Raw genomic sequence first — 55934 nt, forward strand, 5'->3', positions numbered from 1 at the left:
CGGAAGCGGTCGCCACCCTCGGCCAGTTTTCGCATTACGGTTTTGTCGCGGATGCGATGGGCGGGCGGCCCGCCATCTTCCGCTGGGCGGCCATGCTTGCCGGGCGAACGCCGGTCTATCTTGTGCGTCGGCCAGATGATCTTGCGCGCCTGGATGATCTCGCCGATCTCGTGCTTGACCTTGCGGCGCGGCACGGCGCGATGGCGAGCGAGATGCAGGACTTATGATCCGCGCCCCGCGAACAGGCGTTTGCCGCGCCCGAAGCCGTAAAAGGCTCTCAGCGTGAGCGCCATTTGCGGCCTCTGGCATTTCAATGGCCGGCCCGGCGCGGGCGAGGGATGTGCAGGGATGCGCCGCGCCCTCGCCATCTATGGCGCCGCGCGGTCCGGCCAATGGGACGGCGGCGGCCTGGCGCTCGGTGTGCAACTCGCGCGTCTGGTGCCGGAGGATATTCACGACCGCCAACCGCTGACCGGGGGCGGGGGGCGGTTCACGCTGGTGGTGGACTGCCGCATCGACAATCGGCCGGACCTTGCGGCGAGCCTTTCCATCTCTCCCGAGGCGGCGCGCGTGATGGCGGACGCGGATTTCGTCCGCGCCGCCTGGGAAACATGGCAGGAAGGCGCGCTTGATCGCCTCGTCGGCGACTTCGCGCTGGCGGTGTGGGACGCGGAGCGCCGCTGCCTGCATCTCGCCCGCGACTTCCTCGGCAAGCGGCCGCTATTCTATCATCAGGGACCGGGATTCTTCGCATTCGCCACCATGGCGAAGGGCATACATGCGCTATCCGACGTGCCGCTCGAGCCGGACCTCGATACGCTAAGGGATTATCTCGCCTTGGCACCGCAGCGCGGCCCCGGCAGCTTCTTCGCACAGATCAGCCGGGTGGAGCCGGGCACGCTGGTGACGGTTCACGCGGACGGGCGGGTCGAACAGCGGGTTTGGTATGATTGGAACGCGAAGCGCGAGGTCCGCTATGCCTCGGACGGGGAATATATCGAGGCATTCCGCGCCACCTTCGATCGTGTCGTCAGCGATTGCTTGCGGTCGACGGGGCCGGTCGGGTGCCACCTCAGCGGCGGCTTCGACAGCTCTGCGGTGGCCGCGACAGCCGCCGCCGCTTTGGCGAAACGCGGGCACACGCTGACGGCCTATACACATGTGCCGTTGCGGGGCGTGGAGTTGGACGAGCCGCGCGACCGCTTCGGAAACGAGTGGCCGTTGGCGCAGGCGTTGGCGCGCAAGTATCCCAATATCGAGCATCTGGCTGTGGAGGCTGCGAACCGCGAGATCGGTGGCGACCTCGACGCGCAATACTATTATTACGAATATCCCGCGCTCAACCTCTGCAACCTTGTGTGGATGCGCGAGATTTCCCAGACTGCGGGGCGGCAGCGGCAGACGGTGTTGCTTACCGGGGCGATGGGAAACATGACCATCAGCCTCAGCGGGCAGGAGCGGCCCGCAGAATTGTTTCGGGCCGGCCACTTCGCGACGTGGTTTCAGGAAAGCATGGCCCTGACCCGGCATGGGCATTCGCTGGCGAGTGCGTTCTTCGGCCGGACCTTTGCCACCATGCTTCCCGGCCCTGCGGTTCATTTCCTGAAGCGGCTACGTGGGCACCCGGGGCAGGGGCTGACGCAGGTCTCAGCCTTGCGGCCTGATCTCATGGAGAGCCAGGCTTTCCGCGATCGGATGCGGGCGCTCGACTATGACCCTTCATACCGTCCATGGCCCAGCATTCGCTCCATGGCGCAGTTCGTTCTGCGTCGCATCGATCTGCACGGGCAGGAGCACAAAGGGGATCTCGCGGGGTTCGGCGTCGACCAGCGCGATCCGACCTCCGATCGCCGGCTGGTGGAACTGGCGCATGGAATGCCGTCCAACATGTTTCTGCGCAACGGCCAGAGCCGGTGGATGTATCATCAGGCTTTCGGGGAGAGAGTGCCTGAGGAAATCAGGCTGGAAAAACGCAGGGGCTATCAAGCCGCCGACTGGGCGGTGCGCGTCCGCCGCGCCGCGCCCGCGCTGAAACAAGAAATCGCCCGCGCATCACAAGGGCGATTTGCGCCCGATCTTCTGGATATGGCGCACCTGCAAGCCACAGCCGACACGCCCCTGCGCGAAGGGGCGTTGGATCAAGCAACCACCACGGCGCGCAGGTTAAAATTTCTGCGTGCCGTATCGGCTGCGGGTTTCATGCGAAAATTTGAGAAAATAAACTTCGATCTATAAATGATGATACCAATTCGGGCGGACGAATCTCAGCTAGTCTTTCCTCCGACTTAAGAGAAAAGAGCCCCGTCGGTATTGTCGCTGCTTCCGTTGAGAGTCAGATCGGGAACGGGTATCTCGATGCAAATGGGGGAGGACCACAGTTTTTTATCGACCTGCGGTGAGCTTATCGCGTCGTTAGGCTCCGTTCCTGGCATGTCTCACTCTCCTTCAGGTTGCAGGTAAAAATAACAAGCTTTTCGTGCGCCGCGCAACCCAGGGTTAAGGCAGATGTGCGCCTTATAAAAAGTATTATATTACCTTTTATGCAACTTAAAATAGAATGCATAATTTAATGCTTTTATAAGATGCATATCCGCTGCATAGTCCGTCCAGCGTTGGGGAGTTGGAAATGGAACCTTTTCTCGGCGAAATCCGCATGTTTGCCTTGCCGTTCGTGCCAAAGGGTTGGGCCGCCTGCAACGGCCAGATCCTGCAAATCAGCCAGAACCAAGCCCTGTTTGCGATTTTGAACACGAGCTTCGGCGGTGACGGCAAAACCACATTTGCCTTGCCGGATCTTAGCGGCAGGACCCCGGTGTGCATCGGGCAAAACGCCCACGCAACAAGCTATGCGGTCGGGGATAAATTCGGCTCCGCGAGCGTCGCGCTCGCCGCCAACGAGATGCCCTCCCACACGCATACGGTTGTTGTCGATCCGACCGAGAACAGTCAGACCCCTGCGCCCACGGGAAATCTGTTGGCCAAGGTGCACAAAACCTTGGTCAGCACGATCAATATTTACTCGACCGATGGTTCGGCTCTGGTCGCTCTGAACGCCGCCACGATCGGTTATACCGGCGCAGGCGAGCGCCATAACAATATGCAGCCATACGCCGTTGCCTCGTTCTGCATCGCCGTGGTGGGGGTTTACCCAAGTCAATATTGAATTCGTTGGAGCCTTTCATGGATATGATGCTCGGAGAGATTCGACTTTTCGCTGGCAATTACGCGCCGAATGATTGGACATTGTGTAACGGGGATATGCTCAGCATCAGTGAGTATACAGCCTTATTTTCATTGATCGGGACCATGTGGGGTGGAGACGGCATCAATACGTTTGCTGTTCCTGATTTGCGCGGCCGCGTTCCGATTGGACCGGACGGTGGCACCTATCGTGTCGGCGGCGCGGGAGGCAGCGAAACGGTGCGGCTTTCCGAGGCCGATTTGCCATCTCACACGCATGCATTTTTTGCGTCCAAGGCGGCTGCGACAACGCAGGATCCGAGCGACGCTTTGCTCGCGACGGTGACCAACGGCACCGGCACTTCACCGCCGACCGCGCTCTACGGGCCGGCAACACTGACGCATGTTGCAATGGATGCCCAAGCCATCCGCCTGTCAAAAGGGGCGGCAGGCGAGCACACCAATTGCATGCCCTCCATGGCTCTGAACTTCATCATCGCGCTGAGGGGCAATTATCCCATAAATCCCGGCTAACAGATCGCCCAAACCGCTTCGCGATATTCCGGCCAAACCGCTCGATTGAGGTTCAAATGTCTGAAGCTTATTTAGGAGAAATTCGTACATTTCCCTACAATTACGCTCCATCTGGGTGGATGTTGTGTGACGGTCAAGTTTTAGATATGCAAAAATATATGCCATTGTTTTCTGTCATTGGAAATCGATTTGGCGGCGATGGCGTGAAGACGTTTGCCTTGCCCAATCTGGCAGGGAAGATTGCCGTCGGCGCGGGTGACGGCGTAGGGCTCACGCCGCGACTGCTGGGAGCGGAGTGGGGGATGGAGCGTGTTTCTCTTTCTTCCGATCATCTGCCGCCTCACCGGCACGCTCTTACCGCCGTGGTAAACAGCAGCGCGACCGGAGTAAAAGCGCCCTCGGATACGGTGATGATCGGACGGACGGTGAACCAGGCGAATTTCTCCACCGACAACAACGTGTCGCAAATCGCCAGCAGTCTGAATGACAAAGCCGTGTCATACGTCGGCGGCACGGAGAGCCACGAAAACCGCCAGCCGGTGTTGGGAATACGCTTCTGTATCTGCGTTGAAGACGGTGAGTACCCGGTTAAACCAGACTGATGACATAAGGTCAGGGGAATGCATGTTTTTCACGCCCGGACCCCTCGGCCATGGCATGCACCTGCGCCCACAAAGGCCGCTCGACCTTCCGTTCGTTGCGGATTTGTATGTGGCCCACCGCTGGGAGGACATCCGCTTGGCGTCCGGCTGGCCGGATGACGCGCGTTCCTGAAGGATCAGGAGCAGCTCCAGTGGCGCAACTACGCCACCCGTTATCAGGATGCCCAGTTCCTCATTCTTGAACAGTGCGGGAAGCGCATCGGCAGACTCTATCTCTGCCACTGCGATCCCGGTGAATTGTGGATTCTCGAATTAGGCCTACTTCCGGCATTCCAAGGGCAAGGTTTCGGCCGTGCTTTGATCTCAAAGATCCAGCGTTTCGCTGATGCGATCGGCGCATGCTGCTCATTGCATGTGGAGCCGTCAAATCCTGCCCTGCGGCTCTACACTCGTCTCGGCTTCGAGGTGGCGGAGGCGACCGAACCCTATCTCCTGATGCGATGGCATCCCGCGCGAGGGTGCGGCGCTATACGTGCCGGGTGAAAAGCCAGATCAGGGCGGCATAAATCGCAATCAGGACTGCGGCACCGCAGAGGGCGATTTTCGTGGAAGGGCGAGGGGGCGCCAGCCACCAGCCAAAGCGCCGGCTGGTCGAGGGCACAAGATAGTTCAGCAGGATCACGCTGATGACGTTGGAGATGAATAAGGCAACGGCCGGAGCAAGGCCGAGCCGTTCCAGGAAGATCGGGTATTCGACCATTCTGCCGAACAGATACACCACCGGAAACAGCACCAGCAGGACGATCATGTTCTGCTTCCAGGGCGCCGGTCGAACCTCGCCCTCTTTGGCTGGCGCAAACCACTGATCGAAACCGGAGCGGGCGATGCGCGCGTGAAACCCCTTCAGAAAGGGCGCGGCATCGGCCAGCAGCGCGGCGCGTTCCGGGGAATTAAGCCACGCCTGAAGATGCTCCTCGGAATCGAACCGAAGGATCGAGAGCCAATGTTCCTGCACGCCGGGAATGGGGGGCTCGAAGCGGTAGCCTTGAAAGCCCGGCGCCTGGCTTTGCGCGGTTGCAATGCGCTGCTCCCAATTGCGGTAGGCCGCCTCCTGCCCCGGCGCCACGCGGGTGGATATGACGGCGGAAGCCGGGGCCGGCATGACGCCAGCGGCGCCGTCGTGAACCATATTGACGTCATCGCGCCCCGCCAGCAGGTGCTGGGCTTGCTTGACGCGTTGGAAGCGTTCCTTGGAGTTGAGCCATCGCACGGCGTTTTCGCTGCTGTCGAAACGCTGTAGAATCACCCAGTCCATTTGCGCCGGCGGGCTCGGCTTCATAATGGTTTGCCCGAGAAAGCCGGGCTGGGTCGCGATCAGTGCGCCCGTCTCCTGCTGCCAGGCGGTGAATTCCCCTTCCAGCCCCGGCTGGATCTGAGTCTGGATCACCACCGTGACCGCGTCTTCCGGTTTCGTCATGGGGCTCTCCAGTCGATCCAGATACCGCCTGGGCGCAGGAGGGCACTGCGAAACGAATTCCCCTTCAGTTCCTTAGCGCACAAGAAAGCGCAGGCGCCACCGATCGATGGCGCCTTATCCCGCGCTTTCGCCCTCAGGCGTCTTAAGGCTGCGCGATCAGGCAAACGCCGCGCGGGCGGCCGCGACAAGAGCGCGGGCATCGGTGGCGACGGCCTGCGCGTTCTTGCCCGGCTTGTAGAGCGCGGAGCCGATGCCGAAGCCTTGGGCGCCGGCGGCCCGATAGGCTGCCATGTTTGCGGCATCGATGCCGCCGACCGGCAATAGCGGGATATCGGTGAGCACGGCGCGCCAGGCCTTGACGATCTGCGGCGGGATGCCCTCGGCCGGAAACAGCTTCAGAGCATCGGCCCCGGCCTTGCGCGCGGCGAAGGCTTCGGTGGGGGTTGCGACGCCGGGCGTGCAGATGAGGCCGCGCGCCTTGGCGGCGCGGATCACCTCAAGGTCCGCGTGCGGCATCACGATCACCCGGCCACCGGCCTGCGCAACGGCGTCCACATCGTCGGTTGTGAGCACGGTCCCGGCGCCGATCAGGGCGCGATCGCCAAAGGCATCCGCCAGAAGACGGATCGAGGCGAGCGGTTCGGGCGAATTCAGCGGCACCTCGATGAGGGTGAAGCCCGCGTCCACCAGCGCCGCGCCGACGGCCGGCGCTTCCGCGGGCGTGAGGCCGCGCAGGATGGCGACGAGGGGGCAGCGGGCGAGAGCATCCGTGAAGGTCAGCGACATGGGATTGGTCCCGGAATTCACACCAGCCCGGCGGCGCGCGCGACGGCGAGCTGCCCGGCGGGGCCGCACCCGGCGGGTGCGCGATGGTGAGGCAGGGCGAGAAGCCCGGCGGCAGTGGCATAGCGATCCGTCAGGGCGACGTTGGCCACCAGGGTGAACGGCTCGTGACCGGAGGTGGCGTGGAGCAGTTCGGCGCCGATCAGGAGGCCGGACAGGAAGTCGGCACTATCCGCTTCATCGAGCCGGCCGGTGAGGGCGAGGGTGCGCACCGCGAACAGGCGCGAGAGCAGGGCGCCGCCGCCCTTCAGGTCACGGGCGCTGAGGACGCCCCGGCGGAACCCCTCCTCGGAATGGGCATCCCCCTGCATCATCCGACCGAGGATGGTGTGCCCCTTCAACGCGGCGAAGATGTCGCCGGTCATATAGGTGGCGAACCGCTCGATGCGCCCGTCGCCCACGCGCACCCATTTGGAATGGGTGCCGGGCAGCACGAACAGGCCATCGCTTTTGCCGAGCCGGGCGAGGGCGCCGAACACCTCCACCTCTTCGCCCCGGATCACATCCGGCGCGTTTTCATCGTCGAGCAGCAGGCCGGGAACAATGGAGACCGGGCCGAAGCCGTGGGGCGGGTCCGGCACAGGGGTGAGGCCCAGCGCCAGATCCGCCAGCGTCGCCGGACAGGGGACATAGCGCGCCTCGGTCCAGCCCTGCCGGCTGCCGACCATGCCCGACAGCAGAACCGGCAGCGGGCCGTGGGCATGTACCCAGGCGCCGATGGTCGCCACCAGAACATCAGGAAACGCGGCACCGTCCAGGGACATGATGCCCTGCATGCTGGCGCGGCTGTCCAGGATATGGCCGTCCGCCGCCTGGAGATAGGCCCGCAGCGATGTGGTGCCCCAGTCGAGCGTGATGAGTGCGGGGGGAGTGGGCGAGGCCGTGTTCATTTAATCCGTAATGTCTCTGCTGAAAGCTCAATCATCGTCATGCCCGGGCTCGTCCCGGGCATCCACGCCCATCCCTTAGCCTGCACCTCGCGGAGCCGCGTGGATGGCCGGATCAAGTCCGGCCATGACGGCGGAGAGGGGTGCATGTCGCTCCAAGCGCAGGCGTCCCATCAATGGTGCAAAATCTGGCCGAGGAACGTGCGGGTGCGTTCGTTTTTCGGGGCGGCGAAGAAGGTCTCGGGTGGCGCCTCCTCGACGATCTCGCCCTTGTCCATGAAGATCACGCGGTTGGCGACCTGCCGCGCGAAGCCCATCTCATGGGTCACGCAGATCATGGTCATGCCGTCCTTGGCCAGCGAGATCATGGTGTCCAACACCTCCTTGACCATTTCGGGGTCGAGGGCGGAGGTGGGCTCGTCGAACAGCATCACCTTCGGGGTCATGCACAGGGCGCGGGCGATGGCGACGCGCTGCTGCTGCCCACCGGAAAGCTGGCTCGGATACTTGTTGGCCTGCTCGGGAATGCGCACCCGCTCCAGATATTTCATGGCGATCGCCTCGGCCTCCTTGGCCGCGATGCCGCGCACCTTGCGGGGCGCCAGGGTGCAATTCTGCAGGACGGTGAGATGGGGGAACAGGTTGAAGGACTGGAACACCATCCCGACTTCCGCGCGCACCTTGTCGAGCCCCTTGGAGGAGGAGCCGACCTCCACGCCGTCCACGTCGATCTTGCCGCCCTGGTGATGTTCCAGCGCGTTGATGCAGCGGATCAGGGTGGATTTGCCGGAACCGGACGGCCCGCAGATGACGATGCGCTCACCGGCCCGGACCGTGAGGTTGATCGCCTTCAGGGCGTGGTAATTGCCATACCACTTCTCCACGCCATCCATGCGGATCATGACCGCACCGTCGGCATCGGGGGCTGGGGAAACGGTGCTGCTCATCTCAAGTGTCTCCGGTCGGCGAAGTGGCTGCGCGCGCAAGCGCGCAGCCGGTTGACGCTCAGAAGGTCGGCAGCGGCGGCAGAGCCGTCTTGAACCACTTCTGGTTGATGGCGTCGAGTTCGCCATTGTTCTTCACGAAATACAGGAAGGTGTTGATCCACTGAAGGAAGTCCTGCGAACCGCGACGCACGGTGATGCCGTTGTACTGGCTGCGCAGGGTGATCTTCTTTTCCAGTCCGAGATCCGGGTTCGCCTCGGCGAGCTGGATGCCGATGACGTTGTTGGAGCCGAGCAGGTCGACCTGGCCGGAAATGAACGCCTGGGCGGCGGTGGCGTCGTCGTCGAAGCGCATGATGGTCGCGCCCTTGGGCACGGCGGCGGTGAGCGCGGTATCCTGGGTGGAGGCGCGCGCCACGGCGATCTTCTTGCCGACCGTCTGGTCGAGCGTCTTCACATCCAGCTTCTTCGGGCCGATGAGCTGGATCTCGATGGCGGAATAGGGGATCGAGAACTGCACCTGCTTGGCGCGCTCGGGGGTGATGCCAAAGGTCGCGACGAGGGCGTCCACCTTGTTGGTGAGCAGGTAGGGGATGCGGTTGGGGCCGGTGACGGAGACCAGTTCCACCTCGACGCCGAGATACTTGCCCATCAGCTTGGCGACGTCGGCGTCATAGCCTTCCGGCTTGCCCTGTGCGTCCAGCAGGCCGAACGGCGGCAGGTCGACCAGCATGCCGATCACCAGCTTCTTCTTCGACAGGATGTCGTCGATGCTCTGGGCCGAGGCGTCGTGTGCCATCGAGCCGGCGGCGAGTGCCGCGAGGCCCAGGGCGGCGAATGTGCGCCGTGCGGTCTTGAAGACGGTGTCGAGAACCATTTGCTTTCCTCCTTTTGGCCGCTTTGGGCGGCGGGTTAATCAGCGCGCGGCTTTGCCGAAACGCTTCTCCAGGTGACGGGCGTAGAGCGAGAGCGGCCAGCACAGGGCGAAGTAGATGCCCGCGACGATGCCGAACACGAGAAATGGCCGGAAGGTGGCGTTGTTGACGATCTGCCCGGCGCGAGTGAGTTCGACGAAGCCGATGATCGAGGCGAGCGAGGTGCTCTTCACCAGCAGCACCATGAAGCCCACGGTCGGCGCCACGGCGATCTTGGCCGCCTGCGGCAGGATGATGTCCCGCATGCGGGTGACATAATGCAGGCCGAGCGCGGTGGAGGCTTCCCACTGGCCCTTGGGGACCGCCTGGATGCAGCCGCGCCAGATCTCGCCCAGGAAGGCGGCGGCGTTCAGCGTGAGTCCGACGGCGGCGGCGGCCAGCGGGTCCATGGAGGTGCCGATCAGCGCCGCGCCGAAGAACACCAGGAACAACTGCATGAGCAGCGGCGTGCCCTGGAACAGTTGGATGTATCCGGTTGCGGCCACCCGCAGCCACGGCCAGGGCGAGGTCCGCGCCAGGGCGACGGCGAGCCCGCCGATCGACCCGCCGACAAAGGCGATGAGCGAGAGCAGCAGCGTCCAGCGCACCGCCATCAGCAGGAAGACGAATTCGGCGGAGGTGAATTGACGGATCATGGTTCGTCCCCCGCTCAGCGCGCTGCGTCGGAGCGCGCGAACACCGCGCGATAGATCAGGGCGAAAAGCCCGGCGAACATCAGCGACATGGCGAGATACATGGCCGTGACCACGATGTAGATCTCGAACGAGCGGAAGGTCTGCGACTGGAGATTGTTGGCGATCGCCGTCAGCTCCTCGGCCGAAATGGCCGAGACCACGCTGGAGGTCAGCATCAGCAGGATGAACTGGCTGGTGAGCGAGGGGTAGATCGCCTTCAGCGCCGGGAAGATCACCACATAGGTGAACACCTGGAGCGGCTTCAGCCCCAGCGCCTTGCCGGCCTCGATCTGGCCCTTGTGGATGGTCTCGATGCCGGCGCGCACGATCTCGGTGGCATAGGCGCCGACGTTCACCACCATGGCGAGAAGCGCCGCGTCATTGGCATCGATGCGGAAGCCGACGCGCGGCAGGCCGAAGAAGATCAGGAATATCTGCACCAGGAAGGGGGTGTTGCGGATCACCTCCACATAGACGTCCACCAGCCAGCGCACCGGGCGCGGGCCGCCGGTCTTGCCGAGCGCGCAGATGATTGCGACGGTCAGGCCGATCACCATGGCGGTCGCGGAGAGGCGGATGGTGAGCCAGGCGCCGAGCAGAAGCTCCGGCCACGCGTTGAACACCTCCCCGAACTGGAAGACGTAATTCATGCGGCGCTTCCTTTCAGGGTCTGCTGGGGTGCGGCGTGCGCGGCGGCCCGCCGCTGGCCGGGCGCGGCGCCGCAGGACTGGCGGATGACGAGGCGGGGCGGCACGATGATGTGCTCCGGCGGACGCCCCGGCGCATCGATACGGCGCAGAAGCAGCCGCGCCGCTTCCCGACCCACCACGCGCGGATCGGTGGTGAAGGTGGTGAGCGCCGGGCGGTGCAGGCCGGCCTCGGCGACATCGTCGCAACCCACCACGGCAACGTCCCGTCCCGGTACCAGCCCGCGCTCGCTCAGCGCCAGCATGACGCCGAAGGCCACGATGTCGTTGTAGCAGACCACCGCGGATGGGTGATCTTCGCCGGCGAACAACTCCCGCCCTGCGGCGTAGCCGGAGGCGCGGTCGAGCACCGCGCAGGGGATGACGGGGCCACTCTTCAGCCGGTGCCGGCGCAGCGCCTTGCGGAAACCTGCGAGCCGCTCGCTCAAGGGTGCGATGCGTCGCGCGCCGCCGACGAAGGCGATGCGCTTGTGGCCGAGCGCGATGAGATGCTCGGTGACCAATTCCATGCCGGCGGCATAGTCGGGGCCAACATAATCAGCCGGAAAACCCTCCACCCGCCGCTGCGCGAGCACGCAGGGAAGCCCGGCGCAGTGGCCGTCCTCCAGCGCATCGGCGCGGGTGTCCTCGGCGGGGACCACAACGATGCCGTCTACCCCATGCTCCTGCATGCGCACCAGGGCGCGGCGTTGGCGTTCGGCGTCTTCGGCGGTGTTGGTGATGAAGGCGACATAGCCTTCCTGGTCCAGCACGTCGTCGATGCCGGCGGTGAGCTGGGAATAATTGGGCGTGGTGATCTCGCAGAGCACGAGACCCACCGTGCGGGAGGCGCCCGAGCGCAGGTTGGCGGCGCGGCGATTGTAGACATAGCCAAGCTCGGCCATCGCGGCGTCGACCTTCAGCCGCGTCTCTTCCTTCACCAGGGGGCTCTTGCGCAGCACGAGGGAGACCGTCGCGCGCGAGACGCCGGCGTGGGCAGCGATGTCCTTGAGGGTGACGCGTTGCGCCTGTCCCACCGGCGCAACCGCTGCCGGCGAGCGGGCGGCCGATGAGGGGAATTCGCGTTTTTCAGCCAATTTGCGGCCGCTTCTGCCCGTCACTGCGACGTCTCTCCCTGCCCCTTGACCCTTGTCGGGCTCTCGGCAGAGATGTCTCTAAGGGAAGCAGGAGGGACCGGTCAACGTTTTTTTAGATCGATCTAAATCGTGCCGCACGGCGGGTACACGCCCTTCGCAGCGCGTCATTTTTTATTGCGGTGCCCAGGTTTGCGCGAGGTTTGCGCCGGAGCACGACACATGCGGCTTGAGAAGCGAAGACCGCGGTCACACGGGCTGCAAATATCTGCTCAAGGCATCTTCAGTTCGCTGCCCAACTCGACGGTATTTTTCACCTTGTCGTAGACGCAGATCATCGTCACCGTTTGCGTCCCGCCCTTCGGCTTGCCGCGCACCAGGGCGAGGCCGAAGGAATTGCTGCCAAAGGGATCGACGGTCGCCTTGGCGCCGGTCAATTGCGGCGCCGCTGCCTTGAGGCAGGCGGTCTCGACCGCCTTCCGGAACTCTGTCCATGCATCGTCGGAAGAGGCGAAGGCGCCCGGCGCCATGACGCACGCTGCGAGCAGGGCGATGGCCGGCAGGGCGCGGCGGGCGATTGGCAATTCCTTGCTCATTTGCATTCCTCACTTCCGCTTCATGGCCTCCGCCAGCGCCGCGCCGAAGGCACCTTGAGAGGACGGCTCGGGCTTGCGCGGCGGGGGAGGGGACGGGCGGCGATCATTACGCGAATCTTGGCGAGGGTCTTGGCGCGGCGCGTTGCGTGTCTCCTGAGCCGGGCGCTGGGCGCCGGCATCCTTGCGCATGGTGAGGGAAATGCGCTTGCGCGGGATGTCGATTTCCAGAACCCGCACCTTCACGACATCGCCGGCCTTCACCACCTCGTGGGCGTCCTTGATGAAGCGGTCGGCGAGCTGGGAAACATGCACCAGCCCGTCCTGGTGCACGCCGATATCCACAAACGCCCCGAATGCGGCAACGTTCGTCACCGTGCCTTCCAGCAGCATGCCGGGGCGCAGGTGCTTCATGTCCTCGATGCCATCAGCGAAGGTGGCGGTCTTGAACTCGGGCCGGGGATCGCGGCCGGGCTTCTCCAGCTCGGCGATGATGTCGCGCACGGTGGGCAGGCCGAAGCGGTCGTCCACAAACGCGGCGGGATCCAGCGTCCGCAGCTTTGCGCTATCGCCCATCAGCGCGCGCAGGTCGCGGCCACAGGCGGCGACGATTTTCTTGGCGACACCATAGGCTTCCGGGTGGACCGAGGAGGCGTCCAGCGGCTCCTTGCCGTTGGAGATGCGCAGGAACCCGGCGCACTGCTCGAAGGTGCGCGGACCAAGGCGCGCCACCTTCAACAGGTCGCGCCGCGCGGCGAAAGGGCCGTTGGCATCGCGATGGGCGACGATCGCCTCTGCCAGTGCGGCGCCGAGGCCCGACACCCGCGCCAGCAGAGAGGCCGAGGCGGTGTTGAGATCGACGCCGACCGCGTTCACCGCATCCTCCACCACGGCGTCCAGCGCGCGGGCAAGGCGGGGCTGGTCGACATCGTGCTGATACTGGCCGACGCCGATGGCCTTGGGCTCGATCTTCACCAGTTCGGCCAGCGGGTCCTGCAAACGCCGTCCGATGGAGACCGCGCCGCGCAGCGAGACGTCGAGATTGGGAAATTCGGCGGCGGCTGCGGCGGAGGCGGAATAGACCGAGGCGCCGGCCTCGCTCACCACCACCTTGATGGGCCGCTTTTCCGTCGGCAGGCGTGCGATGAGGTCGGCCGCCATTCGGTCGGTCTCGCGGCTCGCGGTGCCGTTGCCGATGGCGACCAGCTCCACATTATGCTTGACGATCAAGGCGGCGAGGGTGGCCTGCGCGCCGTTGATGTCGTTGCGGGGCTGGAACGGGTAGACGGTGGCGGTATCCAGCAGCTTGCCTGTGCTGTCGACCACGGCGACCTTCACGCCGGTGCGAATGCCGGGGTCGAGGCCCATGGTGGCGCGGGAACCGGCCGGGGCGGCCAGCAGCAGATCCTTGAGATTGCGGGCGAACACGCGGATCGCCTCTTCCTCCGCGCGCTCCTGCAATTCCACCATCAGGTCGATGGAAAGGTTAAGAGAGAGACGCACGCGCCAGGCCCAGCGCACCACCTCCATGAGCCAGATATTGCCCGGTGCGCTGTCGGTGATTTCGATCGCGATCGCGATGATCCGCTCGACCGGCTTCACCGGGCTGGCATCGTTCGCATCCACCTCGATATCGACGGAAAGAATGTCCTCGTTGCGCCCGCGCAGCATGGCCAGCGCGCGGTGGCTTGGTGTGGTGGACCACCGCTCGAAATGGTCGAAATAATCGGAGAATTTGGCGCCAGCGTCCTGCTTGCCCTCATTGACCCGCGAGCGGATCACGGCGCGTTCCTTCATATAGCTCCGCAGACGGCCCAGCAGATCGGCATTCTCGGTGAGGCCCTCGACCACGATGTCCCGCGCGCCTTCCAGCGCCGCCTTCACGTCCAAGATCTCTGGCGAGATATAGGCGGATGCGAGGTCGGCGGGCACTTTGCGACGGTCAGCCAGGATTGCCTGCGCCAACGGACCGAGGCCACGTTCGCGGGCGATTTCCGCCTTGGTGCGCCGCTTCGGCTTGAAGGGGAGGTAGATGTCCTCAAGCTCCGCCTTCGTGGTCACTGCGGTGATCTTCGCTTCCAGTTCGGCGGTGAGCTTGTCCTGCGAGCGGATGGACTCCAGCACCGTCGCGCGCCGGGATTCCAGCGCCCTGAGATAGGCGAGGCGCTCCTCCAGGGTGCGAAGCTGGGTGTCGTCCAGCCCGCCGGTCGCTTCCTTGCGGTAGCGCGCGACGAACGGGACGCTGGCGCCTTCATCCAGAAGCGCGATAGCGGCGGAGACCTGTTCCGCGCGGGCGGCAATCTCGGACGCAATGGTGCGGGTGATGGAAGCGGCAGTGCGGGCGTCGGCCATTCGGGTCTCGCAGTTCGGAACGGGCGGGGACCATATGCCTGCCGCTCGCGGCTGCCAACATGCACCGCCGTGTCAGGCGCCATTCGCTCCCTCTCCCGCTTGCGGGGGAGGGGTGGGGAAGGGGCTTGAGCCTAAGGGAAGTGCTTCAGCCCCGCCGCTTCTCACCACTTCCCCCTCCCTAGCCCTCCCCCGCAAGCGGGAGAGGGGATGAGGCTGTGAGGGGATATGAGGCGGTGCCGAAAATCGCCCGTAGGTCGGGCGCGGTGCCGGGGTCGGAATGAAGGTTTAGGCGCTGCTCGACGTGCATGAAATGGTGGCGCGACAGGTCGATGGCGCGGGCGACATCGCGGGCACGCAGCGCCTCGACGATGGCGCCATGCTCATCAACCCCGCAGATGGATTGCGAGGCGGGTTCGTAGACCGAGACCATCACCGACGAGCGGCTCAGCAGGTCGCGCAGGAAGCGGGACAATTCTTCATTGTCGAGAGCATCCACCAGCAGCATGTGGAACGCCCCGGAGAGGCGCACCGAGGCCGCACGGTCGCCGCGCTCGGCGGCGGCGCGCTCCTCGCGCAGATGGGCGTCCAGGCGGGCCAGGATATCGTCGTTGAGGATCTGGCCGAGCCGCACCAGCACACCGGCTTCCAGCACCCGGTGAGCCTCATAGACGGCCTTGATCTCGTCGACCGAGGGCCGCGCCACGCGGGCACCGCGATTGGGGATGATCTCGATACGCCGTTCGGCACCCAGCCGTTGCAGGACCTTGCGCACCCGCTCGCGGGAGACGCCGAAGCTCTCGGCGAGCTTGTGCTCGGCCAGCTTGGTGCCGGCCTTCAGGCGTCCCTCCATGATGGCGCGGGTGATCGCCTGATGGATCAGCTCGTCGGCCTCCGGGTCTGCCTTGCTCGGCTTGGTCCGCTTCTCAGTCATGCCTCATCCGTATCAGCGCCCTAAAAATGTGCACATTACCTATTTAAAAATGTGCACATTTATTTCCGACGTCGACAGTCCTTTGGGGTCGCGTGACCCAAGGGCTTCATATAGCACAGCTTTCCAGGAATGTGCACAATTGGCCCAACTCTTGCGAAGACCAAGGCATCCTCTCCCGCCTATCGAAAGGGAAGCAGATGGTCACGCACATATCCCGCCGTTCCGCATTGAAGCTGGGGGCCGGCGCCCTCGTTGGCAGCATTGCAATGCCCGCAATCTCCCGCGCCGCCGCGAAGGAAATCGTCATCGGCGGCCCGGCCGGTGCCGCGAAATATTTCAACGCGGACGTCTTTCCGCTGATCGAGAAGAAGCTCGACATTAAGGTGCTCTACGAGGGCACCAACTCGCTGACCAATTTGCAGAAGATGCAGGCCGACAAGGCCAGCCCGAAAATGTCCGTGGTGGTCATGGACGATCCGGTGATGCTGCCGGCGGCGGCGGACGGGCTGATCGTGCCCATGGCCAGCGCCTCGGTTCCGAACCTCGCGAAGCTGGTGCCCGGTTCGATCCATCAGGACGGCATGTGGGCGAACTACCAGCGGCCCTGGGCCGGCATCGCCTATTCCACCAAGCGCATGCCCACCGCCCCCGCCGCCTGGGCAACGCTCTGGGACCCGAAATACAGCCAGAAGGTCATCGTGCCTTCGCTTCAGAACACCGAAGGTTTCTGGGTTCTTCTGGCCGCCGCGCATCTTGAGACCGGGAAGCCCTACAAGGAGGCGCAGTACGACATCGATGCCGCCTTCAAGAAGCTTAAGAGCCTTAAGCCGAACCTGCTGAACGTCTATACCAACGCGCCGCAGGCCATCAATCTGCTGGAGCAGGGAGAGGCCTATATGATCGGCGGTCAGTTCTCCGCCTATACACTGATCCGCAAGGCGGACGGCTCCCCGGTAAATCTGGCCATTCCCGCCGACGGTGGGTTCGCCATGCCATCCGGCATCGCCAAGGTGAAGGGTGGCCCGGCGGGCGATCTCAGCGAGGCGGTCATCAACGCTTTCCTCTCGCCCGAGGTGCAGTCCGTGCTCGCCGCCAAGGCGTTCGTGGCGCCGACCAACACCACCGTCCCGACCCCCGCTGGCTTCCCCGACGCCGCCTCCCTGTTCGCGCCCGACTGGGCGTTCGTCGCCAAGGAACGCGCCGGCTGGGTGGACCGCTGGATCAAGGAGATGTCATGACCGACGCAGCCCCCCATCTGGTCGTCAAACAGGCTTCCAAGCGATATGGCGCCACCACGGTGCTCGACCGGGTGGACCTTGCCATCGGCCGTGGGGAGCTGGTGACGCTTCTCGGGCCCTCGGGCTGCGGCAAGACCACCTTGCTGCGGCTCGTCGCCGGCCTCGCAATGCCCGACGGCGGCTCGATCGAGATCGCCGGACGGGATGTGACCCGCACGCCGCCGCACAAGCGCAACGTAGGCGTGGTGTTCCAGAGCTACGCCCTGTTCCCGCACCTGACGGTCGCCGGCAACGTGGCCTTCGGGCTCAATGTGCGCCGCCGCCCCAAGGCGGAGGTGCAGGCGGCGGTGTTCCGGGCTCTGGCGCTGGTGCATCTCGACCATCTCGCCGCGCGCCCCATCTCGGCGCTCTCGGGCGGCCAGCAGCAGCGGGTCGCCCTGGCGCGTGCCATCGCGGTGCAGCCGGACGTGCTGCTGTTCGACGAGGCGCTCTCCGCGCTTGACCGCAAGCTGCGGGAAGAGATGCAGGTTGAGATGCGGCGTATCCTGCGGGACATCGGCGCCACCGCCATCTTCGTCACCCACGACCAGGACGAGGCGCTCACCATGTCCGACCGCGTCGCGGTGATGAACGGCGGGAGGATCGAGCAACTGGCGGAACCGCGCACCGTCTACGCGCGCCCCGCGAGCCTGTTCACGCTCAACTTCGTCGGCCTGTCCTCGCGTGTAGCAGGCACGGTCGTCGGCTCACATGACGGCGTGGTGGAGGTGGACACCAAGCTCGGGCGGCTTTCGGCGATGGGCAATTTCCTCGCCGGCTCTCCGGTCATCGTCGCCACCCGTCCCGAGCATGTGCGCCCGGTCTCGGAGGGCGAGGGCAATGTCGCCACGGGTCGTGTGCAATCGGTGGTGTTCCAGGGCTCCCGCAGCCTCGTATCCGTCACCACGGAGGCCGGCCCGTTGCTCGCCGAGTTCGCGGGACAGGACGCCGCCAATCTGGTGCCGGACGCACCCATAAGCCTCGGCTGGCCGGTGGCTGAAACCCTGGCCTTTCCGGCACCGGAGGCGGCATGAGCGACGCAGCCATTCCCGTCCCCGTGCAGCCCAAGAGCTTCGACCGGGAAAAACTTCTGGCTTGGGCGCTCGCCGCGCCCGCGCTGCTGATCCTCATCGGCCTGTTCGCGCTGCCGCTGGCGAAACTGCTGGCGGCCAGCGTCGCGGCGCCGGACGGCAGCTTCACGCTCGCCGAATACGGCAAGCTTCTGGGGACGAGCTATTATCTTGGCGTCGTCTGGAATTCCCTGCGCCTTGCGCTCATCACCACGTTGATCGCGCTGGCCATCGGCTATCCCGCATCCTTCGCATTGGCGCGGGCACGGGGCGGGGTGCGCAGCACGCTGCTGGCGTGCCTGTTCCTGCCGCTGGCGGCGAGCGTGATCGTCAAGGCGTTCGCCTGGACCATCCTGCTCCGTAGCGACGGGCTCGTGAACACCGTTCTGATTGCCCTGCACATCATCGACGATCCGATCCGCATGATCTTCACCGAGACCGCGCTGATCGTCGGCTCGGTCAACATCTTCCTGCCGTTCATGATCCTGCCGATCTACACGGTGGTGACGCAGCTGGACACCCGCCTTTCCGATGCCGCCGCGACCCTTGGCGCATCGCCTGTCGAGGCGTTCGTGCGGGTGGTGTTTCCGCTCACGCTTCCCGGCATCATCGCCGGTGTCGCTTTGGTATTCTCGCTCTCGGTGTCGGCCTATGTGGTGCCCACGCTGCTGATCGGGGAGCGTTATCCCACCCTCTCCACAACCATCGCCAAGGCCTATCTGCTGGCGCGCCAGCCGGCGTTCGGCGCGGCGGCCGGCGTGGTGCTCCTCGCCATCGCGGTGGCGGTGGTCACCATCAGCACGCGGCTCGGACGCGGGGAGGCACGCAAATGAGCGCGCGCATCGCAATCATCTTCGCATGGGCCGCGGCGCTGGGGGCGGCGCTGTTCCTGCTGGCGCCGCTGCTGGTCATCGCTGCCGCATCGTTCTCGCCGACGCCGGTGTTCGACCTGCCGGTGGATGGCGCCTCGCTGCGCTGGTACAGCCGGATCGCGTCGCTCGACGGCTTCTGGCCGTCGCTGTTCCTGTCGCTTCAGATCGCCGGTCTTTCCACCGCGCTGGCGCTGGTGCTGGGGACGCTCTCGGCGATCGCCATCACCAAGGGCAAGCTGCCGTTCGCCGAGACCATCGGCACCTTCCTGGTGTCGCCGCTCATGATGCCGGGCCTCGTACTCGGCATCGCGCTGTTACAATATTTCCGTTCCATCGGCTTTGCCGCCACCTGGAGCGCGCTGCTGCTGGCGCATCTGGTGATCACGCTGCCCTATGTGGCCCGCACCATGGTCGCGGGTCTCGCGCGCTTCGACTTCACCTTGGTTGAGGCCGCCCGGACGCTGGGCTGCACCTATCCCGGCGCGATCCTGAAAGCCATGGTCCCGGCCCTGGCGCCCTCCTTCCTCACCGCGGGATTGTTCAGCTTTCTCGCCTCCTTCGACAATTATCCCGTGTCGATCTTCCTGACCGACGTGCGGACCAAGACGCTGCCAATCAAGATGCTGCAATATATTGAGGAAGCGCCCGATCCCACGATCGCCGCGCTATCGACGCTGATCCTCGGCGCCACCGTTATCCTGCTGATCGCCAGCGACCGCATGGTCGGCCTGCACCGCATGGCGGGGACCGGAGAATGAAGACCGCGCCATTTCCGGGTCTGCCGGCCTCCACCCGTGATCTCGTCGGCTATGCCGGCGCGCCGCCCCAGGCCAATTGGCCCGGACGCGCCAAGGTCGCCGTCTCCTTCGTGGTGAATTTCGAGGAAGGGGCGGAGTTTTCCGTCTCTGAGGGGGATGCCCGCAACGAGGGCATATACGAGGTGGACCACAAGCTCGACGGCCCCGACCCCTGCATCGAGAGCCATTTCGAGTATGCCACCCGTGCCGCCTGGTGGCGCATCATGGACCTGCTCGACACCCACGGCGTGAAGGTCACGGTGAGCGCCTGCGGGCGTGCCGTGGAACGCTCGCCGGATCTGGCGCGGGATGCCATCGCGCGCGGCCACGAACTCTCCGCCCATGGCTGGCGGTGGGAGAGCCATGCTGGCATGGACGAAGCCACCGAGCGGGCCAAGATCGCCCGCACCGTCCAGGCCATCACCCGCGCCACCGGCCACCGTCCGGTGGGATGGCACACCCGCTCGGCCTCATCCGCCAACACCCGGCGCCTGCTGGTGGAGGAGGGCGGCTTTGTCTACGACAGCGATGCCTATAACGATGATCTGCCTTACTTCGTGCCCGTCTCGGGGCGGCGGCATCTTGTGCTGCCTTATGCCTTCGACACCAACGACATGCATTTCCAGCATACCCAGCGGTTCCGGGGGGCGGACTTCGCCGACTATGTGATCGACGCGTTTGATTGGCTGGCGCGCGAGGGCGAACAGGTGCCGAAAATGATGTCGGTGGGGCTGCATTTGCGGATGATCGGCCGTCCCGGCCGCATGGGCGCGCTGGATCGCATCCTGGCGCACATCACAGGCGCGGGCTGCGCCTGGATCGCTCCGCGCGCCGATATCGCCCGCCACTGGATTAAGACGTTTCCGGACGGTGCCGCGTGACGCAAAGGGACGCGGGCCGGCGCATTCTCATCGTCAATCCCAACACGTCGGACCACATCACCCGCTTGATGGTGGCGGAAGGCGTCCGCATGGCGCCGGCCGGTGTGGAGGTGGTGGGAGCAACGGCGCCGTTCGGCGCGCCCTCGCTCGAATGCCTGGCGGAACTCACCGTGGCAGGGCATGCGGTGCTCACGGTGCTGGCCGATCACCTCGATTGTGGTGCTGCCATCATCGGCGCGTTCGGCGATCCCGGTCTCGCGGCGGCGGTGGACATCATGCCCATGCCGGTGTTCGGCATCGGGCGGTGCGGGCTGCTTGCGGCCGCCGATGGGGCGCGCCGCCGCTTCTCAATCGTCACGCTGGGCCCCCATATGCGCGCTAGCCTGGAACGGGCGGCGCAAGATGCCGGGGTGGGCGAAGCGCTTGCTAATATTGCCTTTCTCTCCGCGAGCGTGCTGGAATTGGCACGCGACCCGGCCGGGTTTCACGCGCAGATGCTGGCCCTGGCGCGGGACTGTGTATCCGGGCATGGCGCCCAGGCGGTGCTGTTCGCGGGAGCGCCGTTTTCCGGCATCGGGAACGCGGGCTTGGCGGGGCTGGATGTGCCGGTGTTCGACGGGCTGTCCAGCGCCATGTCGGCGGCGCTCTCAGTCCCCGTGCGGGCGCGCGCGAGCGGAGAAATCGTGAGCGGCGGCAAGGCGATGGTGGGGATTTCGGAGGCTCTCGCGCGGCTGATTACGGCGCGTCTCAAGCGGGGCTGAACGTCACTTGCCCACGGCGAAGTCGCTGGTCGGGGCGGTGAAATTGCCGTGGATAATGAACGGACTAAAGCGCCGGGAAATGTCCACCGCGCAGCCGATCACCTCGCGCTGCACGGCATCGAGATGGCGCTGGTCGGCCCGCTCGGCCGGGATGGCGACAGCAACCGCTCCGATCACCGCGCCGACACTGTCGCGGAAGGCGGTGCCGATGCCCACGACCCCCTCCTCGAACTCCTCGTCTTCGATGGCGAAACCATAGCGCCGGATCTGCCGCAGGCTTTCCAGCAGGTCGCCTAACCCATTGATTGTCTTTGATGTGAGCGGCTGGAGACCGTGTTCACCGACCACCCGTGCCACCTGCATTTCCGGCAGCCAGGCGAGGATGGCTTTGCCCACCGCGGTCGCGTGGGCGGCGTTCTCGATGCCCTCGCGGCGGATCTCCGCTTCGCCGAAGCGCGGGCAGGGCAAAGCGGTGAGGATGGAGAGGGTGGTGCCGTCCATCACGGCGAGGTGGGCGGCCTCGCGGGTGCGCTCGTTCAGTCGTTTCAGGTAGGGCAGGGCCTCGCCGATGAAGTCGAATTGGCTGGCGCGCATGCGGGCCAGTTCCATGATGCGCGGGCCGGCGAGATAGGTCCGGCTTTTCGGGTTCCGCGCCACATAACGCCGTGCCACCAAGGTGTTAAGGAGATGATGGCAGGTCGAGGCGCTGAGGCCCATGAGGGCGGCGATGTCCTGAAGCTTCATCTCGTCCGCCGATGCGGAGAGCATTTCCAGGAGCTGAAGCGCGCGGTCCACCGACTGGGTGACGCCCTTCTCCGACTTGCCCAGAAGGGGGGCGGGAATCAAGGCGGGCTCTGGGTTTCGGGCGGTTTCTTGGGTGGGGTCCAGGTCGAGGTTGAAGGTGTGGCGCAGGACGCTGATGTCGGCCGGCTCAAGGCGCTGGGAGGCCTGGCGGCGATGTGTCAGCCGGGGTTCGGAGGCCATGGCTCAGGCCGGGGAATTGGACGGCGCGGGGATCGCCGCCTCGGCTTTCGCGAGCCGCGACTGAACCAGTAAGGCTATGGCGCACAAGGCAAATCCGGCGATGCTCACGCCGGTCCATTCACCCACATTCCAGGCATAGGCGCCGATCCCCGTGCCCACCGCCGCGCCCAGAAAGCGGGTGACCATGTACACGGTGTTGAGGCGGCTGATTGCGGTGGCATCCAGGTGGTAATTGCGGTTCATACTGCTGACGTGGCTCACCTGCATGCCAAGATCGAGAAGGATAATCCCCGGTATCAACCCCCAGATCGTGCCCCCCAACGCCATGAAGGTCAGGAACGAGGCGGCCATCAGCGCGCCGCTCGCCATGAGGATGACGGTCGGCTTCATCCGGTCCGACAGCCGCCCCGCCGCCGGGGCCGCAAGCACACCGCAGGCGCCCACCAGCGCGAGGGCACCGGCGACGTCGCTGCCGTAGTGCTGGGGCAGTGCCGCGAGGTGGAAGGCGAGGGTGGTCCAAAACACGCTGAAGGCGCCGAACTGAAGCGCGGCGGCGATGGAGGTGATGCGCAGCACCGGGTGGAGGCGCCAGAGGCGGCCGAGAGAGACGAACAATTCGCCATAGGAGCCGCTGAACTTCGGCGGGGAGCGCGGCAGCATCAGCGCCAGCACGACGATCAGCACCAGCATGACGCCGGCGGCGATGTGATAGACCGCCTGCCAGCCGAGAAGGTCGGCGATGGTGCCGCTGACGAAGCGCGAGAGTAGGATGCCGAGCAGCAGCCCGGCCATCACCAGCCCCACCGCCCCGCCGCCCTCGCCCTTTGGCGCGAGTTGCGACACGAAGGGGGGGAGGATCTGCGGCACCATGCTGGTGAAGCCGATGCCGAAGCCCGCCGCGATCAACAGGCCGATGGTCGGCGCGTGGGCAAACGCGATGAGCGCCAGCGCGGAGAGCCCAAGCATCACCAGGATCAGCGAGCGCCGCTCCACCATGTCGCCGAGCGGCAGCAGCACCAGCATGCCGATGGCGTAGCCGAGCTGGGTGGCCAGCGCGACCCAGCTGGCCCAGGCATCGCTTGCCGAGAACACCTGGGCGAATTCCGCCAGCAGCGGCTGGCAGTAATAATTGTTGGCGACCACGATGCCCGCGGTCACTGCCATGACCCAGACCATGGGGCCCTGAACCGAGCGTTTCATGGCAACTCGCAATCCGTGAGCGAAACAAGGCCCCGCGAGCGGGACCACGAGGGGCGTTACCTCACCAGGCGAGCGTAGGGAACCCCGCATCGGAGAGCAGGCGCCGGCCGCGCGCGCCGATCTCGTCGGCAAGGCCGGCCGGAGCGGCGACGCCGAGGAGGCGGCCCTTTTCCTTGCGCAGTTCGCCGTCGATAAACACGCTGTCGACGTTTCCGGCGTGGGCGAACATCACCGCTGCATCCACCGGGTTCAGCGCCGGTGCCATGTTCATGTCGTCGCGGCGCAGCAGCACGATGTCCGCCTTCTTGCACGGTGTGAGCGAGCCGATGGCGTGTTCGAGCCCGAGCACGTGAGCATTGTTGCGGGTGGCCCATTCCAGCGCCTCGAACGAGCGCACCGAGATGGTCTCGGCGAGCCCGCCGCCGGTGCCGATCTGCTTGAGGTTCTTCTTCTGATATTCCGCCGCGCTGCCGCCGGCGTCGCTGTCCAGTTCGGCCTGTATCGCCATGTTGTCGAACAGGCGCTGCACCATCAGGCTGATGCGCATGGTGTCGAACATCGATCCCGTGACCCCCGCCTCGGTGTCCGGGCCGATGGAGGGGCGCCCGCCGGCCGCGCTCACCCGGCCGATCAGGGGCGCCTTGGCGTGACCCTTGATCTCGACGATGGAGGTGGCGGTGATGGTCGCGCCCGCGTCCACCAGCAGCTTGATCTCGTCGTCGTCGATGTAGTTGGCATGGGCGAGATTGTGCTTGGCGCTGAGCAGGCCCTCGGCGGCGATCTGGCGGTAGCCGCCGGGCACCAGGCGGTTGGCGCGTCCCCACACATGGGCGCTGGAGAGCAGGTCGTATTCGCGCGCCAGGGCGAAATCTTCGCGGCACACCTCGATGGTCGCGTAGTCCGGCCCCAGGATGCACATGGCGAGGCCCAGCAAGGCGTCCTCGCTGGAGAACCGCCCGCGCCGCAGCCGTTCGATCTCCGAACGGGGGTGGGGGATTTCGGAGAACGGCCGTTCACCGGGCTTGGGCTTCGGCTTCACCGTGCCATGGCCGAACACGCCGCGAATGCCGGCGGCGGCGAGGCCGTCGATGGCGGCGTCGGTGTGCTCGGGCGTCGGGTTGTTATGGCACCAGTCGAACACCGTGGTGGTGCCGGCGTCGATCTGGCTCAGCGCGCCGGCATATTCGGACACGCGGATGTCGTCCGGGGTGAAGCGCGGCGCCGCGCCGGCATGGACGTAATTGTAATAATCCTGCCCCGCCCAATCGCTGCCGATGCCGCGCAGCACAGTCTGCCAGAGGTGGATATGGGCGTTGATCAGGCCGGGAATGACGATCATGCGGCTGGCGTCGACCACCTTGGCGTCATCGGCGGACAATTCGGGCGCGACGGCGAGGATGCGGTCTCCCTCGATCAGGATATCGCCTTTGCTCAGCAGCCCGATCTCAGGGTCCATGCTGATGATCGCGCCCGATTTTATCAGGGTTCTATCGTTGCCCATGTGCCCTGCCCATTGCCGATATAATTTCACAATATCGAATTTAATCCCTGCCTATTTATATGCCTCGCCTAATTACCCGTCAACTTTTGCGTATTGGCGTTGACATAGGGGGAGGTCATGGCATCTCATAAGAATGAAATTTCATGTGGTGGAATTTCTAATTTCGCCGCGATGCCCCAGCGCTTCTGGAATGCGAGGTCGAGATGGGTCCTTATGTGCTGAAACGGCTGGGCGTAGCGCTGCTTGTCCTCGCCGCCGTTTCGGTCATCACCTTCGCCTTGCTGCGCACCGCGGGGGACCCGGCGATCGCGCTCGCGGGCAATGATGCCGCCGCGGATGAAATCCAGCGCATAAGGGTCGCCTTCGGCTTCGATCAGCCGCTTTACGTCCAGTACTGGCGCTGGCTGGTCAGCGTGCTCAACGGCAATCTCGGCTGGTCCAATTATCTTCATCGCCCGGTCGCGGAAGTGATCGTCGAGCGGGCGCCGGTCACGGTGACTTTGGCGCTGTGCTCGGTCGCCTTCGCGATCGCCCTCGCCGTACCTTTGGGCGTCCTCGCCGCGTGGCGGCCCAACACCGCCATTGACCGCATCGCGCTCGGCATCGCCGTGGTGGGGCAGGCGCTTCCCAATTTCTTTTTCGCGCTGATCCTCATCGTGTTCTTCGGCGTGACGCTGCGTTGGCTGCCGATTTCCGGCGACGCCAAGTGGGCCAATTACGTCCTGCCCTCGATTGCGCTGGGGTATTATTCCGCCCCCGCCATCATGCGCCTGACCCGCGCGGGGATGATCGAGGTGCTGTCCGCCGACTATATCCGTGCCGCCCGCGCCAAGGGGGTGCGGGGGCCGCGCCTGCTGTTCAAGCATGCCCTGCGCAATGCCGCGATCCCGGTGGTGGCACTGACCTCCGTGCAATTGGGCCTGATGCTGGGCGGCTCCATCATCGTGGAATCCGTGTTCTCGATGAACGGGCTCGGCCGCCTCGGCTGGCAGTCGATCCAGCGCACCGACCTGGAGATGATCCAGGCCCTGGTCCTCACCATTTCCGTCGCCTACCTGCTGCTCACCTTCCTGGCCGATATTTGCAACGGCTTCCTCGATCCGCGCCTTCGGCTCGGGTGATGAAAGCCCGCCCATGTCGCTGATGGAAACCCAAGCATTGGACGCGGCCTCGGGGCCGGAGCGCCTCGATACGCCGCTGCGGGTCATGGTGCGCAAGGCACTGCGGCATCCTGGCCTGCTGGCGGGAACGCTGGTCATTCTCGCCATGACCATCATCGCGGTGTTCGCGCCGCTGATCGCACCGCACGACCCCTATGTGCAGGATCTGTCGCGGCGGCTCACGCCGCCGGTGTGGGACGCGCGGGGCAGTTGGGCGGCGCCCCTGGGCACCGACGCGCTCGGCCGTGATTATCTCTCCCGCCTGATCTGGGGCGCGCGGGTGTCCCTCGCCATCGGCTTCGGCGCCGCGCTGATCTCCGGGGTGATCGGCACGACGCTTGGCGTGTGCGCCGGCTATTTCGGCGGCAAGGTCGATCTGTTCGTGACCTTCCTCATCAATATCCGCCTCGCGCTGCCGGCCATGCTGGTGGCCCTCGCGGTGGTGGCGCTGGTGGGCGGCTCGCTGCACACGGTGGTTCTGGTGCTGGGGCTGCTGATCTGGGACCGCTTCGCCGTTGTCATGCGCAGCACCACCCAGCAATTGCGGGACCGCGACTATCTGGTTGCCGCGCGGCTGGCGGGGTGCAGCGCGGCCCGCATCATCCTCACCGAGGTCATGCCCAACCTGATGGCGTCCCTGATGGTGGTCGCGACCCTGGAGGTGGCCCACGCGGTGCTGCTGGAAGCCTCGCTCTCGTTCCTCGGCCTCGGCGTGCAGCCGCCCACCCCGTCCTGGGGGCTCATGGTGGCAGAGGGAAAGAGCAATATGTTCTCGCGGCCGTGGATCATCGCCATCCCCGGTCTCACGCTGTTTCTGCTGGTGTTCGCGGTCAATATGTTCGGCGACGGCCTGCGCGATGTCACGGCGCCGGAGGGCCGCTCATGAGCGGCCTCAGTGGAAGCGACCTAAGTGGACGCGGCCTTAGCGTGCGCGATCTCAAGGTGACGCTGCCGGTGGGGCGGCGCACGCTGAACGCGGTGCGCGGCGTGAGCTTCGATGTCGCCCCGGGCCGCACGCTCTGCCTCGTCGGGGAATCCGGCTGCGGAAAATCCATGACCGCGCTGGCGCTCATGGGCCTGCTGCCGCGCCAGGCAACGCGGCAGGCCGACGCCATGAGGTTCGCCGAGCTTGATCTTGCGGGAATGAGCGACCGGCGCTTCTCGAAGGTGCGCGGCCGGCGCATCTCCATGATCTTTCAAGACCCGATGACCAGCCTCAACCCCTCCTACACAATCGGCAACCAACTGGAGGAAGCCTATCTCATCCATATGGGCGGGGGGCGGAAGGCGGCCACCGCGCGGGCCATCGAGATGCTCGGCAAGGTCGGGATCGCGGACCCGGAAAACCGGCTGACGCAATATCCCCACCAATTGTCCGGCGGCCTGCGCCAGCGCGTCATGATCGCCATGGGGCTGATGTGCGAGCCGGAATTGCTGATCGCGGACGAGCCGACCACCGCCCTGGACGTTCATGTGCAGGTGCAGATTTTGCGGGTTCTCGCGGACCTCCAGAAAGACCTCGGGCTCGCCATTCTTCTGATTACCCACGACCTCGGGCTTGTGGCGCGGTTCGCAGACGATGTGGCGGTGATGTATGCCGGGCGGATCGTCGAGAGCGGGCCCGTGGGGGCGGTGTTCGCGGCGCCCGCCCATCCCTATACCCGCGGCCTGCTGGATTGCATTCCCGTGCCCGGCGCGACCCAGCGCGGCGCACCTCTGGGGGCGATCCCCGGCATCGTGCCCTCGCTGCTGGGCGAGGTGCGCGGCTGCGCGTTCCGGGAGAGATGTCCCCATGTCATGCCACGCTGCGCCGATGAGGTGGACGTGCATGAACGGGGCGGCGGCCATGCCTATGAGTGCAACCTGCCGTTCGGGGCGGAACGTCTCGCCGTGATGGAGGGCCGCGCGTGACGGGCGACGCCATCCTCGAGGTCAAGAACGTCTCGAAGATCTATTATGTGCGCCGGCGCGGCAGCTTTCGCACCACGCCGATCGCGGCGGTGAAGGACGTTTCGCTGGCGGTGCCACGCGGCGGGGTGGTGGGCATCGTCGGCGCCTCGGGCAGCGGCAAGACCACGCTCTCCAAGATATTGCTGGGACTAGAGGCGCCGACCTCCGGGGAGGTGCTGCTCGCCGGACGCGCCACACGCGACCTCAGCCGGCTGGAGATGGCGGCGCTGGTGCAGCCGATCTTCCAAGACCCCTATCTCTCCCTGAACCCGCGCAAGACCGTGTCCTCCATCATCAGCCTGCCGCTGCGGGTGCGCGGCAGCGATGTCACAGCCGAGATCGCGCGCAAGGTGACTGACATCATGGAACTGACCGGCCTGCCGCGCCGGCTCGCCGGGGCCTATCCCAGCCAATTGTCCGGCGGTCAGCGCCAGCGCGTCGCCATTGCGCGGGCGTTGGTGGCGCGCCCGCAGGTGGTGGTGTGCGACGAGCCGACCTCCGCCCTCGACGTCTCGGTGCAGGCGCAGATTCTCAACCTGCTTCAGGACCTGCGGCGGGAACTGGGGCTCACCTATGTTCTCATCAGCCATAACCTTGCCGTGGTGGAGCATCTCGCGGACGAGGTGCTGGTCATGAACCAGGGCGAAGTCGTCGAGCGCGGCAGCGTGGACGATGTGTTCGCCCGGCCCGCCCATCCCTACACGCGGATGCTGCTGGCCTCCGTTCTCACGCCCGATCCGTCGCTGGGGCTGCCCGATCTCGTGCCCGGCTGACCAGCGCCATCCAGTGTTCAAGAAGAGGGGAAGACCGATGATCCTGAAGAGAGCCATGTGGGCATTCGCTCTGCTGCTCGCCGCGCTCGGGCTCGCCCCGGACGCGCGCGCCGACAAGGCGCACGACACCCTGGTCTGGTCCACCGAGCGCGAATTGAACGTGCCGCTGGTGTGGTGGGATTCGGTGGTCGAGGTGGCGGCGATGATGCACTTGATGTGCGACACGCTGGTCTACCGCGACCCCGACGATTATTCCTACAAGCCGCTGCTCGCCAAGTCCTGGACCTGGGTCGACGACAAGACCCTGGAATTCAAGCTGCGGGACGACGTGAAATTCCATGACGGCACGCCCTTCACCGCGAACGATGTCGCCGCCACCTACAACGCCTTGCTCAATCCCGACGCCAAGGTGCTGAACGCGGCGCTGATCAATTGGATGAGCAGCGTGGAGGCGGTGGACCCCACCACGGTGCGCATCAAGATGAAGGCGCCGTTCCCCGCCGCGCTGGAATTCCTCTCCGGCACCCGCATGGGCATCCTGCCCGCCAAGAGCTGGGAGAACCTGCCCAAGAACGCCAGCGGCCAGACCATCTACACCGGCATCAAGCCGATCGGCACCGGGCCGTATGTGTTCGACAAGTTCGTCGCCGGCCAGACCATGGAACTGGTGAAGAACAAGGCTTACTTCAACGGAGCGAAGGGCCAGCCCTCGATCAACCGGCTGGTGTTCAAGACCATTCCCGACCAGGAGACCCGCATCGCCGAGCTGATGGTGGGCAATATCGACTGGATCACCGACGTACCCCACGACAAGGTCGCCGAGCTGAAGGCCATGCCTGACATCGCCGTGGTCGAAGGCGCGGACATGCGGGTCGGCTATCTCCAGTTCGACGTGATCGGCCGCGAGGGCGAGACGCCGGTGAAGAACCTGAAGGTGCGCCAGGCCATCGCCCATGCCATCGACCGGGGCGCGATCGCCAAGAACCTGATCGGCGGCGGGGCGATGGTGATGAATGCCGCCTGCTACCCCACCCAGGTCGGCTGCACCGACGACGTGCAGACCTACGCTTACGACCCTGCGAAGGCCCGCGCCCTGCTGAAGGAGGCGGGCTATCCCAATGGCTTCAGCATCGACATCTACGCCTATCGCGACAAGGAATATGCCGAGGCGGTGATCGGCTATCTCAAGGCCGTGGGCATCCAGGCGAAGCTGAATTTCCTGCAATACGCCGCCCTGCGCGACAAGGTGCAGAAGGAGGGCGTGCCGCTGACGCTGCTGCTGTGGGGCTCCTCGGGCCTCAACGACGCCTCGGCCTTCGTCAGCGTGTGGTTCAAGCACGGCCCCGACGATCTGTGCCGCGACCCGGACGTGAAGGCGTCGCTCGATGCCGCCGACAAGGAGATGGACCCCGCCAAGCGCAAGGATTTCTACAAGGCCGCGCTCCAGAAGATCCAGTCGAACCTGTGCTGGCTGCCGATGTATTCCTATTCCAAGGCCTACGCCTATGCCGCCGGCATGGAGTTCAAGCCCACCGCCGACGGCTTCCCGCTGTTCTACCTCGCCAAATGGAAGAAATGAGCCGGACCAGGGGGCGCCTGCGGGGATGATGTCTGCCATCATCCCCGCCCGGATTCGCCCACCCGAGGCTTTGACATGACCGACGACATCCTGCGCCAACTCGCGCCCACCGGGGTCCTGCGCGCCGGGATCAACCTGTCCAACTTCCTGCTGGTCACGGGCCGCTCTCCCACCGGCGCGCCTGAGGGGGTGTCGCCCGACATGGCGGCTGCGGTGGCGGAGCGCCTCGGCGTCAAGGTGGACTATGTGCCGTTCGACCGCCCGGATGCCCTGGCGGAAGCGGCCGGGCAGGGGGTGTGGGACATCGCCCTGATCGGCGCCGAGCCGGCGCGGGCGCAGAAGATCGCCTTCACCGACGCCTATGCCGAGATCGAATCCACCTATCTGGTGCGGCTCGGCGCGCCGTATCAGAGCGTTGCCGATGTCGACCGCGCGGGGGTGCGGATTTCGGTGAGCGGCGGCAGCGCCTACGACCTCTGGCTGGAGCGCAACATTCGTCATGCCACCCTGGTGCGCGCCGCCGGCATCGAGGAATCCTTCGTCCGCTTCATCGAGGACGATCTCGACGTGCTCGCAGGGCTGCGGCCCCGGCTTCTCACGGATGCTGAGCGCATGCCCGGCGCGCTGGTGCTGCCGGATTGTTTCACCAGCGTGCAGCAGGCCATCGGCACGGCGCGTGAAAACACGGCCGGAGCGGCGTTCCTGCAATCCTTCGTCACGGAGGTGCGCAGTTCGCGGCTGGTGGAGCGCTTTATCGCCCGCCATGGCGTGCGTGGCCTGACCGCCGCGGGATGAGACCGTATTCTTGAAGCTCTCAATTTGTAGGTTTAACGGATTGCGTGACCCGTTGATCCGCAATAGGCTTGCGTCGGGTCTCAATTTTAAGCGCCGTAAGCCATCGTATGCTCGATTCCAAAGAACCGACCGCGCTTCAGATCTCCGACGTTTCGCGACACGCGGGCGTCTCCGCCTCCACAATACGAGTTTGGGAGCAGCAGGATCTGCTGACGCCTGCCTATACCGAGACCGGCCGGCGGGTCTATCGCCAGGCGGACCTCGAAACCGCCATCGCCATCAAGCGGATGCGCACCGTCGAGGGGATGAAGATTCCCGAGATCAAGGCGGCGCTGGCGGCGCAGCCGGTGGTCAGCCCGGAGCTTGCGGCCGAGCGCGAAGAAAACGAGATCGCCTCTTCCGAGGTGGGCGCGCACCTGCGCAAATTGCGCCAGGCGCGCCGCCTCACCATCAAGTCGGTGGCCGAGGCGGTGGGCATGGACCCCTCGGTTCTGGCCTCCGTCGAGCGCACCTCGCTCGGCATGGACATGCCGCTGCTGAAGCGCCTCGCCAATTTCTATGACGTCACCCTCAACACGCTGATGGGCGTCGAACTCGCCGACGTTCCGCCGGGCCGCGAGTTCGTCACCCGCGATCACGGCGAGCTTCTGCCCCGCCTCGGCCTCGGGGTGCGCATGGAGCGCCTGTGCTCGGGGCGGGATGTCATGGCGTGCAAACGCTGGCTGGTGGAGCCGGGCATCCATTCCAACGGCTCCTATCGCCACGAGGGCGAGGAATTCCTGGTGGTGGTGTCGGGCGAATTCGAGATCACCATCGACAACAACCGGGTTCACCACCTCACCGCCGGCGACACCATATATTTCCGCAGCAACCTGTTCCACGCCTGGCGCAATCCGGGCCGGGAAACGGCGGAACTGATCTGGATCGGCGTGGGCGACAGCTTTTGAGCAGGTAGGGCTCTTGGGCGTCTGCGCCTCTTGATGCCTTAGGCGCTTTCGTCCGCGCCATTGCCCCTCCCAATCCTCCCCCGCAAGCGGGAGCTCTGCGAAAGGGATCTCGCAAACGCCCTCGGTTCGCTAGATGCAAAGGCCGAGCTGCTTTTACCTCTCCCCGAGGGGGAGAGGTCGGCTGCGAAGCAGCCGGGTGAGGGGGCTCCGACATTTCAGGGCTGGAAAGGGTTGTCCCCCTCACCCCAGCCCTCTCCCCCGCGGGGAGAGGGGCATGCCGCAGTCACTCGACAAACACCACCAAACCCGCGCCTACCCCTTTCGCAAGCGGGAGAGGGAACGCGGTCACGGCCTCGGTCGTGCAGACGGGCCGAGCGCAATCCCCTCAACCCGGCACAATAAACGTCGGCGAGATGTGGCGCAGGCTGGTTTTGACGTGGAGCAGGGCCGGCCCGTCATAGGCCAGGGCCTCCAGCAGGGCCGGCTCCGCATCCTCGTTCCGCGCCACGGTGAGCGTCAGGCAGCCATGGGCGCGGCCGATGGCGGCGAAGTCGGGATTGGTCAGGCCGGTGCCGTGGACGCGGCGGGGATAGCGCCTCTCCTGATGCATGCGGATGGTGCCGAAGGAGGCATTGTCCGAGAGGATGACGATGGGCTTCGCGCCGCGCGCGCAGGCGGTGGCAAGCTCCGCCCCGGTCATCTGGAAGCCGCCGTCGCCCAGGAAGCAGACGACGCGCCGCTCTGGGAAGCGCAAGGCAGCAGCCACCGCCGCCGGCATGCCGAACCCCATCGCGCCCGACAGGGCGTTGAGGAAACGCTGCCCCTCGCGATAGCGGAAATAGCGGTTGAGCCAGGCGCCGAAATTCCCGGCATCGGCGGTGATGATGGCATCGTCCGGCAGGCGGCGGCTGCACGCATCCACCATGGCGGCGAACACCACGCCGTCTTCCGCCTCCACCGGGGTCCATTTCGACCAGCCCAGCCAGGTTTCGTGAAGCCGGTCGCGCCAGGGTGTCCAGGGCTTGTGCTGAGGCGCGAGCGCGGCGAGCTTTTGAAGAAACTCCGTGCAATCTGCCAAGATCGCGAGCCGGGTCTCGCGCAGCGTGCCCACCGCGTCGGCGCTCTCATGCACATGGATGAGCGGCACTTCGGGAATGGGCACGGCCGGAAATGTGTAGCCCTGGCTGGTGACATCGCCGAGCCGTGTGCCCACGGCAAGCATCAGGGTCGCTTCGCGCAGGCCCGTCACCAGCCGGGGGTCGGTGCCGTAGCCGAGGTGCGCGACGAAACTGGGGTGGGTGTTTTCAAGGATATCGGCCTGCCGGGCACTGGCGGCAATGGGGATCTCCCAGGCATCCGCAACCTGTCTCAGCGCGGTTCGCCCACAGGCCGTGTTCGCCGCCATGCCGGCGACGAGCAGCGGCCGGGGGCTCGCAGCGAGCAGGGCGGCGGTGGCTTCCACCTCGTCCGCCGCCGCGCGGGGTCGCGCGACGCTGAGTACCGGCGATGGCGCGCAAGCGCAGGTGTCGTCCAGGAGGTCTTCCGGGACGGCGACCACCACCGGGCCGGGAAAGCCTCGGCTCGCCACATGGAACGCCTGCGCGAGCAGGGCTGCCGCGCGGTCCGGCGCCTCGATCTGCACGGTCCATTTGGCAAGGTCCGAATAGGTCTTGGCGTAGTTCACCTCCTGGAAGGCGCCGCGTCCGAAATCCTGCCGGTCCACCTGCCCGACGATCACCACCAGGGGCACGCCGTCCTCGCGCGCCGTCTGGATGGCGATGGTGACATTGGCGGCGCCGGGGCCACGGCTCACCATGACCACGCCGGGCCGGCCGGAGAGGCGGGCATCGGCCACCGCCATGAAGCCCGCGCCGCCCTCGTGCCGGGCTGTGACAAGTTCGATCTCCGGCGCGTCGATCAACGCATCCATTATGCCGAGGAAGCTTTCCCCCGGCACGCAGAAAATGCGCTCGACATTGTGCGCGCGAAAACTGGCGACGATGGCCTGCGACCCGGAAACCCGGAGCGGATTTGCGTCTGCGTCCATCTCAGGCTCCCGTCAGCCCGCCGTCGGTGAGGATGGTGCGGCCGGTAATCCAGCGGGCATCATCCGATGCGAGCATGACGATGGCGGAAGCGATGTCATCTGCCTCTGCGACACGGCGCAGCGGGGTCGCCTCGGCGATGCGCTGGCGGCGCTCCTCGGGCACGGCGGCGGTCATGTCGGTCTTGGTCAGGGCGGGGGCGACGGCGTTCACCGTGATGCCGCGTGGACCGAGTTCGATCGCCATGCCGTGGGTGAGTGTGGCGACCGCAGCTTTGGCCGCCGCATAGATGCTGATGCCGCCGCCAGGCGTGAACATGCGCTGGGTGGAGATATTGACAATCCGCCCGCCGCTGGCGGGGAAATGGGGCAGCGCCGCCTGCGTCACCGGGATGATGCCCCAGACATTGGTGTCGAACTGGTCTTTGTAGAAGGCATAGTCGATGTCGCCCACGGCGCGCAGGCCGAGAATGCCGGCGCAATTCACCAGGATGTCGATCTTGCCGAAGGCGTCCACCGCGCCCGCCACGGCGGCCTTGATGGCGGCTTCGTCCACCACATCGGCCTGGAAGGCGAGGGCCTTTCCGCCGGCCGCCACGATCTCGGCGACCAGCGCCTCGGCCTTCTCGCGCTGCGTCTTATAGGTCAGGGCGACGCTTGCCCCACCAGCCGCGAACTTGCGAACCACTGCCTCGCCCATCCCGCGCGAGCCACCCGTGACAAAAGCCACTTTCCCTGCAAAAGCCGTCACTTTCCGCTCCTTCTTTTCATCCGATTGTGCCGGTTGAAGGGCCGGCATGAACCTGTTGAGCCGAGGGATGTTTGGAAAGGGCGGGCTCATCCCTTTTCACCGTCATGCCCGGGCTTGTCCCGGGCATCCACGCCCATCCCTTAAGAGGCACCTGGCGGAGCCGCGTGGATGCCCGGATCAAGTCCGGGCATGACGGGCTTGGATTGTTTGGCCGATGCCTCGCCCGCCCTTTGCCTCAAGACGCCTCAGGCGGTGCCTTGGTGGCGATCCAGGATTCGAGGATGGCCGGCGTGCGATGCGCGCTCATGGTCCGGGCAAGGTCCAGCGCGGTGAAGCCGGCGCCGTCCGTCTCCAGCGGATCGGCGCCGTAAGAGAGCAGCATTTCCAGGATTTCCACCCGATCGAACATGGCGGCCATCATCAAGGCGGTTCGGCCGCCACCGGCAGGGGCATCGTTGCGCGCGCCATAGACGATGAGGTGCTTGGCGATGGAGAGGTGGCCGGTATAGGCCACCGCCGCCAGCGGGGTCTGGCCCCGGTCGTTGGCGAAGTTGGGATCGGCGCCGTGGGAGAGCAGGGTCAGCACCGCCGGCTCGTTGCCGTTGTAGGCGGCCAGCATCAGCAGGCAGTCGCCTTTGTCGTTGCGAAGGTCGCGCGGCAGGCCGTCTTCCAGCAGGCGGTCCAGCACCTTGGCATCGCCATGGCGGGCGAGATCAAAAACGCGGGTGGCGAAGTCGATGACGTCGTCGTCCAGGGTCACATCGATATCGTCGATCTGTCGCTGTTCCACGGGGATCTCCTTATCCAATGCTCATGCCAGCCATATGGGGTCGCCGGCCCGGATCACGCCTTCCAGCAGCACCGCGCCATACACCCCCGCCATGCCGGCGTGGGCGGTGGAGACGTGCCGCAGGATCTTGGGGTCGGCATCGCCGGTTTCGGGGTCGATGGTGATGATCTTGCAGCGCGGATCGCGCTCGGTGAGCATCACTTTGCACCGTTCGCCGATCTGCAGGACCTGCCCGATCAGGCTGTTTTCGTAGAACGGTTCGCCATTGTCCCAGTCGACATAGAAATTGGCCCGAAAGCGGCGGGTGTCGAGCGCCATGCCGAGTTCAGATTCCAGCGCCGAGAGGGTGGGATGGGCGAACAGCGAGACCGGGCGGCAGTCGCACAGGCTGCGCTCGCTGAAGCGCAGCACCAGGGGGAAATCCGCCTCCGCCTCAAGGGCGGATTTCAGCCGGGGATCGCGCACTGATAGTCGCTCGCCGTCGGGCGATTCCACCTCGATGTCGAACGTGTCTTCGTCGGGAAAGAGAGTGACGAGGCCGGGGCCGATGCCGAGCGCGGCATCCATGTCCAGGGGTCCCGTCACGGCGGGATCGCGCAGGCGCGCCTTGTAGCGCACGAGGTCTTCCATCTGGCGGATGGTGAACCAGGGAAAGCCGACGCGCCCGCCCTGCTGCACGAAGGCATAGACCCGGTCCCCGAACAGGCCAGAATAGCCGAGGAAACCGGCCTCGACGCTCTCCCCCGCCATGCTTTTCACGGGGTAGCGGACGATCGCGGAGACGGAACCGATCTTGGTCATGAAAGGGGGCGCTGGCTCAGTCATAGGCGAGGACCAGTTCGGGGGTGCTGGGTGTGGAGCAGCAGGCCAGGATGTAGCCGCGCTCGCGTTCACGGCGGCTGAGCGCGAGCGCGCCGCGCTGCTCGATGCCGCCTTCCGTCATCTTGGCTTTGCAGGCGCCGCAATGACCCTCCCGGCAGGAGTAGGGTACCGGAATGCCCGCTGCCAGCGCGGCATCGAGCACGGTTCCCCCGGTCCAGGCGAGGTGATGGATGGCATCGCCGATCAGGATGGTGACGGCGGATGCTGCCTCAGTTGTGCGCGGCGGGGGCGGTTCCGGCTCAGGGGGCGCGGCGGGCGGGAGGAACCGTTCGCAGAACAGGTCCTGGCCGGCCAGCGGGCCGCCCGCGCTGAACAGGCTCTCCACCATGTCCATGAGCGGGCCGGGGCCGCAGACATAGGTCTGCGCCCCGGGATGGGTCGCGGCGAAGGCGAGCACGGCAGGCGTGTCGAGGAAGCCTTCGTCGTCGCTGAAATGGTGGCGCACGGTGAAGCGCGGCGCATAGATGCGCGCCAGCTCCGCGATGGCGGCATCGAAGATGGCGGCGGCGCGATTGCGATTGGCATAGAGCAGCGCCACCGGGCGCGCGGTGGTGGCCAATGCGGTCTTCAGCAGGGAGAAGATCGGCGTCACGCCGCTGCCGCCGGCGATCAGCAGCAGCGGGCTTGTGGCATCGTTCAGGGCGAAGGTGCCGGTGGGCGGGGCGACATGCAGCGGCTGGCCGTGGGCGAACGCCTCGACCAGACGGCCGGACACCGCGCCGCCTGCCACGCGCTTCACCGTGAAGCGCAGCGGCTCGTCGAGTTCGGGTGCGCTGGAGAGGGAATAACAGCGCGCCAGTGCATCGGGATCGCCCGGAATGGTGACGCGCAGGAACTGGCCGGCGCGCCCGCGATAGGCGGCGCGCAGGCTGTCTGGCACCTCAAGCTCGAAGGTGCGGGCATCGTCCGTCTCGACCCTGATGTGCCGGACTTTGAGAAGGGGCGCTGGCATGTCCATCGCTTGCGTCTCTCCTCAGCGGTGGTTGACGCGGATGCGCTCGGACGCGATGCCGGCGGCGCGGGCGCCGTCTTCCGCGCACGCCATGAAGCCGGCCGGGCCGCAGATGTAGAGTTCGGCGTCCCTCAGCCCGGCGAGATGGGTCGCGATGTCGCCCGCCGACAATTGGCCGGCGCCGTGGGTGTAGGTTTCCTGCATGGAGAAGATGTCGGGATGCTGCCGGGTGAGCGTGCGCAATGCCCTGAGGAACACCGCGCAGGTCTCGTCGCGATCCACCAGCATCAGCATCACCGGCCGGTCTCCGTACGTGACTGCTTCCTTGATCATGGGAAACAGCGGCGCGATGCCGATGCCTGCCGCCAGGAAGACGTGACGCTGGGTGTTCCGGCGCAATTGGAATGCGCCCTGGGGCGGCCCGATGAGCACTTTGCGGCCGGGCTTCAGGCTGTCGTGGCACCAGTTGGAGACCAGCCCGCCGGCCACCCGCTTCACGGTGAAGCGCGGCGTTTCCCCGCGCATGTGCAGGCTGGAGATGGCGTAGCACCGGTCATGGGGCCGTCCGCCGATGATGACGCGCACGGTCACGAACTGGCCGGGCAGGGGGCGGAAGGCCGGCACGCCGCCGGTGTCGAACTCGAACGACAGGCAGTCCTTCGCCTCGCGGATGACGCGGGTGATCAGGACGGCATGAAACGACGGACTGTTGGCATCGCCATTGCAAGTTGCGGAGGAGGGCGCCGGAGCGGGGCTCTGATCGGCCGGAAGCGAGGCGGCGATATCGGCAAGGAGCGCGTCCGCTTCATGGCTCCAGCGGGAGAAACTGTCCTCATCTGCGCCAAAGCTCGCGTCGAACAGACGATCGCCCATCGGATCGGCTCCTTTTTACAAAATTTCCTACAAATATGTAGCTTATGGAATTTTGAGTACCGTACCTCAGAGCCAGTGTCAATCACCTCATCTCACAGTTAAATTCTATTAAGATGGAGCTTTTTTAGTCGCCAAAACCGATGATTTCCGTCCATTGCGCTCTTGAAATGCAGGATTATCGGGGCTTTGCCTATTAGCTATGCAGTTTCGGGATTTGTAGGGTTTTAGCCATTGATTGGATCGATTGTGAGCTGCAAAAAATGCTGTAAGTTTCAAGTCAATGGGTGGTGGCACGCTTCGTGCTGATACCCATGGCGGGCCGGAGCCAGAGGCCGGCGGCAGACAGCGAGGGGGTGCAATGACACCTGACCAGATAGACCTGATTCAAGAGTCCTTCGAGAAAGTCGTGCCGATAGCGGATGGGGCCGCGACCCTGTTTTATGGCCGGCTGTTCGAGATCGCTCCGCAAGTGAAGCCGATGTTCAAGAACGACCTGACGGAGCAGGGGCGCAAGCTGATGAGCGCCCTCGGCCTGGTGGTGAACGGCCTGACCGATCTCGACGCGGTGGTTCCGGTGGCCAAGTCCCTGGCGGTGAAGCATGTCGCCTATGGCGTGCAGGCCGAGCATTACCAGCCGGTGGGCGAGGCGCTCATCTGGACCCTCGGGCAGGGCCTCGGCGAAGACTTCACCGACGACACGCGGGATGCCTGGCTGGCCGCCTATACGCTGCTGGCGACCGTGATGATCACGGAGGCCTACGGCGAGAAAGCCGCCTGAACACAGGTCCGCCGAAGATCCGGCCCGCAGCGGCGGGACGTTCAAAAAAGTCAAAAAACCCGCCGGTTGAACCGGTTGGATATCTGCAGCCGGGCGCTAAGGGGAAGCCCGGTTGGTGTTGCGTTCAACGAAACGCATCCTTTCAGAAAGGCTGTCCACATGAAGCAATTTAACCCCTTTAGGCGCCTCTTACTTGGCGCGTCGCTCGGAGCGACGCTTGGCGCGACTTGCGCCGCATTGATGGCGGGCGTGGCGCCGGCCCGTGCCGCGACGCCGGCCGATACCCTGGTGCTCGCAGCCGCCATCGACGACATCATCAGCCTGGATCCCGGCGTGGCGCTTGAAGTCACGTCCGGCGAGATCCTCGGCAACACCTACGATCGCCTCGTGCGGTTCGACATTGGCAACCCGAACAAGATCCACGGCGATATCGCCGAAAGCTGGACCATCGGGCCGGACGGCAAGACCTTCACTTTCAAGATCAAGCCCGGCCTCGTGTTCGCCTCCGGCAATCCGGTCACGGCCGAAGATGTCGCCTTCTCCATCCAGCGCACCGTCAAGCTGGACAAGAGCCCGGCCTTCCTCGTGGCGCAACTCGGCCTGACCCCTGAAAATGTCGAGCAGAATGCCAAGGCGATGCCGGACGGCACCTTCGTGCTCGTCACCGACAAGGTTTACGCGCCCAACTTCGTGCTCAACAGCCTGACTGTGAACGCCGCCTCGGCGGTGGACAAGAAGCTGCTGATGGCGAACCAGAAAGGCACCGACCTCGGCGCCGACTGGTTGAAGTCCAACTACGCCGGTTCCGGCCCCATGAAGCTGCGCGACTGGCGCGCCAACGACATCGTCGTGTTGGAACGCAACGACAAATATTACGGCGCGAAGTCCAAGCCGCTGCGCGTCATCTATCGCCACGTCAAGGAAAGCGCGACCCAGCGCTTGATGCTTGAAGCCGGCGACGTGGATATCGCCCGCAATCTTGAGCCCGGCGATCTCGAAGCCGTGGCGAAGGACGCCAAGCTGAAGACGCAGAGCGAGTTGAACGGCACGCTCTATTATATCAGCCTCAACCTGAAGAACCCGAAGCTCTCGAAGCCCGAGGTGCGCCAAGCCTTCAAGTATCTTCTCGACTATGACGCCATCGGCGCCACCCTCATCAAGGGCATCGGCGTGATCCACCAGGACTTCCTGCCCGTGGGCCTGCCCGGCGCCACCGGCGAGAAGCCCTTCAAGCTCGACATCGCCAAGGCCAAGGAACTACTGACGCAAGCAGGCTATGCCGAAGGCTTCACCATCACCTTCGACGTGCGCAACACTCAGCCGGTGACGGGCATCGCCGAATCCTTCCAGCAGAGCGCCGCCAAGGCGGGGATCAAGGTGGAAATCATCCCCGGAGATGGCAAGCAGACGCTCTCCAAATACCGGGGCCGCAAGCACGACATGTATATCGGCGAGTGGAGCCTGAAGTATTGGGACCCGCATGCCAACGCCGATGCCTTCGCCAGCAATCCGGATCCCAGCGAGAACGCCAAGTTCAAGAACCTGACGTGGCGCAACGGCTGGGACAATCCCGAAGTCACGGCGCTTACCGCCGCCGCCTTGCAGGAGACCGACCCGGCCAAGCGCATCGAGATGTATCACAAGCTGCTGAAGCTCTATCAGGATAGTCCGTTCATCATGGTCTACCAGATGCAGGAGACGGCGGCGCTGAGGAAGAACGTCAACAACTTCATCCTCGGCCCGGTGCCCTATACCAACTTCGTCTATCTCGCGACCAAGAGCTGACCGCATGCCGGCCGGTTTCATAAGAACATTGTCGAGAAAAGGCAGGGCTGGGCGCGCAAGCGCCCGGTTCCTCACCGCCGCCTCCGGCATCGGGAAATTCGCCCTGGTGGTCGCCACCACCTTCATCGGGCTGCTCGCAGTCACATTCTTCATCGGCCGGGTCATTCCGGTGGACCCCGTGCTGTTCGTGGCGGGCGACAATGCCTCTTCCGCCACCATCGAGCGGGTGCGCGAGGAGATGGGGCTCAACAAGCCCGTCACCACCCAGTTCGTCATCTATGTCCGCAACGCGCTGGCGGGGGATTTCGGCGAATCCATCCTCACCAATCGCCCGGTGCTGGACGACATCAAGCGGGTGTTTCCCGCCACCATCGAGCTTGCCACCCTCGGCACGCTGATCGGCGCGCTGCTGGGCATTCCGCTGGGCGTCATGGGGGCGGTGTACAAAGGCCGAATGGTGGACCAGATGGTGCGCGTGGTCGCGCTGGTCGGTCACTCTGTTCCGATCTTCTGGCTCGGATTGCTCGGCCTTCTGGTGTTCTACGCGAAGCTCGGCTGGGTGGCCGGGCCGGGGCGCATCGACGTCGCCTATGAATATACGTTCCAGCCCCTGACCGGCTTCTATGTGTTCGACGCCATCGTGCAGGGGGACTGGGGCGCGCTCTCCAGCATCATGGGGCACATCACCCTGCCGGCGGCGCTGCTGGGCTATTATTCCATGGCCTATATCTGCCGCATGACCCGCAGCTTCATGCTGACGGAGCTTCAGCAGGAATACATCGTCGCCGCACGGGCCAAGGGCCTGTCGGAAACCCGCATCATCTGGGGGCATGCCCTCCGCAGTGCCGCCGTGCCGCTGGTGACGGTGATCGCGCTGTCCTACGCGGTGCTCTTGGAGGGGGCGGTGCTGACGGAGACGGTGTTCTCCTGGCCCGGCCTTGGCCTCTACATCACCAATTCCCTTCAGACCGCCGACATGAACGCGGTGCTTGGCGGCACGCTGGTCGTCGGCTCGGTTTTTGTCGGGATCAACCTGTTGTCCGATCTGCTCTACAGGTCGCTGGACCCGAGGACACGATGAGCGACGTGATCGAGACCGCGCGCGATTGGGCTCCCGCTGAGCGGGCGCAATCCAAGTTCCGGGCGCGCCTGGAACGGGCGCATGAAACCTGGCGATGCTTCAGCGCCAACCGCCTCGCGGTGGCGGGGCTTATCATCATCATCCTGTTCGCCTTCATGGCGGTGTTCGCCAATGTGCTGGCGCCTTATTCGCCCTTCACCGGCGACCTGCGGACCACGCGCCTGCTGGCGCCCAGCGCGGCCCACTGGCTGGGCACCGACGATCAGGGACGGGACATCCTCTCCCGCCTGATCTACGGCTCGCGCCTGACGCTGACGGTGGTGGTGCTGGTCGCCATCATCGCCGCACCGCTGGGGCTGCTGGTGGGCACGGTGGCGGGCTATGCCGGCGGCTGGGTGGACGGGGTGCTGATGCGCATCACCGACATCTTTCTGGCCTTCCCCAAGCTGGTGCTGGCCTTGGCGCTGGTGGCGGCGCTCGGGCCCGGCATCGAGAACGCGATCATTGCCATCGCCGTCACCTCCTGGCCGCCCTATGCGCGCATCGCCCGGGCCGAGACACTGACGGTGCGCAATTCCGATTACATCGCCGCCGTGCAGCTCATGGGTGCCTCGCCCTGGCGCATCGTGTTCCGGCACATCATGCCCATGTGCATCTCGTCGGTGATCGTGCGGGTGACGCTGGATATGGCCGGCATCATCCTCACCGCCGCCGGGCTCGGGTTTCTCGGCCTGGGGGCGCAGCCGCCGCTGCCGGAATGGGGCGCCATGATCGCCTCGGGCCGGCGCTTCATTCTCGACCAATGGTGGGTCGCGGCCATGCCGGGATTTGCCATCCTCATCGTCAGCCTGGGCTTCAATCTCGTGGGCGACGGCCTGCGTGATGCGCTCGATCCGAAGGGGAATACCCAATGAGCCCGCTGCTCAATGTGGAAGACCTGAAGGTCCGCTTCGCCACGCGCGCAGGCATGACCGAGGCGGTGCGGGGCATTTCCTTCACGCTCGGGCGCGAGCGCCTGGGGATCGTCGGGGAATCCGGCTCCGGCAAGTCCCAGACCGGGCGTGCCATCATGGGCCTGACGCCGGACCATGCCGAAATCACCGCCACCCGGCTGGAGTTCGACGGCATCGACCTGTTGCACTGTCCGCCGGCCCAGCGCCGCAAGCTGCGCGGCAGCCGGCTGGCGATGATTCTTCAGGACCCGAAATACTCGCTGAACCCGGTGATGACGGTGGGCCGGCAGGTGGTGGAGACCTTGCGCGCCCACACCAAGGTTTCCGGGCGGGCGGCGCGGGAACAGGCGCTCGACATGCTGGCCGCCGTGCAAATCCGCGACCCCAGCCGGGTGTTCGATCTCTACCCGCACGAAGTTTCCGGCGGCATGGGCCAGCGCATCATGATCGCCATGATGCTGATCGTCGGCCCGGAACTGCTGATCGCCGACGAGCCGACCTCGGCGCTGGATGTGACGGTGCAGCTCGAGGTGCTCGCCATTCTCGACAAGCTGGTGGCGACGCGCGGCATGGGGTTGATCTTCATCTCCCACGACCTGCGGCTGGTCTCGTCCTTCTGCGACCGCGTGCTGGTGATGTATGCCGGGCGCATCGTCGAGGAATTGTCGGCGGGGCGGCTTGAGGATGCGACCCATCCCTATACGCGCGGTCTGATCGACTGCATGCCCAAGATCGGCGGGCCAAAGCCGCTGCCGGTGCTGGACCGCAAGGCGGGGTGGGCGGCATGAAGCCGATCATCGAAATCCGCGATCTCACTGTCATGTTCGGCGATTTCGCCGCGCTCGATCAGGTCAATGTCTCGGTGCTGCCGGGCGAAGCCTTCGGCCTCGTCGGGGAATCAGGCTCGGGCAAATCCACCCTGCTGCGCGCCATCGCCGGCCTCGCGGCGGTGAGCGACGGCAACATCCTGTTCAAGAATCGCTATCTCGACGCCAAGCGCGACAAGGCGTTCCGGCGCGACGTGCAGATGGTGTTCCAGGACCCGTACGGCTCGCTGCACCCACGCCAGACGGTGGACCGCGCGCTGACCGAGCCCTTGGCGATTCACGGCATCGACAATCGCGATGCCCGCATTCATCGGGTGCTGGAAGAGGTGGGGCTCGGGGCGCGATTTCGCTACCGCTATCCCCACCAATTGTCCGGCGGCCAGCGCCAGCGCGTCGCCATCGCCCGCGCGCTGATCTTGGAACCCTCCATTCTGCTGCTGGACGAGCCGACGTCGGCACTCGACGCCTCGGTGCAGGCGGAGGTGCTGAACCTGCTCGACCAGATCCGCCGCGACCGGGGCCTGACCTATCTGATGGTCAGCCACGACCTCGCGGTGGTGACGCATATGTGCGACCGCCTCATGGTGATGCATGGCGGCAAGGTGGTGGAGAGCCTGACCAGCGACCAGCTCGCCGCGCGCGACGTCACCGCCGCCTATACCGCGAAGCTCCTCGTCGCGAGCGACGGCTTCCGCCGCGCCTGAGTGCGCGCGGCCAACGTATCCCTCCCTCGCAAGGGGAGTGTCAGGGGGGTATGGCTCCGCCAGATCCACCACCGCCTCCAGCGGAGACGTACCCCCCACCTCGTCCTCTTTTGTGAACGCGCCGTCTTCTGAGGCGCCCCTCTCTTCCTCCCCCCATCCAGGTCTCCCTCCCCCCTGGAGGGGGAGGGTTGGGGTGGGGGGTATGTCGCCGCCAGGACTACCCCCGCCAGACCAAGTGGGGAGATACCCCCCACCCCGCCCTCCCCCTCAAGGGGGGAGGGAGCACTCCGGCGGGAGAGGAAGCACCCCGAAGACCACCCCAAAACAAAAAAAAGGCCCGCATGACCGAAGTCAGGCGGGCCAAGTGCAGGGGAGGGTTGGCGGCCTATTCGGCCGCGACGCTGATGCTCTCCTCGACCGGGAAACCGAGGCCGCGGGCGACCTGGTGCGCGAGGTCGAGGTCCATCTTGTAGAGATGGTCGAGCATGATTTCCTGAAGGTCGCGGCGGGCATGGCCGAGGAAGCGGATGTAATTGCCCACCGTGTCGTCTTTCGCCCACTGTTCCATGGCGCGGTAATAGTCACCGGCCTGGGCATGATCGTCCCGGCGGGTGATCGGCTTGTTCTGGACCCGGCCCTGGACCATCGGCTCATAGGGCTTGGCCGTGCGGGGCGCCTCGCGCAGGGCGTTGCCGACGCTCGGTTCGTAATTGATGCCCTGGTCGACGCCCGCCTCCATGGAATCCACATGGTAGGCCATCGGCCCGGCGCCCTGGTTGGTGGCGACCGGCACATGCGGCCGGTTGATGGGCAGTTGCAGGTAGTTCGGGCCGATGCGGTAACGCTGCGTGTCGGAGTACGCGAAGGTCCGGCCGATCAGCAGGCGGTCGTTGGAGAAGTCGATGCCGTCCACCACCACGCCGGGGCTGAAGGCGGACTGCTCAACTTCCGCGAAATAGTTCGCGGGGTTCCGATTCAGCACCATGCGGCCGACCGGGAGGCGGGGGAACTGGTCTTCCGGCCACACCTTGGTGGCATCCAGCGGGTCGAACGACAGTTCCGGGTGCTCGTCGTCGGACATCATCTGCACGCCCAGTTCCCATTCCGGGAACTCGCCGCGCGCGATCGCCTCATAGAGGTCCTCGGTGGCGTGGTAGAGATTGGTGGACTGGGTGGCGCAGGCTTCGTCATGGGTCAGCCCATGCACGCCCTGCTTGGAGGTCCAGGCAAACCGCACCAGCACCGCCTCGCCCTCGGCGTTCACCAGCTTGAAGGTGTTGACGCCGAAGCCTTCCATGAAGCGATAGCCCTTGGGCACGCCGCGCGGGCTGAAGGTCATGGTCAGCACCAGAAGGCATTCCGGGCTCTGGCCGAAGAAGTCGAACCGCCGATTCGCGTCGAAGCGGTTGGTTACCGGGTCGGGCCGCGAGGCGTGGATCATGTCCGGGAACTTGGTCGGGTCGCGGATGAAGAACACCGGGTGGTTGTTGCCCACCAGATCCCAATTGCCGTCCTCGGTATAGAACTTCACGGCGAAGCCGCGCGGGTCGCGGGTGGTCTCGGGGGAGTGGCCGCCGCCCACCACGGTGGAGAAGCGCGCAAACACCGGGGTGAGCGCGCCCTTGTTCTGGAACAGCTTGGCGCGGGTGAAGGTGCTCGCCGGCTCGTCGCCGATGGTGCCATAGGCCTCGAAGAAGCCGTGGGCACCGGCGCCGCGTGCATGCACCACGCGTTCGGGCACCTTCTCGCGGTTGAAGTGGGCGATCTTCTCCAGGAAATTGTAGTTCTCGAGCGTAAGTGGCCCGCTATCGCCGACCGAGCGCGTATTCTGGTTGTCGAATATGCGATGTCCCTGCCTGTTGGTCAGGATCTTGGAGTCCATCAGCTTCCCACCTTCATTGCCAATGCTTCGATAAGTGCGGCGGCCGAGACCCCGCGCGTCCTGTGCTATGCGTCCAGCCTGCCCTTCGGCATGCGTGGACCGACGGCCTGGCTGAGCATGCGGGGCAGGCCCCGATGCCTTGGCCGTCCTTCACGCGACAGGGCCCGCTGCATCGCTGCCGCCCGCTCCGCCGCCATCACGAGGTCGATGTCCGTCAGGCGGTCGAATGCGGCGATGAAGCCCCGCCAGAGAGGAACGATGCGTTCCCGCAGCAGGGTCGGAAACGACCCCGATTTCGCGATAATTTCTGCCTCAGAGCCCATCGGATATTGCTCCAGTGCTTATATGTTATAAACATAACATTGGCATTCTTGGTGGAGAATGACAGTTTCCGTCGATTAAGTGACAAGTGGGGTTTCGCCGATGGCAAAGACCGGCGCGAGCCCGATCGTCGATGAACTTCAGCTCGCTTCGCCGACCGTCGTGGCGCTCTCGCGCGACTATGCCCACGGCCATGTCATCGCCACCCAGCAGCATCTGCGCGGGCAGTTGCTCTATGCGGTGGAGGGCATCATGCGGGTGCGCACGCCGGGGGGCATGTGGATCATCCCGCCGCGTCGCGCGCTGTGGATTCCCTCCTGGGTGCAGCACGAAGTGACGATGATGAGCCGGGTCAGCATGCGGACCATCTACATCCAGCGGGAGGTGGGGGAGGCGTTCGGCCCCGCGTGCCGGCTGATGGAGGTGAGCGGCCTGCTGCGCGAGCTGATTTTGGCGCTGATCGAGGAGCCGGTGGAATACGCCACCGACGGGCGCGGCGGCGATCTCGCGCGGCTCATCCTGTCGGAAATCACCCGGGCGCCGAACATTCCCATCGAGATTCCCTGGCCGCGCGACCGCAGGCTCACCACCATCTGCGAGGCGATCGTCGAGAGCCCCGGCCTGCAACGCAGCCTGGAGGATTGGGCAGAGGTCGCGGGGGCCTCCGCGCGCACCCTGATTCGCCTGTTTCCGCGCGAGACCGGGCTGCACTTCCGCCACTGGATCCAGCAGGTGCATCTCGCGGAGGCGCTATGCAGTCTGGCGCGGGATGAAAGCATCGGCGAGATCGCCCGCCGCCTCGGCTATGCCAGCCCCAGCGCCTTCACCAGCATGTTCCGTCGCGTCCTCGGCGTGCCGCCGCACGCCTATCGCCGCAGGAAAGACGCCTGAGCGTCGCGTCTAGCTGGCCTGTGCCAGCATGCAGGCGCGGCCCTCGTGATCGGCGGTCCACAACTCGAAACCATCCCCATCGGCGACGGCGTTGAGGGTCATGGGCGGGCCGTCGAAGATCGGGCACACCGAGCGGAACGCGAAGCGTGCAGGGCTGCGCCCCATCAGGCGCCCGGCGAATTCGCACAAGAGTGTCGCCTGCAACGGCCCATGCACCACGAGGCCGGGATAGCCCTCCTCTTCGATGCAATAGCTGCGGTCGTAATGGATGCGGTGGCCGTTGAAGGTGAGGGCGGAATAGCGAAACAGCAGCACCGGCGATGTCGCGACGCGCTCGGTAAACGCGGCGATGCGCGGCGCTTCCCCCTTGCCGGCACCGCCCGGTGCGGCATCCGCGCCGCGATAGACGATGTCCTGCCGCTCCTTCACGGCCGAGCCGTGCGCGGTGGAATAATCATGCTCCACGGTGACGAAGCAAAGCGTGCCGGTGCGCCCCTCCTTCACCACCACATCGGCGATGCGCGAGGTGCGGCGCACCGTGTCGCCGACGCGGATAGGATGGCTGAATTCCAGCAACCCGCCGGATCTCCCGCACCATGCGCGGGGTGACGAGATCGTCAGCGGTCTCGGTCTTGCCGATCCAGGAGCGCAGGTGGTCGATGTCGAGAGGCTGGGACATGCATTGCCTCAGTAGGAGCGGGGCAGGCCGAGCACATGCTCGGCGAGATGGCTGAGGATGAGGTTGGTGGAGATCGGCGCCACCTGATAGAGGCGCGTCTCGCGGAACTTGCGCTCCACGTCATATTCCTCTGCAAAGCCGAACCCGCCATGGGTCTGCACGCAGGCTTCGCCCGCCGCCCAGGAGGCTTCCGCCGCCAGCATCTTCGCCATATTGGCTTCCGCGCCGCAATCCTTGCCGGCCTCGAACAGGTCTGCCGCGTGATGCACCATCAATTCCGCCGCGCGCATCTGCGCATAGGCCTTGGCGATGGGGAACTGGACGCCCTGATTCTGGCCGATGGGGCGGCCGAACACCACCCGCTCGCGGGCATAGGCTGTGGCCTTCTCGATGAACCATTTCGCATCGCCGATGCATTCCGCGCCGATCAGGATGCGCTCGGCATTCATGCCGGAAAGCACATAGCGGAAGCCCTTGCCCTCCTCGCCGATGAGGTTTTCCGCCGGCACCCGCACATTGTCGAAGAACACTTCTGTAGTGGCGTGGTTCATCATGGTGCGGATGGGGCGGATGGTTAGGCCGCCGGCCGCGCGCGCCTCCCGCATGTCCAGCAGGAAGATGGAGAGGCCATCGGTGCGCTTGGCCACCTGCTCGCGCGGCGTGGTGCGGGCGAGCAGCAGCATGAGGTCGGAATGCTCGGCGCGGCTGGTCCAGATTTTCTGGCCGTTCACCACATAGGTCTCGCCCTCCCGCCGCGCGGTGGTCTTGAGTGCGGTGGTGTCGGTGCCGGAGGTTGGCTCGGTGACGCCGAATGCCTGGAGCCGCAGCTCGCCCGAGGCGATCTTGGGGAGATAGGCGGCCTTCTGCGTCTCGCTGCCATGCCGCAGCAGGGCGCCCATGATGTACATCTGCGCATGGCAGGCCCCGCCATTGCAGCCGGACCGCTGGATTTCCTCCAGGATCGCGGCGGCGCCGGAAAGCGGCAGGCCGGCGCCGCCATAGGCCTCCGGCACCAGCGCGGCCAGAAAGCCGGATTTGGTGAGGGCATCGACGAAGGCGGAGGGGTAGGCGGCTTCGCGGTCTAAAGCGCGCCAGTATTCGCCGGGAAATTCCGCGCACAGCTTGCGAACCGCCTCGCGGATTTCTGAAAAGGATTGCGCGTCCTCGCCAAGCATTCGCTGCTCCCGTCGTTTCGTTGCCCGCCTGGCCGCGCGGGACCCCATGCCTATCAGGCGTGGGGCGCTTCAAGGAACCGCGAAATGCGCTATGTCCTTGTCCTGTTGCCGCCTGATCCTCGATCGCCCTCTCTACGGTGAGTCCATGTCCCGCGATCTCTCTCGCGATCCCACAAAAGACCTGCGCACCGGGCGGATGATCGCCCTGTTCGTGCCGGGCAACCGGCCGGAGCGATTTGCCAAGGCGGTCGCATCGGGAGCGGATGCGGTCATCGTCGATCTGGAAGACGCCATCGGCCGCGACGAGAAGGCCGCGACACGCGCCGCCGTTGCCGCCGGGCTCACGGGGGCGGGGCGGTTCCTGCTGCGCATCAATGCCATCGGCACCCCCTGGCATGAGGAGGACGTGGCCCTGGCGCGGACCCTGCCGCTGGCGGGCGTTATTCTTCCCAAGTGCGAAAGCGCAGCCGACCTTGAGCGGCTGGCCGTCGCGCTGGACGGGCTTCCGCTCATTGCCCTGGTGGAGAGCGTGCGGGGCATGGTGGAGGCGCGGGCGATTGCCTGTGCCCGTGGGGTGGCGCGGCTCGCGTTCGGCTCCATCGATTATGCGGTGGATCTGGGATGCGCCCACACCCGCCTTGCGCTCGCCGCCGCCCGCGCGGAGATGGTGCTGGCGGCGCGGATCGCCGGGCAGGACGGCCCGATCGACGGCGTGACGTTCGATGTCGAGAATGCAGAATTGGCGCGCGATGATGCCGCTCATGCGGCGGAACTCGGCTTCGCCGGCAAGCTGTGTGTCCACCCCCGCCAGGTGGCGGCGGTGCGCATCGGCTTCGCGCCGGCGCCGGACGAACTCGCCTGGGCACGCCGGGTCGTGGAAAGCTTCGCGGACGGCGGATCAGCCGTGAAGGTGGACGGTGCTCTGGTCGATACGCCGGTGCGCCTGCGTGCCGAGCGCATTCTCTCCCGCGCCGCCGATTGAGAGCGGGTTATGTACGAAAACACCGAGCGGAAATCAGGAAACCTCATGGCAGCTATTGCTCGTCTCGCCTGCGCGACGCTGGTGGTCGCGGCCGGGTTATCAACCAGCCCGGCGCTGGCTGGCGCGCTGCTGGCCGATCTCGCGGACCGCAGCATCGCCTGCGCGGCCGGGGCGCCTTATTATATTTCGCCGGGCGCGAAGACCCTCTCCACGCTGATATTCCCCGACACCACGGACGCGCAGCCGCGGGACGTGAGCGTGCAATTGGTTGCCCCGGCGCTGGATGTTGCGCAGGCGGATAGGGTGAAGGTGGTTCTGCCCGGTGTGGAGGGGGTGGCGAAGTCTCAACGTCTCATCTTCAAGCGCACCCTGGAGCCGCCGGAAAAGGGCGCAGCCAGCCGCAAGCCGCGCATCGTCATCTCGCTTCATGTTGATGCTGACGATGTGGGGGATGAATGCGTGGTCGAACGTGGGCGCAAGGCTTTCGTGGCGGACCGCTTCAACGTCATCCGCGAGATGGTCTGCGGCAACGATCCCGCACCTACCTGCGAGCGCCTGCTTGAGAAAACGTGCGGAGCCGAACTGACCGTCGCTTGCGCGGTCGCGCTGCGCCCCGAGTTGGACGCCGTGACCAAAACCTATTTCGACCGGCTGAACGCCAAGGCCGGCAAGGGCAAGACTTAGCGAAAGGCAAGACTTGGCGAAGAGCAAGACTTACCGGCGGCTCATTTGACCGAGCATTTCACCTGCACGGTATAGGCACGCCCGTCTCGGGCAACCGCCACCGGGGTCTGCGGGTCGGCAGAGATGACATCGACGGGATCGACGTTGTTCGCGCGCAGGAAGTTGGCGGCGAGGTCGGTCTTGATGCCGAAATTCACATTCTGCGGGAATGAGCCGTCCTTGATGGCCGCGACTTCGTTCAGCTTCGCCTGGGTGACGCCCACCAGAAGGCCGGCGGAATCGACGATCGGCCCACCGGAATTGCCTTCCTGGATCGGTGCGGTGAACTGAAGGGTGCGGGTGTCGTTGCCCGGCCCGGCGAGGGAGGAAACGGTACCGCTGGTGAAGTTCAGGCCGTTGTCGAGCTGGCCGGCGAGGGGAAAGCCCATGACATAGGCGGTCTCGCCCAATTGCAGCGGCTTGCGCCGGAAGCGCACGGGTGTCGTGGAGACCGGGCCGGCGAGCTTCAGGAGCGCCAGATCGTTGGTGGTGTCGGTGGCGGCGATGCGGGCCTTGCCATAGCCGGCGATCACGGCGTCCTCGCAGCCTTCCACCACATGGGCATTGGTCAGCACCGCGCCATCCGCCGAAACGAAGAAGCCGCTGCCGGTTGATGTGACCTGCGAGGCGGGCGCGTTCTTGCCGGAGGAGTCGCGGTTTGCGGACGAGTCCTTGCGGGACTTGGATTTGGGCGGTTCCGAGGCGCTCGCCTGCGCCTGGACGTTGTATTTCTTCGCGCAGTCGAGCAGCGCCGCGAGCATGGCGGAGGTGCCGTCCAGCTTGAAGCCGACGACCTTGCCGGCCACCGAGACCCGCAGCATGCGCCCGCCGCGAAACTCGTCGAACAGGTCCACGTCATCCTCCAGCGGAACGTAAAGGAAACGCGTCTCGATCGCCTTCGCCGTCACCTTGCGGACTTCGCCGCCATCGATCTGGAACGCGACGGTGACGTTCTGGCCTTTCTTGAACGAGGTCGGCGTATCGAACAGCGAGAGGCTCCAGGAATAATCGTCGCCGATCAGGAAGCCGAGGCCCATGCCGCTGCGATACTCGGCGGTGGCGGCGCAACTGCTGAACGCGCCGGTGTCATCGTCGGTAAAGACGCTGGCGTTCCAGCCGCGCACGTCGAACGTCGCGATGGTTTTTGCGAGCGCCGGCGCGCCGGCCAGCGCCATGGCGCAGCCGAGAGCGCAAATCGCATATCGCGTCCAACCCATCATCCCCGCGCCCCCCGATTGCCATAGCGGCAACTGCCCCAAGGCTAGCTTAGGACGCGGGGCGGAAGAAGCCTCTTTTGGCGCTGCCGCATGGCGCGCAAAAGGAAACTCACGCTTCCGCGCCATTCGGCTTATACTTGAGGCAGCGGAGAGTTGCGGCGGGCCTTGGGTCGTCGGTTGCAGTTGACGCACAGGTCTTGGGCCGCGGTTTCCGGACAAAAACGTTCGGGAGGACAGCCATGACCATTCAGAACCCCGTCGAGTGGACCTTCGTGCAATTCAGCCACGGCTTTCGGGCGGTGGGTGCCGCCGGGCGCAACTTCGCCCGCCCGCACAGCGCGTTCGATGCCCCGCGCCCGATGGTGCGCACCATCGACCTGCGCGATCTCCGGGATGCGCTGAGGTGCGGGTTCGACGATTTCCGCACCGCCCGCACCGACGTGATCTTCATCGGCATCATCTATCCGCTGGCGGGCCTGGTGCTGGGCCGGCTGATGTTCGGATACGACATGCTGCCGCTGCTGTTTCCCCTGGTCTCCGGCTTCGCCCTCATCGGACCGTTGGCCGCGACCGGGCTCTATGAGATGAGCCGGCGCCTCAGCCGTGGGGAAGAGGTAAACTGGGTCGACGCGTTCCGCGCCTTCAAGTCGCCGGCCATCGGCGAGATCGTGAAGTTCGGGCTGGTGCTCGCCGCCATCTATGTCCTGTGGATGTTGGCGGCCGCGGTCATCTATGGCGCAACCATGGGATGGCAGACCCCCGCCTCGATCCAGGATTTCGCCCGCGCCGTGCTCACCACGCCGGGGGGATGGGCGCTGATGGTGCTGGGCATCGGTGTGGGCTTCGTGTTCGCCCTGGTGGTGCTGGCGATCGGCGTGGTCTCGGTGCCGCTGATGCTGGATCGTAACGTGGATGCCTGGACCGCCATGGCCACGTCCATCGAGGTGATGGCGCGAAATCCCCTGCCGGTCCTGGCGTGGGGTGCCATCGTCGCCAGCCTGCTGGTGGCCGGCGCGGTGCCGCTTCTGCTGGGCCTGATCGTGGTGATGCCGGTGCTCGGCCACGCCACATGGCATCTTTATCGCCGCGCGGTGCTCTGAAATCGTTGCGGAGCCGGATTCCGCCTCGCGCCTTAGGGTTCGCTTAAAGGCTGCCGTGCCACGCTACCCCTTAGATCAAAGGGAGGGCGCGCAAGCGCCAAACGGCAGGTGCAGATGGCAGGCTCCATTGGCGCGGAAACCTTGTCGGTGGCGAAAGCCGCCGGCGGTCTTCTCGACGGTCGCGCAGGCGGCTGGCGCGGTGCGTCGCCGGAGCAGTTGTCCGCCGTGGCGCGCCGCACGTCGCGGGCGCTGGGTGGCCTTGCCCTGATCGCGGCGGGGAGCGGCGGCGCCGTGCTCCTGGCGGAAACCTCCGGTCTCGTCACCGGCGCCACCTCGGATGCCAGTTGGTTGATGGCCTGCGGGCTTGTGGCGGCGGCCCTTGCGGCGGTCGCCGGCGGGCTGTCCCGCGTCGCGGCACGCCTCGCCTTGGCCGAGCCGGATATCAGCGACGAGGAAGTCAGCCTCGTCAGCCTTCACGGGCGCGCCGGGGACACCCTGGCGGTGGAAGCCGCGCGCGGTCCGCTTGGCGCCCTGCCGGCGGGCACGCTGGATGGGCAGGGGCTGTTCGAGCGCATTCAGGTGGTGGATCGTCCGGCTTTTCTCTCGGCCCTGTCGGCGTCCGCCGGCGATGGCCGCGAGCGTGTTCTGGAACTTCGCCTGCGCTGCGAGGCGCAGGGAGAGGCCCCGGCGTTCGCCTGGATGCGGGTGCGCATCTGCGTGGCGGATGAGGGGCGGGTCCGTGTGTGGTGGCGCGATGTCAGCGAGGCCAAGGCGCAGGCGGAGCGCCAGGCGGCCGCACGCGCCGAGGCAGAGCGCGCCAATGACGCCAAGAGCCATTTTCTCGCGGCCATGAGCCACGAACTGCGCACGCCGCTCAACTCCATCCTCGGCTTCTCCGAACTTCTGTCGGAAGACACCGGGCAGATGGATGCGGCGCGCCGCGCCGATTACGCCCGCATCATCCACGAGAGCGGGCAGCACCTGCTGGGGCTGGTCAACGACATTCTTGATCTCTCGCGGGTCGAGGCGGGGGCCTATGACCTCTCCTGCGAGGCTCTGGACGCCAATGTCCTGGTGGACGGCTGCCTGGAAATGATGGCGCTGGAAGCCGGGCGACGGGGGGTGCAACTCACCTCCGGCATGCCCTCGCACCTGCCGATGCTCAACGCGGATCAGCGCGCGTTGCGGCAGATCGTGCTCAATTTGCTGTCGAACGCCGTCAAGTTCACGCCGCCCAGCGGGCGGGTCGAGGTGTCGGGCCACATCTCCGGCGGCTTGCTGGTCTTGAAGGTGCGCGACACCGGCGTCGGCATGTGCTCGGCCGATCTCGCGCGCCTGGGCGAGCCTTTCTTCCAGGCCGGCGACATCGACAGCCGGCGCACCGGCAGCGGCCTCGGCCTCGCTGTGGTGCGTGGCCTTGTGGATCTGCACCGGGGTGAATTCCAGGTCGCGAGCGTGCTCGGGGTCGGCACGACGGTGACGCTCGGCCTGCCGTTGTGCGGGCCGGACGGCGTGGTGGCCCCATTCACCCGCCACCAGCCGCGGGCGACCGGCGGTTTTGGTCCGGGACGGAGGAGCGCATGAGCATCGAGTTCGATCAGCGCGCCTATTCGCGCATGCAGGACCATCCTGTGGAAGCACCGACCGCGCACGCCATGCATCGTGTCGGAGACTGGTTCGCGGCGGCGGCGGCGGTAGCCATCACCGGTGCGGTTCTGGTCAACGTCTTCATGTTCCAGACCGGCGGCGTGCGGCAAGCCACCAAGGGCGCAACCTCGGTCTCGGTGGAGCCCAAGGCCAAGCCGTCCGCCCCAGCGAACCCGTCAATGGTCTTCGCACCGGCCTCGGTCGGCGCTTCGGCGCCCGCCGCGCAACCCGCGCCCGCGCCGCAGAAATCAGCGGCCGTTGCCGTATCGCCGCCACCGGGCGTGCCCGTCCCGCCGGCCTCCCTGCCGACGCCGCGCGTCCCGGTTCCCATGGTCGCCGATATCCAGCGCGAACTCGCGCGGCGCGGGTTTTATGACGGCACGGCCGACGGCCTCACCGGTCCCAAGACCGAAGCAGCGATCCGCGCGTTCGAGCAGGCGGCGCATCTCAAGACCACCACCGGCGAGCCGACGGACGCGGTGCTGGCGCAGCTTCGCCGCGCCCCGGCGCCTGCTCAGGTTGCGGCTGCGCCCGCCGTGCCGGTCTCGCCCTCCGCCGCTGCGGCGCGGGCGATCATGGCGCCACCCGCCAATGTTCCCGGTGATGCAGGCGTGACCG

55 protein-coding genes and 1 pseudogene (2 of these 56 cut by a window edge) are annotated in these 55934 nt (G+C 65.7%); 31 read left to right on the forward strand and 25 right to left on the reverse strand.

The features are described 5' to 3' along the window. The 6 genes from ADADO0_RS14085 to ADADO0_RS14110 all read left to right on the forward strand — a co-directional run. Positions 1-227: the 3' end of a phosphoenolpyruvate carboxykinase (ATP) gene (locus tag ADADO0_RS14085; protein WP_511305777.1), read on the forward strand. 616 nt of this gene lie to the left of the window's left edge; the window shows 227 of its 843 coding nt (coding positions 617-843); its start codon lies off the left edge, out of view; its stop codon occupies positions 225-227. 55 nt (positions 228-282) lie between these two features. Continuing rightward, the gene (locus tag ADADO0_RS14090) at positions 283-2235 is read left to right on the forward strand and encodes an asparagine synthetase B family protein (protein WP_511305778.1); all 1953 of its coding nucleotides are present in this window, start codon (positions 283-285) and stop codon (positions 2233-2235) included. A 391-nt stretch (positions 2236-2626) separates the two neighbouring features. Then, entirely contained in the window at positions 2627-3163 is a 537-nt protein-coding gene (locus ADADO0_RS14095; protein WP_511305779.1) for a phage tail protein, read from the forward strand. Positions 3164-3180: 17 nt separating this feature from the next. Then, positions 3181-3714 carry a phage tail protein gene (locus ADADO0_RS14100; RefSeq protein ID WP_511305780.1) on the forward strand — a complete coding sequence of 178 codons (534 nt, stop codon included), beginning with the start codon at positions 3181-3183 and terminating at the stop codon, positions 3712-3714. Positions 3715-3770: 56 nt separating this feature from the next. Further along, on the forward strand, positions 3771-4316 hold the full coding sequence (locus tag ADADO0_RS14105; protein ID WP_511305781.1) for a phage tail protein: 546 nt from the start codon (positions 3771-3773) through the stop codon (positions 4314-4316). Positions 4317-4484: 168 nt separating this feature from the next. Next, complete coding sequence (locus ADADO0_RS14110) at positions 4485-4859, forward strand: GNAT family N-acetyltransferase (protein ID WP_511305914.1); 375 nt, start codon at positions 4485-4487, stop codon at positions 4857-4859. Here ADADO0_RS14110 and ADADO0_RS14115 read toward each other — a convergent pair. The 11 genes from ADADO0_RS14115 to ADADO0_RS14165 all read right to left on the reverse strand — a co-directional run bounded on the left by ADADO0_RS14115 (position 4843) and on the right by ADADO0_RS14165 (position 15732). Then, positions 4843-5793, reverse strand: a complete 951-nt coding sequence (locus tag ADADO0_RS14115; RefSeq protein WP_511305782.1) for an antibiotic biosynthesis monooxygenase — start codon at positions 5791-5793, stop codon at positions 4843-4845. The genes ADADO0_RS14110 and ADADO0_RS14115 overlap by 17 nt on opposite strands. Before the next feature lie 156 nt (positions 5794-5949). Further along, positions 5950-6573, reverse strand: a complete 624-nt coding sequence (locus ADADO0_RS14120; protein WP_511305915.1) for a 2-dehydro-3-deoxy-6-phosphogalactonate aldolase — start codon at positions 6571-6573, stop codon at positions 5950-5952. A gap of 23 nt (positions 6574-6596) precedes the next feature. After that, positions 6597-7526 (reverse strand): 2-dehydro-3-deoxygalactonokinase, encoded by a 930-nt coding sequence (locus ADADO0_RS14125; protein ID WP_511305783.1) that lies wholly within the window; start codon positions 7524-7526, stop codon positions 6597-6599. 170 nt (positions 7527-7696) lie between these two features. After that, the gene (locus tag ADADO0_RS14130) at positions 7697-8425 is read right to left on the reverse strand and encodes an amino acid ABC transporter ATP-binding protein (protein ID WP_511305916.1); all 729 of its coding nucleotides are present in this window, start codon (positions 8423-8425) and stop codon (positions 7697-7699) included. Positions 8426-8528: 103 nt separating this feature from the next. Beyond that, complete coding sequence (locus ADADO0_RS14135; RefSeq protein WP_511305784.1) at positions 8529-9344, reverse strand: transporter substrate-binding domain-containing protein; 816 nt, start codon at positions 9342-9344, stop codon at positions 8529-8531. Positions 9345-9383: 39 nt separating this feature from the next. Then, positions 9384-10037 (reverse strand): amino acid ABC transporter permease, encoded by a 654-nt coding sequence (locus ADADO0_RS14140; protein WP_511305785.1) that lies wholly within the window; start codon positions 10035-10037, stop codon positions 9384-9386. Between the two features lie 14 nt (positions 10038-10051). Continuing rightward, on the reverse strand, positions 10052-10726 hold the full coding sequence (locus ADADO0_RS14145) for an amino acid ABC transporter permease (protein WP_511305786.1): 675 nt from the start codon (positions 10724-10726) through the stop codon (positions 10052-10054). After that, on the reverse strand, positions 10723-11859 hold the full coding sequence (locus tag ADADO0_RS14150; RefSeq protein ID WP_511305787.1) for a LacI family DNA-binding transcriptional regulator: 1137 nt from the start codon (positions 11857-11859) through the stop codon (positions 10723-10725). Before ADADO0_RS14150 ends, ADADO0_RS14145 begins: the two co-directional genes overlap by 4 nt. Positions 11860-12128: 269 nt before the next feature. Next, a complete protein-coding gene (locus ADADO0_RS14155; RefSeq protein WP_511305789.1) occupies positions 12129-12452 on the reverse strand; it encodes a hypothetical protein in 324 nt (107 codons plus the stop codon). A gap of 9 nt (positions 12453-12461) precedes the next feature. Beyond that, positions 12462-14801 carry a Tex family protein gene (locus ADADO0_RS14160; protein ID WP_511305791.1) on the reverse strand — a complete coding sequence of 780 codons (2340 nt, stop codon included), beginning with the start codon at positions 14799-14801 and terminating at the stop codon, positions 12462-12464. 178 nt (positions 14802-14979) lie between these two features. Further along, positions 14980-15732, reverse strand: coding sequence for a GntR family transcriptional regulator (locus ADADO0_RS14165; protein ID WP_511305792.1), 753 nt, complete (start codon positions 15730-15732; stop codon positions 14980-14982). Between the two features lie 266 nt (positions 15733-15998). Between ADADO0_RS14165 and ADADO0_RS14170 the strand changes: the two genes are divergently transcribed. From ADADO0_RS14170 to ADADO0_RS14195, 6 genes are read left to right on the forward strand one after another with little or no spacing between them, the layout of a single operon-like run. Further along, the gene (locus ADADO0_RS14170) at positions 15999-16970 is read left to right on the forward strand and encodes an ABC transporter substrate-binding protein (protein ID WP_511305793.1); all 972 of its coding nucleotides are present in this window, start codon (positions 15999-16001) and stop codon (positions 16968-16970) included. Next, positions 16967-18043, forward strand: coding sequence for an ABC transporter ATP-binding protein (locus tag ADADO0_RS14175; RefSeq protein ID WP_511305794.1), 1077 nt, complete (start codon positions 16967-16969; stop codon positions 18041-18043). Before ADADO0_RS14170 ends, ADADO0_RS14175 begins: the two co-directional genes overlap by 4 nt. Next, positions 18040-18912: an ABC transporter permease gene (locus tag ADADO0_RS14180; protein ID WP_511305795.1), complete on the forward strand. Its 873-nt coding sequence runs from the start codon at positions 18040-18042 to the stop codon at positions 18910-18912. Before ADADO0_RS14175 ends, ADADO0_RS14180 begins: the two co-directional genes overlap by 4 nt. Next, positions 18909-19709: an ABC transporter permease gene (locus tag ADADO0_RS14185; protein ID WP_511305796.1), complete on the forward strand. Its 801-nt coding sequence runs from the start codon at positions 18909-18911 to the stop codon at positions 19707-19709. The genes ADADO0_RS14180 and ADADO0_RS14185 overlap by 4 nt, the downstream gene beginning before the upstream one ends. Continuing rightward, on the forward strand, positions 19706-20629 hold the full coding sequence (locus ADADO0_RS14190; RefSeq protein ID WP_511305797.1) for a polysaccharide deacetylase family protein: 924 nt from the start codon (positions 19706-19708) through the stop codon (positions 20627-20629). Before ADADO0_RS14185 ends, ADADO0_RS14190 begins: the two co-directional genes overlap by 4 nt. After that, the gene (locus tag ADADO0_RS14195) at positions 20626-21390 is read left to right on the forward strand and encodes an aspartate/glutamate racemase family protein (protein ID WP_511305799.1); all 765 of its coding nucleotides are present in this window, start codon (positions 20626-20628) and stop codon (positions 21388-21390) included. The genes ADADO0_RS14190 and ADADO0_RS14195 overlap by 4 nt, the downstream gene beginning before the upstream one ends. A 3-nt stretch (positions 21391-21393) precedes the next feature. Here the strand turns inward: ADADO0_RS14195 and ADADO0_RS14200 are convergent, their stop codons facing one another. The 3 genes from ADADO0_RS14200 to ADADO0_RS14210 all read right to left on the reverse strand — a co-directional run bounded on the left by ADADO0_RS14200 (position 21394) and on the right by ADADO0_RS14210 (position 25075). Then, entirely contained in the window at positions 21394-22374 is a 981-nt protein-coding gene (locus tag ADADO0_RS14200) for an IclR family transcriptional regulator (protein ID WP_511305801.1), read from the reverse strand. 3 nt (positions 22375-22377) lie between these two features. Further along, on the reverse strand, positions 22378-23574 hold the full coding sequence (locus ADADO0_RS14205) for an MFS transporter (protein WP_511305802.1): 1197 nt from the start codon (positions 23572-23574) through the stop codon (positions 22378-22380). Between the two features lie 61 nt (positions 23575-23635). Continuing rightward, complete coding sequence (locus ADADO0_RS14210) at positions 23636-25075, reverse strand: amidohydrolase family protein (protein ID WP_511305803.1); 1440 nt, start codon at positions 25073-25075, stop codon at positions 23636-23638. Between the two features lie 203 nt (positions 25076-25278). On the opposite strand from ADADO0_RS14210, the gene ADADO0_RS14215 reads away from it, so the two are divergent. The 7 genes from ADADO0_RS14215 (at position 25279) to ADADO0_RS14245 (ending at position 32279) form a co-directional block, all read left to right on the forward strand. Further along, a complete protein-coding gene (locus ADADO0_RS14215) occupies positions 25279-26196 on the forward strand; it encodes an ABC transporter permease (RefSeq protein WP_511305804.1) in 918 nt (305 codons plus the stop codon). Between the two features lie 13 nt (positions 26197-26209). After that, the gene (locus ADADO0_RS14220) at positions 26210-27121 is read left to right on the forward strand and encodes an ABC transporter permease (protein ID WP_511305805.1); all 912 of its coding nucleotides are present in this window, start codon (positions 26210-26212) and stop codon (positions 27119-27121) included. Then, a complete protein-coding gene (locus ADADO0_RS14225; protein ID WP_511305806.1) occupies positions 27118-28146 on the forward strand; it encodes an ABC transporter ATP-binding protein in 1029 nt (342 codons plus the stop codon). Before ADADO0_RS14220 ends, ADADO0_RS14225 begins: the two co-directional genes overlap by 4 nt. Continuing rightward, positions 28143-28958: an ABC transporter ATP-binding protein gene (locus tag ADADO0_RS14230; protein WP_511305807.1), complete on the forward strand. Its 816-nt coding sequence runs from the start codon at positions 28143-28145 to the stop codon at positions 28956-28958. The genes ADADO0_RS14225 and ADADO0_RS14230 overlap by 4 nt, the downstream gene beginning before the upstream one ends. 37 nt (positions 28959-28995) lie before the next feature. After that, complete coding sequence (locus ADADO0_RS14235; RefSeq protein WP_511305808.1) at positions 28996-30537, forward strand: ABC transporter substrate-binding protein; 1542 nt, start codon at positions 28996-28998, stop codon at positions 30535-30537. Between the two features lie 75 nt (positions 30538-30612). Beyond that, a complete protein-coding gene (locus ADADO0_RS14240) occupies positions 30613-31332 on the forward strand; it encodes a transporter substrate-binding domain-containing protein (protein ID WP_511305809.1) in 720 nt (239 codons plus the stop codon). 107 nt (positions 31333-31439) lie between these two features. Beyond that, complete coding sequence (locus tag ADADO0_RS14245) at positions 31440-32279, forward strand: MerR family transcriptional regulator (RefSeq protein WP_511305810.1); 840 nt, start codon at positions 31440-31442, stop codon at positions 32277-32279. A gap of 385 nt (positions 32280-32664) precedes the next feature. On the opposite strand, the gene ADADO0_RS14250 is transcribed toward ADADO0_RS14245, so the two are convergent. The 6 genes from ADADO0_RS14250 to ADADO0_RS14275 all read right to left on the reverse strand — a co-directional run bounded on the left by ADADO0_RS14250 (position 32665) and on the right by ADADO0_RS14275 (position 38571). Next, positions 32665-34326, reverse strand: a complete 1662-nt coding sequence (locus tag ADADO0_RS14250) for a thiamine pyrophosphate-dependent enzyme (RefSeq protein WP_511305811.1) — start codon at positions 34324-34326, stop codon at positions 32665-32667. Between the two features lies 1 nt (position 34327). Continuing rightward, positions 34328-35074 carry an SDR family NAD(P)-dependent oxidoreductase gene (locus ADADO0_RS14255; RefSeq protein ID WP_511305812.1) on the reverse strand — a complete coding sequence of 249 codons (747 nt, stop codon included), beginning with the start codon at positions 35072-35074 and terminating at the stop codon, positions 34328-34330. A gap of 235 nt (positions 35075-35309) precedes the next feature. Beyond that, positions 35310-35864, reverse strand: a complete 555-nt coding sequence (locus tag ADADO0_RS14260) for an ankyrin repeat domain-containing protein (protein WP_511305813.1) — start codon at positions 35862-35864, stop codon at positions 35310-35312. A 21-nt stretch (positions 35865-35885) separates the two neighbouring features. Continuing rightward, positions 35886-36665 (reverse strand): MOSC domain-containing protein, encoded by a 780-nt coding sequence (locus tag ADADO0_RS14265; RefSeq protein WP_511305814.1) that lies wholly within the window; start codon positions 36663-36665, stop codon positions 35886-35888. Positions 36666-36681: 16 nt separating this feature from the next. Continuing rightward, positions 36682-37698, reverse strand: coding sequence for a flavin reductase family protein (locus tag ADADO0_RS14270; protein WP_511305815.1), 1017 nt, complete (start codon positions 37696-37698; stop codon positions 36682-36684). Between the two features lie 21 nt (positions 37699-37719). Then, positions 37720-38571, reverse strand: a complete 852-nt coding sequence (locus ADADO0_RS14275) for a ferredoxin--NADP reductase (protein WP_511305816.1) — start codon at positions 38569-38571, stop codon at positions 37720-37722. 358 nt (positions 38572-38929) lie between these two features. Between ADADO0_RS14275 and ADADO0_RS14280 the strand changes: the two genes are divergently transcribed. The 6 genes from ADADO0_RS14280 to ADADO0_RS14305 all read left to right on the forward strand — a co-directional run bounded on the left by ADADO0_RS14280 (position 38930) and on the right by ADADO0_RS14305 (position 44699). Further along, positions 38930-39349, forward strand: a complete 420-nt coding sequence (locus ADADO0_RS14280) for a globin family protein (RefSeq protein WP_511305817.1) — start codon at positions 38930-38932, stop codon at positions 39347-39349. Positions 39350-39508: 159 nt separating this feature from the next. Next, the gene (locus ADADO0_RS14285; protein WP_511305818.1) at positions 39509-41134 is read left to right on the forward strand and encodes an ABC transporter substrate-binding protein; all 1626 of its coding nucleotides are present in this window, start codon (positions 39509-39511) and stop codon (positions 41132-41134) included. A 4-nt stretch (positions 41135-41138) separates the two neighbouring features. Continuing rightward, entirely contained in the window at positions 41139-42215 is a 1077-nt protein-coding gene (locus tag ADADO0_RS14290) for an ABC transporter permease (RefSeq protein WP_511305819.1), read from the forward strand. After that, a complete protein-coding gene (nikC, locus tag ADADO0_RS14295; protein WP_511305820.1) occupies positions 42212-43129 on the forward strand; it encodes a nickel transporter permease in 918 nt (305 codons plus the stop codon). The genes ADADO0_RS14290 and nikC overlap by 4 nt, the downstream gene beginning before the upstream one ends. Next, positions 43126-43956, forward strand: a complete 831-nt coding sequence (locus ADADO0_RS14300) for an ABC transporter ATP-binding protein (RefSeq protein ID WP_511305821.1) — start codon at positions 43126-43128, stop codon at positions 43954-43956. The genes nikC and ADADO0_RS14300 overlap by 4 nt, the downstream gene beginning before the upstream one ends. Further along, the gene (locus ADADO0_RS14305; RefSeq protein WP_511305823.1) at positions 43953-44699 is read left to right on the forward strand and encodes an ABC transporter ATP-binding protein; all 747 of its coding nucleotides are present in this window, start codon (positions 43953-43955) and stop codon (positions 44697-44699) included. The genes ADADO0_RS14300 and ADADO0_RS14305 overlap by 4 nt, the downstream gene beginning before the upstream one ends. A 385-nt stretch (positions 44700-45084) precedes the next feature. On the opposite strand, the gene ADADO0_RS14310 is transcribed toward ADADO0_RS14305, so the two are convergent. Further along, complete coding sequence (locus tag ADADO0_RS14310; RefSeq protein WP_511305824.1) at positions 45085-46581, reverse strand: catalase; 1497 nt, start codon at positions 46579-46581, stop codon at positions 45085-45087. 65 nt (positions 46582-46646) lie between these two features. Next, complete coding sequence (locus ADADO0_RS14315; protein ID WP_511305825.1) at positions 46647-46904, reverse strand: hypothetical protein; 258 nt, start codon at positions 46902-46904, stop codon at positions 46647-46649. 100 nt (positions 46905-47004) lie between these two features. On the opposite strand from ADADO0_RS14315, the gene ADADO0_RS14320 reads away from it, so the two are divergent. Beyond that, on the forward strand, positions 47005-47793 hold the full coding sequence (locus ADADO0_RS14320) for an AraC family transcriptional regulator (protein ID WP_511305826.1): 789 nt from the start codon (positions 47005-47007) through the stop codon (positions 47791-47793). A 9-nt stretch (positions 47794-47802) separates the two neighbouring features. Here ADADO0_RS14320 and ADADO0_RS14325 read toward each other — a convergent pair. After that, positions 47803-48472, reverse strand: a pseudogene (locus ADADO0_RS14325) (HTD2 family dehydratase). A gap of 8 nt (positions 48473-48480) precedes the next feature. Continuing rightward, positions 48481-49647, reverse strand: coding sequence for an acyl-CoA dehydrogenase family protein (locus ADADO0_RS14330; RefSeq protein WP_511305827.1), 1167 nt, complete (start codon positions 49645-49647; stop codon positions 48481-48483). Positions 49648-49792: 145 nt separating this feature from the next. Between ADADO0_RS14330 and ADADO0_RS14335 the strand changes: the two genes are divergently transcribed. Both ADADO0_RS14335 and ADADO0_RS14340 read left to right on the forward strand, forming a co-directional pair. Further along, the gene (locus ADADO0_RS14335) at positions 49793-50629 is read left to right on the forward strand and encodes an HpcH/HpaI aldolase/citrate lyase family protein (RefSeq protein ID WP_511305828.1); all 837 of its coding nucleotides are present in this window, start codon (positions 49793-49795) and stop codon (positions 50627-50629) included. Between the two features lie 45 nt (positions 50630-50674). Next, complete coding sequence (locus ADADO0_RS14340) at positions 50675-51313, forward strand: hypothetical protein (protein WP_511305829.1); 639 nt, start codon at positions 50675-50677, stop codon at positions 51311-51313. A 41-nt stretch (positions 51314-51354) separates the two neighbouring features. Here the strand turns inward: ADADO0_RS14340 and ADADO0_RS14345 are convergent, their stop codons facing one another. Further along, positions 51355-52572, reverse strand: coding sequence for a S1C family serine protease (locus ADADO0_RS14345; RefSeq protein WP_511305830.1), 1218 nt, complete (start codon positions 52570-52572; stop codon positions 51355-51357). A 236-nt stretch (positions 52573-52808) separates the two neighbouring features. Between ADADO0_RS14345 and ADADO0_RS14350 the strand changes: the two genes are divergently transcribed. The 3 genes from ADADO0_RS14350 to ADADO0_RS14360 form a co-directional block, all read left to right on the forward strand. Then, positions 52809-53669 (forward strand): DUF2189 domain-containing protein, encoded by an 861-nt coding sequence (locus ADADO0_RS14350; RefSeq protein WP_511305831.1) that lies wholly within the window; start codon positions 52809-52811, stop codon positions 53667-53669. Positions 53670-53783: 114 nt separating this feature from the next. After that, on the forward strand, positions 53784-55253 hold the full coding sequence (locus ADADO0_RS14355) for a sensor histidine kinase (protein WP_511305832.1): 1470 nt from the start codon (positions 53784-53786) through the stop codon (positions 55251-55253). Next, a protein-coding gene (locus tag ADADO0_RS14360; RefSeq protein ID WP_511305833.1) for a peptidoglycan-binding domain-containing protein crosses the window boundary here: on the forward strand, positions 55250-55934 show its 5' portion. 239 nt of this gene lie beyond the right edge of the window; the window shows 685 of its 924 coding nt (coding positions 1-685); the start codon lies at positions 55250-55252; its stop codon lies beyond the right edge, outside the window. The genes ADADO0_RS14355 and ADADO0_RS14360 overlap by 4 nt, the downstream gene beginning before the upstream one ends.

The sequence above is a fragment of the Aquabacter sp. genome, from assembly GCF_965279295.1.
Classification (GTDB): domain Bacteria; phylum Pseudomonadota; class Alphaproteobacteria; order Rhizobiales; family Xanthobacteraceae; genus Aquabacter.

Excerpts from the sequence above, each read along its gene's own strand:
- ADADO0_RS14095 (WP_511305779.1), top strand. The coding sequence starts at position 2,627 with ATGGAACCTTTTCTCGGCGAAATCCGCATGTTTGCCTTGCCGTTCGTG.
- ADADO0_RS14100 (WP_511305780.1), top strand. The coding sequence starts at position 3,181 with ATGGATATGATGCTCGGAGAGATTCGACTTTTCGCTGGCAATTACGCG.
- ADADO0_RS14105 (WP_511305781.1), top strand. The coding sequence starts at position 3,771 with ATGTCTGAAGCTTATTTAGGAGAAATTCGTACATTTCCCTACAATTAC.
- ADADO0_RS14115 (WP_511305782.1), bottom strand. The coding sequence starts at position 5,793 with ATGACGAAACCGGAAGACGCGGTCACGGTGGTGATCCAGACTCAGATC.
- ADADO0_RS14125 (WP_511305783.1), bottom strand. The coding sequence starts at position 7,526 with ATGAACACGGCCTCGCCCACTCCCCCCGCACTCATCACGCTCGACTGG.
- ADADO0_RS14130 (WP_511305916.1), bottom strand. The coding sequence starts at position 8,425 with ATGATCCGCATGGATGGCGTGGAGAAGTGGTATGGCAATTACCACGCC.
- ADADO0_RS14135 (WP_511305784.1), bottom strand. The coding sequence starts at position 9,344 with ATGGTTCTCGACACCGTCTTCAAGACCGCACGGCGCACATTCGCCGCC.
- ADADO0_RS14140 (WP_511305785.1), bottom strand. The coding sequence starts at position 10,037 with ATGATCCGTCAATTCACCTCCGCCGAATTCGTCTTCCTGCTGATGGCG.
- ADADO0_RS14145 (WP_511305786.1), bottom strand. The coding sequence starts at position 10,726 with ATGAATTACGTCTTCCAGTTCGGGGAGGTGTTCAACGCGTGGCCGGAG.
- ADADO0_RS14155 (WP_511305789.1), bottom strand. The coding sequence starts at position 12,452 with ATGAGCAAGGAATTGCCAATCGCCCGCCGCGCCCTGCCGGCCATCGCC.
- ADADO0_RS14160 (WP_511305791.1), bottom strand. The coding sequence starts at position 14,801 with ATGGCCGACGCCCGCACTGCCGCTTCCATCACCCGCACCATTGCGTCC.
- ADADO0_RS14165 (WP_511305792.1), bottom strand. The coding sequence starts at position 15,732 with ATGACTGAGAAGCGGACCAAGCCGAGCAAGGCAGACCCGGAGGCCGAC.
- ADADO0_RS14170 (WP_511305793.1), top strand. The coding sequence starts at position 15,999 with ATGCCCGCAATCTCCCGCGCCGCCGCGAAGGAAATCGTCATCGGCGGC.
- ADADO0_RS14175 (WP_511305794.1), top strand. The coding sequence starts at position 16,967 with ATGACCGACGCAGCCCCCCATCTGGTCGTCAAACAGGCTTCCAAGCGA.
- ADADO0_RS14180 (WP_511305795.1), top strand. The coding sequence starts at position 18,040 with ATGAGCGACGCAGCCATTCCCGTCCCCGTGCAGCCCAAGAGCTTCGAC.
- ADADO0_RS14185 (WP_511305796.1), top strand. The coding sequence starts at position 18,909 with ATGAGCGCGCGCATCGCAATCATCTTCGCATGGGCCGCGGCGCTGGGG.
- ADADO0_RS14190 (WP_511305797.1), top strand. The coding sequence starts at position 19,706 with ATGAAGACCGCGCCATTTCCGGGTCTGCCGGCCTCCACCCGTGATCTC.
- ADADO0_RS14200 (WP_511305801.1), bottom strand. The coding sequence starts at position 22,374 with ATGGCCTCCGAACCCCGGCTGACACATCGCCGCCAGGCCTCCCAGCGC.
- ADADO0_RS14205 (WP_511305802.1), bottom strand. The coding sequence starts at position 23,574 with ATGAAACGCTCGGTTCAGGGCCCCATGGTCTGGGTCATGGCAGTGACC.
- ADADO0_RS14210 (WP_511305803.1), bottom strand. The coding sequence starts at position 25,075 with ATGGGCAACGATAGAACCCTGATAAAATCGGGCGCGATCATCAGCATG.
- ADADO0_RS14215 (WP_511305804.1), top strand. The coding sequence starts at position 25,279 with ATGGGTCCTTATGTGCTGAAACGGCTGGGCGTAGCGCTGCTTGTCCTC.
- ADADO0_RS14220 (WP_511305805.1), top strand. The coding sequence starts at position 26,210 with ATGTCGCTGATGGAAACCCAAGCATTGGACGCGGCCTCGGGGCCGGAG.
- ADADO0_RS14225 (WP_511305806.1), top strand. The coding sequence starts at position 27,118 with ATGAGCGGCCTCAGTGGAAGCGACCTAAGTGGACGCGGCCTTAGCGTG.
- ADADO0_RS14235 (WP_511305808.1), top strand. The coding sequence starts at position 28,996 with ATGATCCTGAAGAGAGCCATGTGGGCATTCGCTCTGCTGCTCGCCGCG.
- ADADO0_RS14240 (WP_511305809.1), top strand. The coding sequence starts at position 30,613 with ATGACCGACGACATCCTGCGCCAACTCGCGCCCACCGGGGTCCTGCGC.
- ADADO0_RS14245 (WP_511305810.1), top strand. The coding sequence starts at position 31,440 with ATGCTCGATTCCAAAGAACCGACCGCGCTTCAGATCTCCGACGTTTCG.
- ADADO0_RS14250 (WP_511305811.1), bottom strand. The coding sequence starts at position 34,326 with ATGGACGCAGACGCAAATCCGCTCCGGGTTTCCGGGTCGCAGGCCATC.
- ADADO0_RS14265 (WP_511305814.1), bottom strand. The coding sequence starts at position 36,665 with ATGACCAAGATCGGTTCCGTCTCCGCGATCGTCCGCTACCCCGTGAAA.
- ADADO0_RS14270 (WP_511305815.1), bottom strand. The coding sequence starts at position 37,698 with ATGCCAGCGCCCCTTCTCAAAGTCCGGCACATCAGGGTCGAGACGGAC.
- ADADO0_RS14275 (WP_511305816.1), bottom strand. The coding sequence starts at position 38,571 with ATGGGCGATCGTCTGTTCGACGCGAGCTTTGGCGCAGATGAGGACAGT.
- ADADO0_RS14280 (WP_511305817.1), top strand. The coding sequence starts at position 38,930 with ATGACACCTGACCAGATAGACCTGATTCAAGAGTCCTTCGAGAAAGTC.
- ADADO0_RS14285 (WP_511305818.1), top strand. The coding sequence starts at position 39,509 with ATGAAGCAATTTAACCCCTTTAGGCGCCTCTTACTTGGCGCGTCGCTC.
- ADADO0_RS14290 (WP_511305819.1), top strand. The coding sequence starts at position 41,139 with ATGCCGGCCGGTTTCATAAGAACATTGTCGAGAAAAGGCAGGGCTGGG.
- nikC (WP_511305820.1), top strand. The coding sequence starts at position 42,212 with ATGAGCGACGTGATCGAGACCGCGCGCGATTGGGCTCCCGCTGAGCGG.
- ADADO0_RS14300 (WP_511305821.1), top strand. The coding sequence starts at position 43,126 with ATGAGCCCGCTGCTCAATGTGGAAGACCTGAAGGTCCGCTTCGCCACG.
- ADADO0_RS14305 (WP_511305823.1), top strand. The coding sequence starts at position 43,953 with ATGAAGCCGATCATCGAAATCCGCGATCTCACTGTCATGTTCGGCGAT.
- ADADO0_RS14310 (WP_511305824.1), bottom strand. The coding sequence starts at position 46,581 with ATGGACTCCAAGATCCTGACCAACAGGCAGGGACATCGCATATTCGAC.
- ADADO0_RS14315 (WP_511305825.1), bottom strand. The coding sequence starts at position 46,904 with ATGGGCTCTGAGGCAGAAATTATCGCGAAATCGGGGTCGTTTCCGACC.
- ADADO0_RS14320 (WP_511305826.1), top strand. The coding sequence starts at position 47,005 with ATGGCAAAGACCGGCGCGAGCCCGATCGTCGATGAACTTCAGCTCGCT.
- ADADO0_RS14330 (WP_511305827.1), bottom strand. The coding sequence starts at position 49,647 with ATGCTTGGCGAGGACGCGCAATCCTTTTCAGAAATCCGCGAGGCGGTT.
- ADADO0_RS14335 (WP_511305828.1), top strand. The coding sequence starts at position 49,793 with ATGTCCCGCGATCTCTCTCGCGATCCCACAAAAGACCTGCGCACCGGG.
- ADADO0_RS14340 (WP_511305829.1), top strand. The coding sequence starts at position 50,675 with ATGGCAGCTATTGCTCGTCTCGCCTGCGCGACGCTGGTGGTCGCGGCC.
- ADADO0_RS14345 (WP_511305830.1), bottom strand. The coding sequence starts at position 52,572 with ATGATGGGTTGGACGCGATATGCGATTTGCGCTCTCGGCTGCGCCATG.
- ADADO0_RS14350 (WP_511305831.1), top strand. The coding sequence starts at position 52,809 with ATGACCATTCAGAACCCCGTCGAGTGGACCTTCGTGCAATTCAGCCAC.
- ADADO0_RS14355 (WP_511305832.1), top strand. The coding sequence starts at position 53,784 with ATGGCAGGCTCCATTGGCGCGGAAACCTTGTCGGTGGCGAAAGCCGCC.